Genomic DNA, 57,671 nt, shown 5'->3' with positions numbered 1-57,671 from the left:
TGGGCAACTTGTCCACAAAATGCACGATGAGGTCGTTTTCTTTCTTTGTGTCGAGTACCTTGACAGTCTCGGCACCATTTATCAACCAACCTTGGTCACCGACCTGTCCGCCGCTTTCGGCATAGAACGGCGTCCTGTCCAACACGATTTGGAAGCGGTCCCCTTTCTTGTCGGTGATCTGACGGTATTTGACGATGCGGGATTGGGATTCGAGGTAATCATACCCGATGAACTCGACACCTTCCTCAGCATTTACAATCACCCAATCGCCAGTCTCCTGTTCGGCTGCCGCACGGGATCGGTTCTTCTGGATATCCATTTCTGCGGCAAAGCCTTTCTCATCCACGGAGAACCCATTTTCCCTTGCAATCAAAGAAGTTAAATCCAAAGGAAAACCATAGGTGTCGTACAATTCAAACGCGATCTTACCATCCACCACGGACTTGCCTGACTGATGGAGTTCTTCCTTGATTTGGTCCAATTTGCGGAGCCCGTTGTCAAGCGTACGCAGGAAGGACTGCTCCTCCTCCATGATGACCTTGGCCACAAAATCCTGCTGGGCCGCCAATTCGGGAAATATCTCCCCAAAAGTCTCGGCAAGTAGCGGCAGCAACTCGTACAAAAACGGCTTGTGGAAACCCAAAAAAGTATACCCATAACGGACCGCTCTTCTCAAAATCCTGCGGATCACGTATCCAGCTTTGTTATTGGAAGGCAGCTGTCCGTCCGCGATGGAGAATGAGATCGCGCGGATATGGTCCACTATCACCCGCATCGCAATATCCACCTTCTCGTCCAAGCCGTACTGCTTGCCGGACTTTTTCTCGATAAACTGGATAAATGGGGTGAAAATATCTGAATCGTAGTTGGATGACTTGGCTTGGATGGCGCGCACCAGGCGCTCAAAGCCCATACCCGTATCGACGTGCTTCGCCGGCAGTTCCTTCAGGCTGCCATCAGCGAGACGGTTAAACTGCATAAAGACCAGGTTCCAGATTTCGATGACCTGGGGATGGTCATTGTTGACCAGCGTATAGCCTTCTACCTGCTGACGCTCGGCATCAGACCTGAGGTCGATATGGATTTCGGAACAGGGGCCGCAGGGACCTGTATCGCCCATTTCCCAAAAGTTGTCTTTCTTGTTGCCAAATAGAATGCGGCTTTCGGGCACGATTTGGCTCCAAAGCTGGAATGCCTCCATGTCCTTTCCGAGCTTGTCGCCGGCATCCCCGCCGAAGACTGACACGTAAAGCCTATCCTTGGGGAGCTTGTAGACTTCGGTCAGCAGTTCCCAAGCCCATTCGATGGCTTCCTTCTTGAAATAATCCCCAAAGGACCAGTTGCCAAGCATCTCAAACATCGTGTGGTGGTAGGTATCCACGCCCACTTCCTCCAAGTCATTGTGTTTGCCGGATACGCGAAGGCATTTTTGGCTATTGGCCACACGGGTGGCTTTTGGGGTTTCGTTGCCAAGGATATAATCCTTGAATTGGTTCATCCCTGCGTTGGTAAACATCAAAGTGGGGTCATTTTTGACCACTATCGGCGACGAGGGAATGTAGGTATGGCCTTTGGATTTGAAAAAATCAATGAACTGAGTTCTTATATCCTTTGCTTTCATTTAAGCTTTCTTCTAATGATTGGATTTTCAATTATTTATATAACTTTGCAAACACCCGGATTTGATCACCCACCCTTCAATCCATTTGGGGCACAAAATTAACAGTTTTAGCCTTGTTACCAGCATGAGTAGAATAAAATATTACTACGACCCAAAGTCCTGTAAGTACGAGCGGTATAAAAAATCCAAGTGGGATATCACGCTACAAGTATTGGGCTTTCTCTCCCTTTCGACCCTTTTGGCAACGGCTTTGATGGGTTCCTATTACTACTTTTTTGATAGTCCCAAAGAGCTGCTCCTCAAGCAGGAAAACCAGGAGTTGAAGCTGTACTACGATATCCTGGAGGATGAAGTCACCAAAATGAACCAAATGCTTGGCGACTTGCAGCAGCGGGATGATAACCTTTACAGGGTCATTTTTGAATCCGAACCGCTCTCCGACAATATCCGTCGTGCCGGTATCGGCGGCAGCGACCGCTACCGTGAAATCAAGGAAAAAGGACTCAAACAGGAGGAATTGGTACTCGAACTTTCGCAGAAAGTGGATGGCTTGAAGCGACAACTCTATGTGCAGTCTGTCAGCTACGACGAAGTCACCGAAATGGCGCTGCGCAAAGAGGAATATTGGGCGTCCATCCCTGCCATCCAACCAATCAAAAACGACAACCTGAACCTGTTGGCTTCAGGCTATGGCATGCGTGTCCACCCAATTTTCAAAGTGAAAAAAATGCATAACGGTGTGGACTTTGCAGCAGCCAAAGGAACGCCGATTTACTCTACCGGAGACGGCGTGGTGCTAAATGTGAAGACGGTTTTCGGAGGCTATGGCAAATATGTGGAGATCGACCATGGATTTGGTTTTGTCACGCGCTACGCCCACATGAATGAATTCAAAGTCAAAAAAGGCCAAAAAGTGAAGCGGGGCGATCTTATCGGAACTGTCGGCAATACCGGTTCGTCTACTGCGCCACACGTCCACTATGAAGTCATCAAGGACGGCAAGTTTATCAATCCCGTCAACTACTTCTTCAAAGGCATCAGTCCTGAGGACTTCCAGAAAATACTCGAATTGGCAGGAAGGGAAAATCAGTCTTTGAGTTAATGAGTCACTTGGGAACCTTGGGTCCGGATATTTGGACCCAAGGTTCTATTTTTTTCACCTCACACAGAAATAGACCCCTTCCTAAAATCCGCCTTACCGATAATCGCATTGATCAAAAAAGATTTTCCGGAGGCGTTTGAAGCTTTTGCTATTTCAATCGCATGATTGATTTCACCCTTGGCTTCTATCTTTATTCCATCTCCACCAAAAGCTTTGGGCACCAAATGGTAATCCGAAAATTCCAGATTCACGGCACAATCCGAACCTAAAAAATCGACCTGGTCCCGGGCTATCTGCGTCCAGCAGGCGTCATTGCCCACCAAGGCGGTGATGCGCAGACCATGCCGCTGAAAGGTATCAAACTCTGTCAAACTATACCCCGCGCTTCCGTCGCCAAACAGAACCCAAATCGGCCTATCGGGGTACACCAAGGCCGCGCCAATCGCAAATCCCGCCCCAACTCCCAGAGTCCCGAATGCCCCAGGATCAAGCCAAGACAAAGGCCCTCTGGGGCGCAAGGTATAAGAAGCGGTTGCTACAAAGTCCCCCCCGTCGGCGATAAGCACGGCGTTTTGATCCAGATTCTTCTTAAGGTTTAGCAGCAAATCCAGTGGATTCAACCCAGAAGTAGGTAACTCGCTTTGCGCCTGAATTTCCCCATCACGAGCCGCATCCCGCTGTTTCAATTGAGAAATCCACTGGTGTCCCTCAAAGGCAAAATGGCCCGACACCGCAATTAGAAAATCAATCGGATCGGCTTTGATGGGCAAGGTCGGCTTTTTGTTGAGCATCAATTCCTTGATATCCCGATGGATGGAAATGAAGGGCCGACTACCGATATGATTGCCGTAGTCCAGCCTGAAATCATTGGGCACTCCTGCCAAGATGATCAAATCTGACTCTTTGATGGCCTCTTTCCTTTTGTGCCGCACTTGGATATCGGAATCCGGTCCCAACAAACCTCTTCCCATACCGCTGAGATAAATGGGAATGCCCAACTTTCGTACCGCCGAGGCTAGATCCTCGACTTTCTTTGGTTGGGACATGGCTCCGCTTCCGAGGATCATCAGGGGCTTTTTGGCCTTTTTCACCATCCGAATGGCCTTTTCCAATTGGGCTTGGGAAAAATTGGGGACCTGGACCTGTTCAGGTTTCGTCTCAAAAGCCACCTTCTCCGAGTCTTTGAAAAGCTGGTTCGCATGCCGGCGGATATACCATTGCTTGAGCGAAGCAGAAATGCCCGCGGGACCTTTTTGGTTTTTGGCGCCGTACCATTCCAGCACCATCTCTTTTGGATAAAGTGTATCGATCGGACATTCGATAAATACAGGCCCGGGGGTCCCGGATTGTGCGATCCGAAAAGCCTTTTCCATAACAGTGGCAATATCCTTGACTTGGCCAATGCTAACCGCCCATTTGACAATCGGTTTCAGCAAACTGATCTGGTCAATATCCTGCAATGCTCCTCTTCCCTTAAGCAAAGTAGCTGCGGCACCTCCAAGCAAAATAAGCGGGGATTGGGCCATTTGGGCGTTTTTAACAGCCGTAATGGCATTGGTGATCCCGGGCCCTGCGGTCACCGCCGCCACGCCGGGCACTCCGGTCAGCCTCGCCACCGCATCAGCTGCAAATACCGCCGTTGCCTCATGACGGGTATCGATAACCCGAATTCCAAGTTGCTCCGCCCCAACAAAAATCGGCGAAATATGCCCTCCACAAAGCGTGAACAAAAATTTGACTCCATGATTCTGGAGCACTTTAGCGATGATTTGGCCTCCGTTCATGAAAGAAAATTACTGATTATTGTTGAAAAAATCTCCAAGAAGGATTTGTTCAGCCTAATGACGAAATGGCAAAAAGTTTTAAAAATCAAAAAACGACCTTCTCCTTGAGACCTTCAGGTCCTGAAGGATGGACGACTTGACCCGAATGTCAATGTTATAGGAAGTAAATCGGCCAAATGGCACCCAACTCACGTTCATTTGCCAGCAATGCAAATCCCTTGCAATACCCAACATGGTTTGTGTGAACTGGGCCGTACGGAAATCATAACCACCGCTGAAATTGATTTTCCACTTTTCGGAAATGCTCAAATCTCCATTGATGTTGACTGCTGAAGTGATGTTGGCATTGCCGCCAGGTTGCTTCGAATAGGCAATATTGTAGCCGAAACCCAAGTTCCATGGAATATTCCAGTCGATATATTGGGATGGGTCATTGACCATGCGGTTGATTTCCTGATCCACAAATTCATTGAGTTGACCTCCTTGCTGGAGAAAATTGCTGGTGATATCGTCGCGCACTTCTCCCGGAGTTTTTCCGGATTTGCTTGGATTGATGTTCCCGTTGAGGTTCATGGAGACGGTCCGAAAATGCCCCAAACCCTGGCCGTTGCGCCATGCAAAGGAATTGATCCTACGTGTTCGTTGTTGGCCTGTCTCTGGATTCGTTGTCGTCAATTCCGCATAAGGATCCAGGTTCGCTGCCATGGCAACCTGCAATTTGTCTTGAAAAAATGATGTCCGCGCGGACATGTTGATCGGCGCAAGCTGAAAAGAATCCGCCGCGAAATTGTAGTTGGTCGTCAGGTTGAGCGTCTGCAAAAGCGGTATCTTTTTTGTCGCTTTTTCATCATCTTCCTTGCTGGTGTCCCTGACCTTAGCTTCGACGACATTTCGGATATTGACCCCAAGAGACCTTGACTCTCCAGGAGGGGCTCCCTGAAAAATAAATCCTTGGTGCCTTGAAAAGAGCTCTTTTCTTCCGTCTTCGTCCACCTGCACCAACTGATAGTAACCCAAAGCAGGATTAGAAAAATCCGGTGTAAAATTCAAGCTGAAGGAGGGCTGCATATGATGTCGGATGGTCTGGAGTTTTCCCCCACCCTTTACATTATAGAAGCCATAGATGTTGGTATTCAGCGCAAAATTGGTGTTGTAAAAGCCAATCCGGTTGAATCCCGGTTCGATGATTCGGTCTACCCTTTCGGCCACGGGATTGTAAAAGAAATTGATCCTCTCCAAATACCAAATCTCTGTATAATTGGCACCCGCCGTCGCGGTAAAGTGCTTGAACAACCTGAAATTGGAAGTCAGGGGAATGGTACTCCTTGCGCCGTTGTTGGCATTCTGGAGCAGCAATGGAAGATTTTCCCGGTTGAAAGGGATGATGTTTTGATTGGCCGTTTCACCTTGTGTCACGGTTGCCGAGGTACTTGGCACTCCCAGCGGGGTCGCCACTTTGTTGGTGATGGAGTTTTGCAACTCAAAGTTGTAGGCGATATTGAGGGTTTTCAGTGGCTCAAAACGTGCATTCTGAAAGGGGTTTTGCCGGTTCATGTTGACTGCAATCTGCGGCAACATGAGATTGACTTCTCCGCTTTGGATATTTTGGCTATGGCGTAGGTTGGCCGACATCGAGAAAGGCGTACCCGCAAAAGTCTTGCTGTAGGAGACGTTCGAGGTAAAATCCGAGTTGATGTTCCGCATGAAGTTGTTTGGGTTTACCACAACGTTGTTGTAGTTGGATGTACCCGCATTGACAGAGGCAGAAAATCGGGAATTGCCTCGTGTCTCCGGCGTATGGTTCCAGTTGACCCAGAAGGTGTTGTAATCCTGGGGATTCAATTCCCAGGTCGGCGTCTTGAACCGCTGGTAATCCATGTTGAAGGCACCACTAAACTTGTACCTTTTTTTGTAGATCGTGGAAGCTTTTGCCCCGTATCCACCTTTGGAGAAAATATCACCGGTAATTCTGGTATGTACATAATCGTTGAAAGCGAAGTAATAGCCGAAGTTCCGAAGGAAAAATCCCCGTACTTTTTCTTGACCATAGGATGGGAAAATGATCCCCGAAGCTTTTTCCTCCGGCGTGTCAGGCACTACCCCAAAGGGTAAACCCACGGGCACCGGAATGTCATTGAAATACAGGTTAAAGGGCCCAGTCACTACCTGCTTCCCACGGATAGACTTTATTTTATTGGCATTGATATGCCAGTGCGGCTCGGCGAGATTACAGGTTGTATAAAAACCATGGTCCAGGTAGATACTTCCATCCGCATCCTTTTTGATCGTCTGTCCCCTCAGCAAACCATCCTGCTGCTCCGTCACGACATCCTTGATGATGGCCTTTTGGGTCTTGAAGTTGTAGCGCATCTCCTTCCGTATCTCATAGGAAGTAGCTCCCTCCTTAAACATCGGGTTGCCTTTGATATTGCCAACGCTGTCGGTCACCCCCGTGGCAAAGAGTTCGCTTTTTTCCCAATCAATCACAATCAGCTCCGCATCGAGGCGAATGGTTCCGTATTCAAACCAAGCGTCCTTGTGCAGGTAGATTTTATTCTGCCTAAAATCCGTGATGATGCTGTCTTCGGCAAAGTATTTGACGAGGGTCTTGATATCTCCGACGGGGATCGAGTCAGATTTGGGAATTGTATCTTGAGAAATCGGCGGAATTGTATCCAAAATATTCGGATTCGGCGTTATTGGATTGAGAACCGAATCAGGTGCCACCAATCTGCGCTCGACGTTTCGCTGGTTTCTTACCTGGGCCAAGGTGTAAGCCGGCATGACTCCAACAAGTAGCAAGACTATGAAATGGAACCACTTATTCCGCACTGAAATGATTTTATTTGAATTAAAAATTAATGATTTTTGCCCGGGCAAAGGTATAGTATTCACACGCATGAACCGCTTCAAAGTTAAGAATATTCTGATTATTTCGTTTCTGACCCTATCGTTCTTCCTTGCTGGATTTAGCCCCACGGGAAGCAAGGCACCTGAATATAAGCTCAAAAGAATTGTGATAGACGCTGGCCACGGCGGCAAAGATCCCGGTACTGTTGGATCGATTTCGAGGGAAAAAGATGTGGCTTTGAAAGTCGCCCTGCAAGTCGGGGAATATGTCAAGGAACTGCTTCCCGGAGTCGAGGTGATTTATACCCGCAAAACGGATGTTTTTCTCGAGCTAAAAGAACGGTCCAACATCGCCAACCGCAACAAGGCAGACCTGTTTATCTCCATTCACTGCAATGCAGCACCCAATCGCTCGGCTTACGGCACGGAGACCTTTGTGATGGGGACCAAAAACTTCGAAGCAAACTTCGATATCGTCAAGAGGGAAAACTCCGTAATCCTGTTGGAGGAAAACTATGAGGAGCAATACGAGGGATTTGACCCTTCCTCACCCGAGTCCTACATGATGTTCAATCTGATGCAAAAAGCCTTTTTGTCTTCAAGCATTTCGCTGGCGTCCAAGGTGGAGGATGACTTCAGTACCCGCGTCAATAGGTACAGCAGAGGTGTAAAGCAGGCGCCTTTGTACGTCTTGTGGACGACTTCAATGCCTAGCGTCTTGATTGAACTTGGTTTTTTGTCAAATGCTTCCGAGGAGAAATTCCTCAACAGTAAAGACGGTCAAACCTACCTTTCCTCAGCCATTTTCCGCTCGATCAAGGCTTACAAGGAGGAAATGGAGGCGATGTAGGGGACAGATGTGAGACTTGAGAAGTGAGATTTGAGACGCAAGATTCAAGACAAAAGATTCAAGAGGCTAAATGATCAACGCTTAGGTTCGATGGCATAGGGATTGAATGTTTCTCAGCTTCATCTTTTTCTAAAGAGAATTCCTTCGCGCCCTATGCACCTTTATTTTCTTTGCGAGATCCTTATTCCCTTTCTTGGCGCCCTCGCGTCTTTCCGTGAAATCCCATTTTAGGCCGCATTCCTTGCCGCATTGATAATCCCAAACATAGTCCTGAGGATCAATCTTTGCAAAACAGGATCATCCACTCCTTTTTCCAACATGGTCTGAATCGCGTACTGCTGAATCGTGATCACAGGCAAAACGATCTTCTCACGGATCGCAATCGACTCCTTGGAAGTCGGGTTGTCCTGCAAAAGGGTATCCATGCCTGACACTTCCAAAAGCAAATCAATCGTCCTGCGGTACTCCTCGTACATCAATTTCCACAAATCCCCATAGTTGGGGTGTTCCTTGAGATAGGCTGAGGATTTATAAAATGATTTTGCCAAAGACTGCATGGAATTGCCCAAAAGCGAGCGGAAAAACAGGGAATCGTTGTATAATTGCCTTGCTGCCTCAAATTTCCCCTCCTTTTTCAAAGTCGCCAAAGCGGCCCCAACGCCAAAAAATCCTGGAATATTCTGCTTCATCTGCGCCCAAGACCCCACGAAAGGAATCGCCCGCAAGTCCTCAAACTTCAGGCCGCTGTCCTTGTTGCCCCGCTTGACCGGCCGTGAACCGATGTTTACTTCTCCGAAATATTTCAAGGGCGTGACATGTTCCAAATAAGGGAGAAACTGCGGATGGTTTTTGAAGTCCTTGTAAAACTGATAGGAAACTTCTGCCATCTGGTCAATCAATGCCCTTTGATAGGCATTTAGGGTCTTCTCGGAGGATGGATAAAGTTCGTTCTCTATGCCCGCACATAGCAGCTGCTCCAGGTTGTAAGTACAGGAGATTGGTTTGCCGTAATTGGCGGAAATGGTCTGACCCTGAATGGTGACTTGGATCTCACTGTTTTCCACATTTTGACCCAATGAGGCATAAAAATTATGCATGTTGCCTCCGCCACGGGCAGGGGGTCCTCCTCTGCCGTCGAAGAAGACCACGCTTACTTCATATTTTCTGGATATTTTGGTCAGCTCTTCTTTGGCCCGCAGGATTGACCAATTGGCACGAATGTAGCCGCCGTCCTTGGTACCGTCGGAGAAGCCCAACATGATCGTCTGCTTGTTGTTGCGGGATTTGAGGTGCTGTTTGTAGGCTTGGTTTTGATAAAGTTTCTCCATAATGACCTGGGCATTGGCCAAATCATCGATTGTTTCAAAAAGGGGAACGATATCCAGGGGCAGCTTATCTGTATTTTTCCCCAAAGTCAATCGCGCCAACTGGTACACTTCCAAGACATGCTTGGCCGATTGGCAATTGGAGATGATATAGCGGTGCAGGCCGTCCTCGCCGTTGGTCGTCTGGACTTTGGCGATGGCATCAAAGCTCTTCATCATCTCTTGGTGAAACTCGTCCTTGAGCTCGCTGACCTCGGGTATCGAAGTTTCCTCCAATAAGAACCTGATTTGCTCTTCCTCACTAAGCTTGTGGTAAGCCTGAAGGGCCTCTTTTCCTATTTGGATTTCGATCAACTCATCCCACAAACCATCGTGCTTGCGGCTGTCCTGCCGCACGTCCATATTGGCAAAGTGGAACCCAAATATTTTCACCTTGAGGATAAACTCATCCAACTGCTCCAAAAACAAGCCATCGTGGAATTCCACCAAGCCTTTTCTCGCCTCAAAAAGGTCGGAAAGCAGTTCATCCTTGCTGTTGTAGAATGTCTTGTCTTCGAAAAGGGAGTTGAAAAGGCCATTTTCGACCTTCAGCATGATCGGTTCCACATGCCGAAATGTCAATCGCCTACGCAATTTTCGCACGTCCCGGTAATAGGCACGAAGAATCCACTTTTGCAGCTTCTCCGCAACCTTGATCGTCGTATCGTGGGTTACAAAAGGATTACCATCACGGTCACCTCCCGGCCAAAAGCCGACTTTCAGGAGCCCCGGATTGTCCCATTCATGCAGGGGAATTTCCAAAGAATTTAGCAATCTGGTCAAAATATCCGGCATGCTGACATAAAAAACATTCACCAAAAACCAAATCAAACTCTGCGCCTCGTCCAAAGGAGTCGGTTTCTCCCGATTGATAAAACCGGTCTTGCCGAGCTGTTGCAGGAGAAGGTTGATACTGGCTAGATCATTGTCGCGGATGGCTGTCTCCAAGTCTGTGATAATGCCGAGAACATTTCCTGGATAGAATTGCGTAGGGTGGGCAGTAAGCGTTAGCCTTACGGAGAAATTGCGCAGCTTTTCAACCAGGGCTTCCTTTTTACGGTCATTGTCGACTCGCGCAAGCAAGGCCTTGATGCTACCTTTGCCATTCACGTCGTGTATTTTTTCAAAAGCGGCATCCTCGATAGAGTCAAACAAGACTACCTGGCGCTCGACATATTGAACCATTTTAAATAACAAATCATGTCTTTCCTGCTCCGTATTATTGGACATCAGCTCATCAAAAAATCCCCTGATGATCTCCTTCGGGGTTTTGTTCTGCTCAAAACCGGCCTGGCACTCCCCCGCCAAGATAGGCAACAAGGTACCTGTGCGGTGGATATCGCTGAAAGGAAGGTCCAGAAAAAGGCTGTTGTAGATCGTAAATCTTTTGGCTACTTCGGTCTGGTATTGGTTTTTTGACATGACAGGTAAAATAGGTTTTGGGCCTTGAATTTAGTAAAAAATAACAAAAGGTGATGAATTTTATCAAAATGATCGATGATCGATCGAAAATTTGCAAAAACAAAAACAGGAAAGCATAATATTTTCCAAATCCCCAAAGAAAAAACCATTAGGATTTTAAAAAATCAATCTAAACGAGCGTCATGCTATCGTTTTTGGTTATTTTGATTTTTTGATCAATCAAAATAAGGAACTCAACTCGATTCACACTACCGCCTGCCCAAAAGTCAGCAAATTATAGTCGGGATCCAGCAGGGAAAATTCCCGTTGTCCCCAAGGTTTGGTTTGCAGCGGGGCGCTCGGATGGATAGCCACTCCGCTGGACAAGAAGGACTGATAAAGCCCGTCGATGTCATCTGTGCGCAGGTAGACCTGCCCGTAGTTTTCATGGGGATCAAGATCCTTGAATTCGAAAAAATGGATTTCCACTTCGTCCTTCCCAAAAATCAGGTATTTGCCATAATCGGACAAAAGGGAAAATCCCAATTGCTCAATATAATATCGTTTGGTAATGGCGGCTTTCCGCATGGGAAGCTTGGGGTTGACGGCAGTCAGCATGCTAGGCGGCGTCCTTGCAGCAATCACATCTCTGACAATCGCACTGAGTACAAGGGCAATCGTTCTCTTGACAGTTTTTACAGTTGCAGGCAGTACAGTCGCAATCCGTACAGGTACACTTTTCCATGGTCGTGGTGTTTTGGGGAGATACAATGTTTCTTCTAATTTAATGATTCTGCCGAATAAAACCCAAGCCAGAGTCAAAAACTTACCCTTGCAAAAAGCGTAGCGCTTACTCTAAACCGCACTTGGTCATCCCCAGGAAAGAAGGCTTTCTCACTGTCAAGTCTAAAAACATAGAACCCTCCTACCTCGGGGTGACAAAGAACAGCCTTCCCAAAAAAAGGAAACATCAATTGTCACCCCCCCCTCCTTGTGCATCCTGAGGCACGAGTGATCTCAACCATCCTCGCATTGCAGCTTCCCTGCTTTCCCTCCCTTTTCACCATTCCTCAAATTTCACAAAACCAACATTTGCCTTTTTATTATCTTCAAAGCCTAACCTAGATAACCTATACATGAAACTTTATCGCAGCGAAAAAGGAATCATCCTCGAACAGGACGGACGCTTTGTCCTTTCCAAACACTCCGATTGGGACGCCCTTGTCAATCAGCCAAACCTTCACACCGTACTCCAAAAGGAATTTGAAAGTGCCGATACATTGGTGGAAAAACCTGAAAAACTCTTGGCCCCACTAGGCACACAGGAGGTTTGGGCGGCGGGAGTGACCTACTTCCGCAGCAGGGAAGCCCGGATGGAAGAATCCAAGGAAAGCGGTGCCGCTGTTTTTTACTCCAAGGTCTATGAGGCCGAGCGTCCCGAATTGTTTTTTAAATCCACCCCAAGCCGCGTCGCCGAACCGGGCGGGAAGGTTTTGATCCGAAGGGATTCCAAATGGAATGTACCTGAACCTGAACTGACCTTGTTCATCAACAGCCAACACGAAATCGCGGGCTATACCATTGGCAATGATATGAGTAGCCGAGACATTGAGGGTGAAAATCCGCTCTATCTTCCACAAGCAAAATGCTACGACAGGTCAGCGGCGATCGGTCCTTGTCTTTGGGTACCAAAGTCTCCCATTGATCCCGATGCCAAAATCAATATGAGCATCGAGCGCAATTGGAAGACGGTATTTTCCGGGCAAATCTCCATCAACCAAATGAAGCGGAAACATGGTGAGCTCGTGGAGTTCCTGACCCGCGAAATGAGCTTTCCAAAAGGTGCCTATCTGATGACAGGGACTTGCCTTGTGCCGGACAACAACTTTACCCTTCAGGTCGGAGACATAATCCACATAGACATCGAGGGAATCGGCAGGTTAAGCAATATCGTAGACATGCGATCCTAATTCATCCACCCAAAACTGCAATCCTGTAGCTTCAGGGGGCGATTGGATGAATTTTTTGGTTTCTTTGAAGGAGAATTTTCCCTGAATCTGCACGATGAAAAAAATTGTCCTGAACAAAAACCAACGCTATTGGCTGTTCCAGGTCCTTGGTTGGGGCTCGATCATCCTTGTCGAGACCGTTAACTACACGTTTTTCATCGTAGGAGAATTCTCTTGGGATTATGTGGGTCAGTTTGCGATCCTGTCAGTGACGGGAATACTGACCTCACATATCTATAAGAAGCTCTTTATCCGGTCGGCTGTCTTCGAAAAAACCCTTTCGACGATTTGGGTGCGCGCCTTTGCGGACACTTTCTTCATGACGGCCATTATGGTCTCGGTGCTGTATGGGATCACATTGTATGCAAATCCAAATGCCAAGATCGACACGCAGTTTTTGATCTCATATTTCGGCCAAATCATGAACGTGGCCCGCTACGTGGTGGTATGGATCATTATTTACTACCTCTACCATGTTTTGAAAAAGCACCAAGAAATCGCGGAGCAAAAACTGCTTGTGGAGAACTTAGCGAAGACTTCGGAACTGGAACTGCTCAAATCCCAACTCAATCCGCACTTTCTCTTCAATGCGCTGAACAGCATAAAGGCACTTGTGCTGATCGATACGGAAAAATCCCGGGAGGCAATCATCAAGCTCAGCGAACTGTTGCGCTTCACGCTCAATTATGAGAAAACGCCGCTGATCAGTATTTCCGAAGAGATCAACGAAGTTGTGAAGTATCTGGAATTGGAAAAGATCAGGTTTGGCAACAGGCTGGACGTGAAGATCGACTTGCAAGCTGAGACCTTGGATGCGAAAATCCCACCAGCGATGATTTTGACTTTGGCTGAAAATGCCATCAAACACGGCATCACGCAGCTTCCCGACGGCGGATTGATCGAGATCACCGCCTCCGCCAATTCCCAAAACGTAAAGATCGAAGTATCCAACAGCGGTGTTTTGAAGGACAATCAAAACAAAGGCATTGGCCTTAAAAACACCACCAAACGCTTGCATAGCCTTTTTGGTGACAAATCCGATCTGGTACTCAAGCGAAAAAGCGATAACCAAGTCTCCGTAACCATAACCTATCCACTGAAATACAATGCCCATGGACATCAAATGCTATCTGGTAGATGACGAAATGTTGGCGCTGATGGAGTTAGAAACGCTCCTCGCGCCTTTCGGCCAAATCAAGATCATCGGCAAATCCGACCGTGCTTCACAGGCCATTGCGGAGATCAACGAACTCAAACCTGACCTCATTTTCCTTGACATCAACATGCCGGGCACCAATGGCTTTGAGCTGTTGGAAGCATTGGATGAAAGCCCCGAGGTAATCTTTGTGACTGCTTACGATGAGTTCGCCTTGAAAGCCTTTGAGGTGAACGCCTTAGATTACCTCCTCAAGCCCGTCAATCCGGACCGACTCAAGGATGCCGTGTCAAAAATCTTGAAACGCATTCCCGAAAACAGAAACAATGCACAGGAGAAACTTTCCCTCGACAAGAAGATATTTATAAAGGATGGGGAAAAGTGCTTTTTCGTACCTGTGAAGGATATTTCGCTCATAGAGAGCGACGGCAACTATGTGAAGGTTCACTTCGAAAACAAGAAACCCCTCCTCCACAAGTCTCTTACCTATATGGAAAACAGGCTGCCCGAGGATGTGTTTTTTCGCGCCAACCGACAATACATCATCAACCTGAACTATATCAAGAACATCGAACCCTACTTCAATTCCACCTTGTTGGTCGAAATGCAGGGCGGACTCAAAGTCGACCTGAGTCAAAGACAAAGCGTAAAGTTCCGAGAGATTACGGGGGTTTAACGATACCTCACCTTTCTTCTCCAAAAGCAAGAGGTCTAAAATGTACTGGTTTCGGAGAAGCCGCAGGCGGTACAGGAAAAGATAATGATGCATCCAAGGAGGCATATGCCTATATTGCAGTTCAGCGAAAAGTAGATTCGCCGACTTATTTCCATGAAAAACCTCAAGATTCTTCCTGTTTTCAATCCCTTTGACCGAAGCCTCATCCAAGAAATCCCCATGCAGGGAAAAGAGGAATTGGAAAAGGCATTGGAGACAGCATACCGGCTTTTTACCGATCGAAAATCATGGCTTCCCCCCCACGCGCGCATTGCTGTTCTAGGTAAATTGGAAACATTGATGCGGGAAAAAGCCGAGGAACTGACCATTTTGGCCAGCACGGAAGGTGGTAAACCCTATATGGATTCCAGAGTAGAAATCCATCGAGCCATCAACGGCGTCCGTATTGCAGCTGAGGAAATCGGACGCCTGAAAGGAACACAAATACCAATGGGATTGACTGCGGCTTCGACCGGGAGGCTGGCATTTACCATGCGTGAACCCATCGGTGTAGTCGCTGCCATCTCCGCTTTCAACCATCCTCTCAACTTGATCGTCCACCAAGTAGTGACAGCTTTTGCGGCGGGTTGCCCTGCAATCGTGAAGCCTGCAGGAACCACTCCGATGACCTGTCTTCGTTTTGTCGAATTGATGCAGGACGCAGGCGTACCTACAGGGTGGGTGCAGGCTTTGATCCTTGACAACGAAGACGCGGAGATCTTGGCGACTGATAAGCGCGTGAGTTATCTCTCATTTATCGGTTCGGCAAAAGTAGGCTGGTACCTGAAGTCCAAGCTTTCGCCCGGAACCCGCTGTGCACTCGAGCATGGCGGTGCGGCGCCTGTGATTGTGGACCACGATGTTGCATTGGAAAAAGTCGTTCCCGCTTTGGCCAAAGGCGGATTCTACCACGCCGGACAGGTTTGCGTTTCGGTTCAGCGGGTGTTTGTGCATCATGGTATTGCTCGTAAGCTAGCGATGCAATTATCAGAAGCGGCCCAAAAATTAAAAGTCGGAAATCCGCTCGATCCAACAACCGAAGTCGGGCCTTTGATCCTTCCAAAAGAGGCGGACAGAATCCATAATTGGACTCAAGACGCGATTGAAGAAGGCGCAGAACTGCTTTGTGGCGGCAACAAACTCGGAGAAACGTGTTATGCGCCGACAGTTTTATGGAACCCATCCGATAAGTCAAAAGTGTCACAAGAGGAAATCTTTGGGCCGGTGGTTTGTGTCTATTCTTACGAGGATTTGGATGTGGCCATAGCAGCGGCCAACGCGATTCCATACCATTTCCAAGCGGCAGTTTTCTCAAGAAACCTCGACACCGCGTTGTATTGCGTGCAAAACCTCCAAGCCAGTGCAGTAATGGTCAACGACCATACCGCGTTCCGTGTCGATTGGATGCCATTTGGGGGTTGGGATGCTTCGGGAGAGGGCGTGGGAGGAATAGGTTATACCATGCGGGAGATGACAAGAGAAAAACTAATGGTTATGAAGAGTGAGGTATTTTGAATTGTCAAATGCCAGACGAAAGATGACACACTTACGCCACCTTGTTAAGTGCTTCAAATAAAATCCTCACCCTTTAAACTCGAACCCAAAAAAATACACGAATAAACCACAACATATAAATATGGAAATCAAACACGAACACACTGAAACCAAGGGAGCATTTATCCTGATGGATGGCGACTCACAAGCAGGAAAGATGACCTATTCCATCGCAGGCCCGACAAAAATCATCATCGACCATACCGAAGTCGACCCTGCTTACAACGGACAGGGACTTGGAAAGAAACTTGTCCTCGCAGGTGTGGAACACGCGCGAACAAACAATATCAAGATACTTCCCCTTTGTCCGTTTGCCCGTGGGCTTTTTGGCAGGACCCCGGAATGGAGGGATGTGTTGGTGTAAGTCATCGCCCGATTTCCCTATTGGGATTAGGGGACTTATTCGAGCAATATCATCAATCCCACGCAGGCTCATTTTTCTTCCCAGCTTTGCGAAAAAAACGCAATGACCATACGCCGTGCCCACAATTTGCGAGTAAACAGAGGATCGTTTTTTGTTTAACAGAATCAAAAACTACGTTGGAATAGGAACAACGCCATTCCCAAGCAAGCCGATTATTGAATTTCCAGAAAATCATTTTCAACCTTAGTAAGAACTGCTTGAATCTCACCGTTGGTTTTTTCCCCTCGGAAAACACATCCCTTAAATTTGGTATAAATGAACATTACCATGGGAACCACTCGAACTTCCAAAAGACTCAAGGGAATCCTGATGAAGGCAGTATCCCACCTATTGATTTTTTCAATGCTATTCTCCTGTGTCAGCTACGCCCCCCTGAATTGGGCTCCCATCGAGGAAGATGGTTCTGATCAAAACAAAAAACTCAAGGAGAACTTTAGTGAGCTATACCGAAAAGAAATCTACCGAATCGTCGACAAAGAAGGAATTCACTATATGCTCTACCTGAAAGATTATGATGAGAAGAACCTATACGGATACGAGTATTTTGAAGATGACGGAAAACCAAAACCTGTCGGCGAGGACTTGATTGAGATTCCAATCCAGGCTATTCAAGAAATTGAGGTACGGCAGGACGGAGCAAAAAGTACACTTATTTCCATTGGAGTTGGGGCAGTATTGATAGTGCTCTCGGTTGTCCTTGGCGTGGATCTTTTGGGTACCGATACTGACGACTAAAAACAAATACAGCCATGAAAATTATTGGCAGATTACTCACGATACTATTCGCATTTGTATTGTTCAATCACTTCGTTTCCTATAAGGATTCTCCAGCCAATAGATCGATAGGCCAGTCTATCGACGACATTGACGCCAATTTGAAATTGAACCTTAACTGGACTAAGACCTACAGGATTTGTGTGGATGATGGAAAAATGTTTGAACTGGCGATGATCGACGAAAGCCCGGAAAAAATAATCGAGGCTTAAAGAAAAACGTAAAAAAGTCTTAGATCTCAGACATTGATAAACTAGAAATTCCGAGACACTGAATTAAAGAAACCAAACCCAGTTGGAACGGGGGTATTGATTGGTACTTCAGTCCTTTTTCTGCTCTCTGGAATAGCCGTGCATACAACAATTACCATGGCCAACTCCATCTTCAATTGAAATTAAAGCTACCTTGTTTTCATTAGCTAGATGCTTCCATCCCAAATAGATCCGCATTACAATTAGGTTCATATAGGGTTATTCATATTCCAAACACCCGGTTTTTTTTCGCAAATTGCATATATATAAAAGCAAAAGAAAATGAACCCAACCATCAAAATCCTAGTCGTAGGCTGCGGCAATATGGGTGCTTCGCATGCCACTGCCTATCACTACATGCCTGAATTCGAAATCGTCGGCCTCGTGGCAAGAGGAGACAGCAAAGTGAAGTTGAACAAGAAACTAGGCGCGAATTATCCGCTTTTTGATGATTTCGCATCCGCATTAAAACAGACCAAGCCCGATGCGGTTTGCATTTCCACTTATCCCGATACCCACGAAGAGATGGCCATAGCAGCATTGGAGGCGGGCGCACATGTATTTATCGAAAAACCGCTTGCCGACACCGTCGAGGGTTCGCAACGCATTATCGACGCCGCGGTCAAGGCCAACAAAAAAGTCGTCGTGGGCTATATCCTGCGTCACCATCCCTCCTGGGAGAGATTTATCCTTGAAGCCCAACAACTCGGCAAGCCGCTTGTGATGCGCATGAACCTCAACCAACAAAGCCACGGATTCATGTGGGACGTGCACAAAAACCTCATGGCAAGTCTCAGCCCTATCGTGGACTGCGGGGTACATTATATTGATGTGATGTGCCAAATGACACGATCCAAACCGATCTCCGTCGCAGCCATCGGGGCCAAGATGACCAATGAGATTCCCGACTGGAATTACAATTATGGCCAACTCCAAATCCGATTCGAAGACGGTTCCGTCGGGTGGTACGAAGCCGGCTGGGGTCCGATGATTTCGGATAACGCCTTCTTTATCAAGGATGTGTTTGGCCCGAAAGGAGCGGTATCGATCGTAGCAAAAAATGCCGGGGCAGCTGGAAAATCAGACGATGTCGATTCCCACACCAAAACAGAAAGTATCAAGGTCCACCATGCGGATTTGGATGAAAGGAATCACTTCACCAAAAAGGACTTTTGGATCGATATGACAGATGAGCCTGACCATCAGGGACTCTGCGACCGGGAACAGCAGTATTTCTTGAGGGCTATTCGGGAAAATATCGATTTGACCGACCATTTGCAGGATGCGCTCAATAGCTTGAAGATCGCTTTTGCCTGTGATGAATCTGTGAAAACCGGGAAAATGATCTACCTCGACTAAATATGGAAACAGGAGAAATGGGTTTGGCCGTACATGGAATCCTTTTCATCATCCTGTTTTTGATGCATGCTTGGGCTTTTCGTGAGAAAAGCCTTAAGTTTTTTAGCCCAGCTGGCTGGCCAAAAAACATCGGTATCCATTTTGGTTTGTTGTCCGCGGGAATTTTGCTTTGGGGAATTTACCCGGTTTGGTACCATGGTTTGAGCAAATCTTTCAACTTATTGTTTGGCGAGGAAGGAATATCTTGGACTTGGACGATCGTGATCATTGCACTTTCAGGTCTGGCATTCTTCATTGGAAAGCGCCAAGCGAAGCTCGTGGACTTTTCAGAGGCACATTTTCTCAGGAAACCAGCTACTTTAATACTTATAATTTACTTCCTCGCCCGAATCATCTTCCTCATTGCCTACGAAATGTGGTTCAGGGGATGGTTTCTCGGCGAACTCTTGGCCGACTTCGGGAAAATTTGGATTGCCATTGGTATCAATACAGCTTTGTATTCCTTTATACATTTCTTTGCCGGGAGAAAAGAAGCGATTTCGGCGATCCCTTTCGGGATTATCTTGTGCCTGCTGGCAATCGAGTTGCAAGTTGTTTGGCCGGCCGCAGTAATTCATTTGTTTTTGTCCCTTGGATTCGAGTTGAATTTCATTTTGAGATTGAACAACGACAACATAAGTCGGTGAAAATCATTCATAATAGTAAAAAACGCCAAAAATCATCAAATATTTAGCCCGCATTTTTTTGCATTTTGATGGCAGAAAAATTTTCTTCGTAAAATTTTATACTGTAAATTAATATTTTTTTCAAATAATATTTTTCTAATTTGGTTTTTTTGTCCAATTTTATTTCCGACTCTTCAAGTCTTAACACCCATCTTTCACCAATTTTATCACCTACCAATGAAAATTCCCTCCACAAAAGGTGTTTTCAGAATATGTTTCTGGATAGCTATTTACAGCTTCCTAACGATACAGGCTTCAGAAGCCTATATAAACGAAGCTAAACTTTCCGCCGATCGAAATACTGGTTTGCGTCGATTGACAGTGTCCGAAGGAAGAATCCAGCCATCATTTGATCCCTCCATCACAAGCTACAAAATCGAGGTGCCATTTTCGACCTTCTCGATCAGCATGATGCCGAGCGTGTCGGATGCGGCGAGCTCCCTGACAATCAAAGGAAAAAGGATACTCCCCGACCAAGATTCGCCTAGGATTCTTCTGATGCCGGGAAGAAACATTATCAGTTTGCGTGTCCTGGATAAAAATGGAGCTGAAGCAACCTATACTTTTGAAATCTGGAGAAATGCTCCTGTGCGCGGCGAGACATTCAACTTCAAAACACAATCAGATGATTGTGGACAATTTATAGACCAAGACGAATGTCAGGCAGCAAGAGCCGATGATGATGGCGACGGAATTCCAAACTTCCTTGACTTTTGTCCAAATACTCCTCCCGGTAGCTCTGTAGATGCGAGTGGTTGTGGAGAAGCGGAAAAAGATACTGATGGCGACGGGGTAACCGATGACTTAGACATTTGTCCGGACACTCCCGCAGGTGAATCAGTAAACGCCGAAGGATGTAGCGCATCTCAAATCGACACGGACAAAGATGGCGTGCCTGACATGCAGGACCAATGTCCAAATACTCCCGAAGGAGAAGCCGTCGACGCAAACGGATGTTCTGATTCTCAAAAAGACACGGATAATGACGGTGTGACCGACAACTTGGACCAGTGTCCAAATACACCTGCCGGTTCTACCGTAGATGCGAATGGCTGTAGCCCTGACCAAATCGATACGGATGGGGACGGCGTTCCAGATTATTTGGATCTGTGTCCAGATACGCCTATGGGTTCGACGGTCGACGCAACTGGCTGTGCGGACTCTCAAAAAGACACCGATGGGGACGGCGTAACGGATGACCGCGATCAATGTCCAAACACACCGGCGGGTTCTACCGTCGATGCGAATGGCTGTACGCCTGATCAAATCGATACGGACAGCGATGGCGTACCGGATTATCTGGATCTATGTCCAAATACCCCAATGGGCTCCACAGTTGATGCCAATGGCTGTGCCGATTCCCAGAAAGATACAGATGCGGATGGCGTGTCCGATGCCGCAGACCTTTGTCCCAATACACCTTCAGGGTCCACAGTAGATGCAACCGGATGTGCGGAATCCCAAAAAGACACAGACAATGACGGTGTGACGGATGACAGGGATCAATGTCCCAATACCCCATCCGGTTCGACCGTTGATGCAAATGGCTGTGCCGATACACAAAAGGACTCAGATGGTGACGGTGTTTCGGACGCCAATGACCTTTGCCCCAATACACCTTCCGGCTCCACAGTAGATGCAACCGGATGTGCGGAATCCCAAAAAGACACAGACAATGACGGTGTGACGGATGACAGGGATCAATGTCCCAATACGCCGGCCGGTTCAACAGTTGATGCGAACGGGTGTTCCGAAACCCAAAAAGACACGGATGGTGATGGTGTAAATGATGCAATTGACCAATGTCCCAATACTCCAGCGGGCTCAACGGTCGACGCCAATGGCTGCGCCGATTCACAAAAAGACTCCGATGGAGATGGTGTGAATGACGCGATCGACCAATGTCCCAATACACCTGTTGGTTCAGCAGTCGACGCGAATGGTTGCTCTGAAACGCAAAAAGACACGGACGGTGATGGCGTAAATGATGCTATTGACCAATGTCCCAATACTCCGGCGGGCTCAACGGTTGACGCCAATGGCTGCGCCGATTCACAAAAAGACTCCGATGGAGATGGTGTGAATGACGCGATCGACCAATGTCCAAACACGCCTACAGGATCTACTGTTGATGCCAACGGATGTGCGGAAACACAAAAAGACACGGATGGTGATGGCGTAAATGATGCTATTGACCAATGTCCCAATACTCCAGCGGGCTCAACGGTCGACGCCAATGGCTGTGCCGATTCACAAAAAGACACAGATGGTGACGGAGTCTCAGATGCCGTCGACCAATGTCCAAATACGCCTTCAGGCTCAACTGTCGATGCCAATGGCTGTGCGGAAATACAAAAAGACACGGATGGCGATGGTGTAAATGATGCCATAGACCAGTGTCCAAACACGCCCGCAGGCTCCACAGTAGATGCAAACGGATGTGCAGATAACCAAAAGGACACAGATAGTGACGGTATTTCTGATGCCAATGACCAATGTCCAAATACGCCTGCAGGTTCCACTGTGGATGCCAATGGCTGCTCCGATGCCCAAAAAGACACGGATGGCGATGGCGTAAATGACGCGCTCGACCAATGTCCCAATACTCCTGCAGGATCAACAGTGGATGCGAATGGTTGTGCTGCTACGCAAAAAGACACAGATGGTGACGGTATTTCTGATGCCAATGACCTTTGCCCCAATACCCCTCCAGGATCAACAGTCGATGCGACCGGTTGCGCAATTTCGCAAAAGGATACCGACGGTGACGGAGTAAATGATGCCATAGACCAATGTCCAAATACTCCTGCAGGTTCGACTGTAGATGCGAATGGCTGTGCTGAATCTGAAAAAGACACTGATGCGGATGGAGTGACCGATGACCTTGACCAGTGTCCAAATACTCCCGCGGGTTCGACCGTTGATTCAAATGGTTGCGCAGATGCACAAAAGGATTCCGATGGTGACGGAGTTTCTGATGCCATAGACCAATGTCCAAATACCCCAGCGGGCTCTACCGTAGATGCCAACGGCTGTGCGGAAGCGCAGAAAGACACCGACGGGGACGGTGTTACCGATGATCTTGACCAATGTCCAAATACGCCTGCAGGTTCCACAGTAGACGCTAACGGTTGTGCCGAAACGCAAAAAGACACCGACGGTGATGGCGTTTCGGATGCCGTTGACCAATGTCCGAATACACCTTCGGGATCGACTGTGGATGCCAACGGATGTGCGGAAGCACAGAAAGACACCGACGGCGACGGCGTAACCGATGACCTGGACCAATGTCCAAATACCCCGGCTGGCTCCACTGTAGATGCAAACGGTTGCGCCGAAACACAAAAAGATACCGATGGTGACGGAGTTTCTGATGCCGTTGACCAATGCCCAAATACACCTTCCGGATCGACTGTTGATGCCAACGGATGTGCAGAAGCGCAGAAAGACACCGACGGCGACGGCGTAACCGATGACCTGGACCAATGTCCAAATACCCCGGCTGGCTCAACGGTAGATACAAATGGCTGCGCAGAAACCCAAAAAGATACCGACGGTGACGGAGTTTCTGATGCCGTTGACCAATGTCCTAACACGCCTCCCGGTTCGACTGTCGATGCCAATGGGTGTGCAAATTCCCAAAAGGATACAGATGGCGATGGCGTAACAGATGACTTGGATCAATGTCCCGCAACACCTGCTGGATCAACCGTAGATGCCACTGGATGTGCGCCATTTGAAAAAGACACCGACGGTGACGGAATTCCCGACGACCAAGACCAATGTCCAAATACGCCAATCGGCTCAACTGTCAATGCCCAAGGATGTAGCATTGACCAAATTGATACCGACCAAGATGGTGTAGCTGATTACCTGGATCTCTGCCCCAATACACCTTCGGGTCTTGCTGTTGACGCTAATGGCTGCGCGGACAGCGAAAAAGACACGGACAACGATGGTGTTACCGATGACTTGGATCAATGTCCAGGTACCCCAGCCGGCCAACCTGTAGATGCAAACGGCTGCGCAGAAACCCAGAAAGACACTGATTCAGACGGAGTTTCTGACGCAAACGACCTTTGCCCCAATACTCCCGCCGGTACTACCGTGGATGTAAATGGATGCGCTGATTCCCAAAAAGACACGGACAATGACGGCGTATTTGATGATGTAGACCAATGTCCGAATACACCTACAGGTGAGCAGGTTGACGCCAATGGCTGTGCGGAATCCCAAAAAGATACCGATGGTGATGGGATCACTGACAATCTCGACTTGTGTCCAAACACACCTGCAGGCTCTATGGTCGACACCAATGGCTGCGCCGATTTTGAAAAAGACACCGACGGAGATGGCGTGACAGATGACATCGACCTCTGTCCGACAACTCCTACCGGCGAAACGGTGGACGAATTCGGATGCTCAGTCAACGAGCCTTTTATTACCCAAGTAGTCGGCACAGAGACATTAGACGCAACCGAGGTACCTTGGGCTACGCCTTTGGACCAGATTACCTTGCCAAGCCAGATTTTGGTATTGACCAATAATGGCGATTGGGTGTATCTGCCGATCACTTGGAACACGGCATCTTATGATTCATTGCAAAGCGGAACCTATGTGTTTGAAGGCGTGATCACGTTCCCCAACAGCTGGGAGGATCAACTATCTGGTCCGCCGACTATTACAGTCATTGTGCTTGCGAAGCCTGCACCGGAAGACCTGCTTTTGAGCAACGACCTTTTCGCCCAAAACAATGATCCTTCGATCTTCATCGGTGATTTCACAGTCATTGACCCTACGGATGATATCCATACGATCGCATTGGTGCCGGACGCTGCTGACAACAGCTTGTTTGAAATCGTTGGAAACCAATTGTTCTGGAACAACTCCGAACTGAGACCGGGCGAAACCGAATTCACCATTGTCGTCACCGTCACTGACCGCGCAGGCAATGTGTTCCAAAAAGAATTTGTAATCACCAGGGAAATCCTGCCACTCGAGTCGATCCAAATCCCCAACACCTTTACGCCTGATGGCGACGGTGTCAACGACGAATGGGGAGTCGGAGCGCTGAAAGTCTACAAATCGTACATGATCCACATATACGAACGGGGCGGTCTGCGGGTCTTCTTCACCGATGATGCGGACGAACTGTGGGATGGTACCTATCTGGGAACCGTCCTGCCGAGGGGAACCTACTACTTTGTGATTGAGGTGAAAGACACCCAAGAAACACGAAAAGGTATGCTCAATCTTCTTAGAAATTAACTCTTCTGATATCAAGCCCTCCCGAAGTGAAACCCGGGATGGTCAACACACCAATTATGAAATTCTTTAATCGTATGAAAAAACTGATCTTGTTCATTTGTCTCGGCGTCTTTTCTGCCAATTGGGCCTCAGCCCAATCCAGAAAATACGTCAGCCAATTCAACCAGTTCCAGAGTTATTTCAACCCGGGACTGACTGGATATGAAGGCTCGACCTTTAGGGGATTTGTCCGCAACCAATGGGCAGGCTTTGAAGGGGCACCAAAAACCTATTTCGTTTCTCTTGAAATAGATCCTTCGGAAATCAAGGGATCCGGCGAAGAAAATATTGTAGAAGGAAAAAACGCGATCGGCGTCAATTTGGTAAAGGATCAATACGGCCCATTCAAAGATACCGAAATGGTTATCAGCTATGCTTCTAGGATAAGGGTTGGAAAAAGCTCCAATCTAAGACTTGGTGCGGCGATGAACTATTCGATGGTAGGCCTCGACGGCAACAACCTGACAACCGAACAGGCCGATGACCCTACGGTAAACCAATTTCTCAACAGCTTTGCCAACATGACGATATTGGATTTCAACCTTGGCATGGCACTCACTTCGCAAAACTACTACTTCTCCTATGCCGCCCACAACCTAAACAGGGGAGGCATCAGTTCAGGAGACATTTTCCTGGAAAGCAAACCAATCGTAAGCATTTTCCAAACTGGTTTTCGTCATTCGGTTACGCCAAATGTGTCGATTTTTTCCCACGTGATGTATAGGATTCAGTCTGACTTGCCATCCACGATGGAGTTTAACATCAAGGCACTCCTGATGGAAAAAGTATGGGTTGGCGTGGGGCACCGTATCGACTACGCGTTCAACATGCAGCTGGGCTATGCCATGCCAAAGTTCAAGTTTGGCTATGCCTATGAGATGCCCGTTAGCGGTTCGTACCTCATTCCAAATCCAACCCATGAATTTATGCTATCCTATTACCTATTTAGAAAAAGTGATAGCATGAGAAAAGTCGGGGATTTGATCTGGTAATTGTAAACTGAACGATAAGCTGCTTGAACTTCAAGTGATAAACCTTGCAACTGAAGTGAATTGAGGCAAAAAAGCCAGGCCTCTTTGGAATTACCAATTCTCAAGCACATTATTCAGCAAAACTCTATCAACATTTCAAGAGTACATTTTTCAATATCTGGCTATACATTTTTTAGCAAAAGAAAAAGGGTGCCCGCAAGACACCCTTTTCTTTTTTCTACCTGATTTTCCGTGTTTTCAGTTTGCCACGGTAAACACCGGACTCACAACTGAGGTGGTTGGCACCACATCAAAAGGCTCTGACGATGATTGAGGTATGGGCACATTGGAAAATAGGGCCAATCCAAAATTACTCAATTCGGTTACACTAAGAATCTTGATACTGACAGCGGGCAAAGACCCGTCACTCCCATCTGTTCTTTCGCTTACACTTAGAATCTCAAATGCCACCATCCCCAAATTTGCACCTTGCATGTTGCCCTCCAAAGGCGAATAATTGATGGAGATGTCGCTGTCGTAGACCATAGCCAGAACTTTATATCCAACCAACATTTTGAGACCGGTGGCGCGCAGTGGCGTCACGTTTTGGATTTCGTCCAACAATACCTCCCTGTCATCATCAATATTCGGTGTACCCAATCCCGGTCCAGGAGTCAGGTAATTTCTCGCCCCATTATCTGTCGGTCCGGCATTGATCCATTTATTGGGTATGGTATTCAAGGCAAACCAACCTTCGTCGCCTACCTCGCCTGTATAAAGTGTGATCGTCTTTCCCTTGTTTTCCGCAAAAAATTTCAATTGCTGTCGAAGTCCTACCGCGGCAATCTGATCATTGACATCTGTCTCGCTAAAGTTGTTTGGCGCAGAACCATTATCGATGCTGTCTTCGTCGATCGCAAGAAGCACTACATAATCGCTTGGTCCGCCGGGGAGACCGTCATCGTTGGTCTCATTCATACACGATCCCAACAGCACGAAGACCAGCAGGATATATACTCCGATTCTTTTTTTCATAGCCTGTACTCAAATGGATTGAAGAGGAATTCTCCTTTATCAAATAAAATGCCAAAAACATTTAATTTATACTTTATTTTAAAATATATAAATATTTGATAATCAATAATATATATAATTTCAAATGAGAGTTTGTTTACCATTCACAAAAAACAGAGCGTAAATTGTCCTTCAATACGGCGATCGCTTATCAAAAAATAAGACTTCCCTTCGGATTCGACTTGGCAGGCTGGATGCCATTCCCTATCTTTCTATGAATGATCCCGGACCGCTTTTTCCTGCGAAAAACGTCCTTAGACCCAAAATATTGCGATGAAAAATGTTGTCATAACCGGAGGTGCAAGTGGAATTGGACTGGCTATCACCCGGCTGTTCGCCCGAAACGGGCACCACGTTTTTTTCCTTGATTACAATGTAACCACTGGGATCGAGGTGGAGCGCGAACTCATGGAATCTGGCCACAAGGTGAAGTTTTTGGAGGCAGACGTCTCCAGCATGGAATCCGTCGCGAAGGCATTCGCCTCCACCCCCCCTACCCTAGACGTATTGGTCAATAATGCCGGAATATCGCATATTGGCAATCTAGAGAATACGGCCGAATCGGATTTTGAGCGATTGTTCCAAGTGAATGTAAAAGGCGTATTCACCTGTTCCCAACTTGCTTTGCCAAAGTTGAAGGCCAACAAAGGTGGAGCTATCATCAATATGTGTTCGGTAGCCGCCACAATCGGACTTCCGGACAGATTTGCCTATTCTATGACCAAGGGCGCTGTGATGTCCATGACGCTCTCGATGGCAAGGGATTTAGTCGCAGATAATATCCGCTGCAACTGCATATCTCCGGGACGTGTACATACCCCATTTGTAGATGGTTTTCTGGCAAAAAACTACCCTGGCCAGGAGAAAGAGATGTTTGCGAAACTTGCGGCCACCCAACCTATCGGAAGAATGGGCACACCCGAAGAAATTGCCGGAATGGTGTATTATTTGGCTTCAGATCAGGCAAGCTTTATCACCGGAAGCAACTACAACATCGACGGAGGCTTTATGGGCCTAAAGATGTGAGCTCGTTGACCTGCGAAGAGATTCCAGATTAAGTTCACGATTGGATGGCCAAGGCAGCGTAACGAGTAAATACTAAATAGGAGTTCTCAAACCATTTTATACCTTAATCTTAAAATATTCACCTATGAAATTGATCAGATTTGGCGAAGCCGGAAAGGAAAAACCAGGCATAGAAACCCAACATGGAACACGACTTGATTGCAGCGGTTTTGGGGAAGATTGGTCGGAGGAGTTTTTTGACAATGACGGCCTATCGCGACTTTCCGCTTGGTTGGAAACCCATGAAGCCAAACTCTCCGAAATCCCAAAAAACGCCCGCCTTGGTTCGCCCATAAAAAGACCTTCAAAGATTATCTGCGTCGGATTGAATTATGCCAAACACGCGCAGGAAAGCGGCATGCCACTGCCTGAGGTACCGATACTGTTTATGAAAGCAACTTCCTCGCTTTGCGGACCATTTGACCCAATCATCATACCGAAGAATTCCGAAAAAACAGACTGGGAAGTCGAGCTAGCTGTAGTCATCGGAAAAAAGGCAAGTTATGTCGGTAAGGAAAATGCGATGGATTACGTGGCGGGATATGTGCTTCACAACGATGTTAGCGAGCGGGATTTTCAATTGCACCATGGGGGCCAATGGGTGAAAGGAAAAAGTGCCGATCACTTTGCTCCTTTGGGGCCCTTTTTGGCAACCAAGGACGAGATTAGGGATCCCCACAACCTCCGTCTATGGCTGAAAGTCAACGGACAAACCCTACAAGATAGCAACACCTCTGATTTGGTTTTCGATATTCCCACGCTGGTCTCGTACATCAGCCAGTACATGACCTTGCTTCCAGGTGATGTGATTTCGACGGGCACTCCGTCCGGAGTCGGATTGGGTCTCAAGCCACCAAGATACCTTGTGGAAGGTGATGTAGTCGAGCTTGGAATCGATGGGCTCGGTACGGCCAAGCAAGTGGCAGTGAATTGGAAAGCGAATTAGATTACAGTGGCAGTGTGCAGTAACAGTTGGCAGTGAGCATTGTTCAGGCGAATAGCCGCAATTGCGCTGAAAACGGTGAAAGATCGAAAAATCGCGCTCCTTCCAAATAACCGATAACTCAAAACCCATTCGAATAGCCCTTGAAAATCGACTCCCATCAGCATTTCTGGAAATACGATCCTGCGCGGCATGCTTGGATCGACGAATCGATGTACAAGATTCGCAGGGATTTCTTGCCGGAGGATTTGTGGCCCGAATTGCAGGCGCGGGGTATTTCAGCATGCTTAGCCGTTCAAGCCGATGAGACGGAAAATGAGACTAGATTTCTGCTCGATCTCGGCAACAGGTTTGACTGGATCAAGAAAGTCGTGGGATGGGTTGACCTGAAAGCGCCGGATATTGAACGACGATTAGAACAATATAAATGTGAGCCAAAACTTGCTGGTTTCCGAGCGATTCTCCAAAGTCAAGAACCCGAAGCCATGGAAGACGACGCCTTTCTCAAAGGCATCAGTCATTTGGAGCGGTTTGGGTTTACTTACGATGTGTTGATATTTCCGAGATATTTGGACAAAGCATACGAGCTGTGCCGAAAATTCCCGAATCAGCCGTTTGTGCTTGACCATTTGGCGAAGCCGGGTATCAAGGCAGGGGAATTCGCAAATTGGAGCAAGTGGATTGCGAAAATGGCGGAATTGCCAAACGTTTGTTGCAAGGTTTCAGGCATGGTCACCGAAGCGAATTGGAGCAATTGGAAATCTGAGGACTTCAAGCCTTATCTTGACTTTGTCACCGAACATTTCGGTACAGATCGCTTGCTTTATGGAAGCGATTGGCCGGTTTGCTTGGTCGCGGGCACATATTCGGAAGTTTTCGACTTGGCAGACAGCTATTTCCAAAACTTCAGCGAAAGTGAGAAACAAGCCATTTTCGGGAAGAATGCGATGCGCTTTTATGGGATTCAATTCTAAAACCTCGTGAAAAAAAAGGGAAAACGATTATTAACTTCATTCAATAAAAAGCAACACTGTAACCATGAACCTCCACCTTTCCGACAAAGTTTTCCTGATATCCGGCGGTGCCAAAGGCATAGGCGGAGCCATCAGCCGCCTGATTGCCGAGGAGGGTGGCATTCCTGTGATGATCGACCCATCCGAAAAAGAAGGTTACGCTTTGGTAAAGGAATTTGGGCAGATTGGCGCCAAGTCCCTGCATATCCAAAAACGACTCCAAAGTCCACAGGATGCTGATGAGGCGGTCAAGGTCGCATTGGCTGCTTTCGGCAGAATTGATGGCGTAGTCAACAATGCGGGTGCGAATGACAGTGTTGGCCTGGAAAACGGAAGCCCTGAAGCTTTTCGCAAATCGGTGGAAAGCAACTTGGGGCACTACTACGACTTGGTACATTATGCACTTCCCGCCTTAAAAGTATCAAAAGGGAGCATCGTCAACATCAGCAGTAAAACCGCCATAACCGGACAAGGCAACACAAGCGGATACACCGCTGCAAAAGGTGGCCAACTCTCACTGACCCGGGAATGGGCCGTCGAGCTGCTTCCTTACGGAATCCGCGTGAATGCAGTAATCCCGGCGGAAGTCATGACTCCCCTGTATCAAAAGTGGCTGAATACATTTCCCAACCCGGAAAACAAACTGGGCGAGATATCCAGACGGGTTCCACTGGAGCGAAGAATGACCAAACCGGAGGAAATTGCCAATATGGTCGTGTTCCTTCTCTCCGGCCGGTCCGCCCATACGACCGGACAGCACATCTTCGTGGACGGGGGATACACGCATTTGGATAGAGTTGTTTAGGGATTTGAGACATGAGATTTGAGGTATCAGTTTAGATGGAAATCTGGGTGTGTCCTAGGAATTGAAATGGCCGCAGACGAGGGCATACTGACGGATCCCATATGAAAATATCAAAAATCGTAACCATGGAATCCACTTTCGATAAATCAGAAAACAAACCCTTCAAGCCCCAATAACCTTTTAACCTAATAACTTTATAACGTTTCGACCTCAAACCCGCCCATGACCCAAAAGCCTGCCCTTGTCCCCAGCAATCTACTCCTGCCATTCATTCTAATTACATCCTTGTTTGCATTGTGGGGTTTTGCCAATGATATCACCAATCCGATGGTGGCAGCCTTTAAGCGAGTGCTGGAACTGAACAATGTCCAAGCTTCTTTGGTACAGATGGCCTTTTATGGAGGGTATTTTACGATGGCTCTGCCGGCAGCACTTTTTATCAAAAAATACAGCTACAAAACAGGTGTACTCATCGGCATGGGGCTTTATGCTTTTGGAGCAATCCTGTTTTTTCCTGCCGCAGCTTGGGAAAGCTATGCATTCTTTCTGTTGGCGCTGTACATCCTGACTTTTGGTTTGGCTTTTTTGGAGACAACAGCGAACCCCTACATACTTTCCATGGGGCCAGCGGAAACAGCAACCCAAAGGCTCAACCTCGCACAGGCATTCAACCCGATGGGTGCCTTGGCTGGACTATTTGTGGCCAAAGAATTCATCCTCAATGCACTGCAATCCAATGCAACAGATACTGCGGGAAATGTCATTTTCCCCTCGCTGGATGAATCTGCCAAAGCAATCATCCGAACCAATGACCTGATGGTCATTCGGGATCCTTATGTGATGTTGGGACTTGTAGTCATCGGGCTAGGAATTGTGATTGGGATCGCCAAGATGCCCGAGAATAAATCGAACAACGGTAGCCTTGATTTTTGGCCTTCGATGAAACGGCTGTTTCGAAAGCCGCAATTCGTAGAAGGCGCGGTTGCCCAGATGTTCTATGTTGGTGCCCAAATCATGGTATGGACCTATATCTACCAATATGCCGAAGTCTTGGGAATCGATAATGCATCCGCAGTCAATTATGCCTATACCGCACTGATACTTTTTCTCGTCGGTAGGTGGATTTGTACCTTTTTATTGCGTTATCTGAAGTCAGCCAAGCTCTTACTTTACTTTTCCATACTTGCGGGATTATTTACCCTTGGTGCAATTTTTCTACCAGGAATGCCCGGACTTTACAGTTTGGTTGGGATTTCTTTTGCGATGTCCCTTATGTTTCCGACCATTTATGGTATAGCCTTGGAGGACCTTGGGGAGGATGCCAAATATGCCGCGGCTTTTCTCGTTATGGCCATTGTCGGCGGGGCAATCATGCCCACCCTGCAAGGAATCATTCTGGACATCGGTGGAACAGGATATGCGGACACACTAATCCTAGGTGTACCCGAGGTCAACTTTTCCTTTATTCTTCCCTTCTTTTGCTTTGTAGTCGTGGGACTGTTTGCCTGGAGAAGGTAAAAGTGGTGCAAAATCCGTCTGTTTCGATCTTTTTGAGTCTCCGTCAATTTTCGAGTGAAAAAGTCTGAAAAGAATTTGGATTATTAAACACTGTTCAATTACATTTGCTTGTACAATCCGATATTATGGGAGTAGCAGAAAGAAAGCTTAGGGAAAAAGAAGAACTGAAGGACCTTATCTTGAAGGCTGCTAAAGAACTTTTTATCGAAAATGGAATCGAAAAGACTTCCATCCGAAACATTGCAGACAAGATCGAATATTCTCCCGGGATCATCTATCATTATTTCCAAGACAAGAACGAGATCTTCCATGCCTTGCATTCCTTGGGCTTCCAAGAAATGAGAAAAAGAATGCAAATCCTCTCAGCCATTGCGGACCCAATGAGCCGTTTACGGGCAATGGGCAAGATTTATATCCAATTTGCGATGGAAAACACGGATATGTATGACCTCATGTTCATCAAAGAAGCGCCAATCGAACACCTTGAAAACCGGAAAACCGAATGTTGGGATGAGGGAAACGGCACTTTCCAGCTTCTCAGGATGACCGTCAAGGAATGTATGGCAAAAGGGCATTTTGAGGGTCATTCGCTTGAACCACTTTCATTTATGATCTGGTCAACTGTACATGGGATGTGTTCCCTTTTTATTCGCGGAAGGGTGACCGTTTTGGAAATGTCAGAAGTGGATCAAATTGTCGAGAATGGTTACCAATCATTTTTGAGAATTATAGATAGGCTTTAAAAAATTTTACCCAATAATTAAACACTGTTCATTTTATTTACATCGTATTAATTATGAAAATAGACCACAAAAAACTTCTCCTTTCCTGGGCGCTTTTTTTTGGCTTCCTCAGCCAGGTCAGAGCCCAAAGCCAATTGGATTTATACATCCAAGAAGGGCTCCAAAACAATTTGGTCCTCAGGGACAAGACCATCTCGCTGGATCAGAGCTACTTGGCACTAAAGTATGCCAAGAGCTTCTTCTTGCCGCAGATCGACTTTGGCGCGAACTATACCCTTGCAGCCGGGGGAAGGGCCATCGTGATTCCTTTGGGTGATTTGCTGAACGGTGTTTATGCTTCGCTGAACACCTTGATGGATCAGCAGCTCTTCAGACCGCTCCAAAACGTCGAGGAACAGTTTATGCCCAACAACTTCTACGACGCCCGATTCCGGGTGAGCTATCCGATCATCAATCCAGACCTGCATTTCAACAAACAGATCAAAAGGGAATCTGTGAAGCTTCAGGAGTACGAGATAGATATCTACAGGGCCGAATTGACCAAAAACATCAAGCAAGCCTATTACAAGTATTGCTTGGCATCCACTGCTGTGGATATCCTGAAGGCCTCCAAAGTATTGGTAGAACAAAACCTCCGCGACAATAAGTCCTTATTAGCCAATGGAAAAGGCTTGCCAGCCCAGGTCCTGCGTGCGGAAAGTGAAGTCGAAAACATCAATGCACAGCTTATCGATGCCGAAAACAGGATGAAAAACGCCGCCTATTACGTGAATTTTCTCCTGAACAGAAACCTTGAATCCGAAGTCATTTTTGAAAAACAACTGATAGACACTACTTATCTGACTGCGCTTACTGAAACCACGGACTTCTCGAATCGATCAGAAATCCAGCAAATCAACACCGCAAAAGGCATTCAGGGAACCGTACTGAAGATGAACCAAATGTTTGCCGTGCCTAGGCTGAATACCTTCGCAGACTTCGGCATGCAGGGCTTCGAATTTGACTATTCTGAGAAAAGCAGGTACATACTCTTTGGAGTCAACATGACTGTACCGGTCTTTCAGGGTGGCAGAAACAGGAACAATATCCAACGTGCCCAAAATGAACTGGAGCGCTTGGACTACAAGTCCGATTTGCTTGATCAGTCCATCGAAATGGCCTTGCGAAGCTCCAAAAACAACATCCAAGCGGCACAGGCGGCAAAAAACTCAGCCGAAACCAACCTCCGGTCAGCTACCTCCTATCTGCGGTTGGTCGATCGGGGATACCGAGAAGGGACTTTCTCCCTGATCGAATTTCTGGACGCACGCAACCAATTTACCCAATCCGAACTCAAGCTGACCTTGGCGGACTATACGCTGTTGTCGGCAATCGCAGACCTTGAAAGAGAACTAGAAACCTTGAACAAATAATCATGAAAACGCTCCAATCAATCATTTTTGCCGGAATGGTCGCCGTCGGGACATTGGCCTGCGGCAGCAAGGGGGAAACGATGAAAACCGACATACCCCAGGGAAGAATCCCCGTGAAAGTCCTTTCAATCGAGCCGCAAGGATCCAATATCCAGCTACAGGCAAGTGGAAAATTCACAACTGACGACGAAACAATGCTTTCCTTCAAGACCGGGGGGATAATCAATCAAGTGCTGGTCGGCGAAGGCGACAAGATCAAGAAAGGCCAACTTTTGGCGACGCTCGACCTCACTGAGGTAAACGCAGGAGTCAACCAAGCACAATTGGGATACGAAAAAGCACTTCGGGATTACGAACGCGCACAGCGTCTTTTGGCGGATTCGGTCGCAACACTCGAGCAGGCACAAAACGCAAAGACTGCCTTGGACATTGCTTCCCAGGTACTCGATGCTGCCAAATTCAACCTCATCTATTCCCAAATCCGCGCCATAAAGGATGGGTTTGTACTCAAGAAATTTGCCAACGTAGGACAGCAAGTCTCCGCGGGCTCACCTGTCCTCCAAACCAATGGTATTGGAAAAAACGATTGGATCCTAAAGGCCACGCTAAGTGACAAGGATTGGGCACTCGTACAAGAAGGAAGTGCTGCGAAGATCTTCACCGGTGTGGAGACCGAAAAAAGTTATGCAGGAACGGTAACCAAAAAATCCCAAAGCGCTGACCCGATGACCGGGACTTACAGCGTTGAAATCGAGTTTTCAGGCGAAAAGCCCTCCTACCTCGCCTCGGGGATGTTTGGCTCAGTCAGTATCGATGCATCGGAACTAGGCAATTCATGGTATATCCCCTTCGATGCCTTGTTGGACGCCAACGGCGGTGAAGGGTTTGTGTTTGTGACGGCAGACGATACAACTGCCATCAAAATCCCCGTGAAGGTCGGAAAAGTACTTCCCGACCGGGTGCAAATCACCGGAGGTCTTGAAGGCTACACCAAGCTGGTCGTAACCGGTTCAGCTTACCTCTCTGATAAATCCGCCATCCAAATCAATCCTTGATATGAAAATCGCAAATTTCGCAGTGAAAAACTACCAGTTTACGCTGGTGATTTTTCTGATGACCATTGCCTTGGGCATGACAACCTTGCTGAATATGCCAAGAAGCGAGGATCCATCACTCGATTCTCCCCAGTTCCCAGTGATCATTATCTATCCCGGCACTAGCCCGGAGGATATGGAGGAGTTGGTCGTGGATCCGCTGGAGAAAAAAATCTACGCACTCGACGACATCAAACGCATCAAGACCAAAATCTCCGATGGCGTGGCGGTCCTCAATGTAGAGTACAAATACGAAAGCAACGTCAACGACAAGTACCAAGAACTCGTCCGGGAGGTCAATGCCATGCGTAGCGAACTTCCACAGGACATCTACAGCATCGAAATCAACAAAGTCGATCCTTCCGATGTGAGCATTTTGCAGATTGGGCTGATAAGCGAAAACAGTTCAAGGGAAAACCTCCAGAAATTCGCCGATCGCCTGCGGGATGAACTGGAAAAAATCAATGCATTGAAAAAAGTCGAAATCCACGGACTTCCCCAGGAAATCGTCCGAATCGATCTTCAGCTGGAGAAAATGGCCCAGATGAATATCCCTCTCAATGCAGTCATTGGAAATATCCAAAGCGAAACCGCAAACATTCCTGGTGGCACGATCGAAGCGGGGAACAAAGCATTCAACGTCAAAACCTCCGGAAACTATGCCGGAATCGAGGAAATCGCCAACACGATGGTGTACAATGCGGGCGGAAAAAACGTCGCGCTAAGGGACATTGCATTCGTACACAAGGACTATGAGGAAAACAAACACCTCACCCGGTTGAACGGCTACAGGACTGTTTTCGTCACAGCAGCACTAAAGAAAGGCAACAACATTTCACAGGTTCAGGCACAATACCTGCCCGTTTTGGAAGCCTTCAAATCAGAACTTCCCGCGAACATCGACATGGTCGTGGCGTTTGACCAAGCCGAGTTCGTCAACAAAAGACTGGGTGGCCTGGGCTTTGACTTCATGATTGCCATTTTGTTGGTTTCGCTGACTTTGCTACCTCTCGGTACCAGGGCAGCTGCCATCGTGATGATTTCGATTCCATTGTCGCTTGGCATTGGACTGGTCCTGATCAATCTTCTCGGCTTCGGTCTGAATCAGCTCAGTATCGTCGGTTTGGTGGTGGCCCTGGGCTTGCTGGTGGATGACAGTATAGTTGTCGTAGAAAACATCGAGCGCTGGATACGGGAGGGCCATTCCCGCATGGAAGCTACACTGAAAGGGACAAAACAGATCGGACTCTCCGTCGTGGGCTGTACCGTCACCTTGATAATCGCGTTCATGCCCCTGGTTTTTCTGCCCGAAGGATCAGGAGATTTCATCAGAAGCCTTCCGGTGGCAGTCATCATGACCGTATTGGCATCGATGTTGGTTTCACTGACAATCATTCCTTTCCTGTCGAGCAGGATCCTCAAGGAACATCAAGCAGGCAGCCAAGGAAATCTCTTTTTGAGAGCGCTCCAAAAAGGCATTTCCGTAAGCTACGCACCCTTGCTGGAAAGGTCGCTCAGGCGGCCCGTCAGAACCTTGGTAATTTCCATGGGTGTTTTCATCCTTTCCCTTGGCTTGTTTCCGGTCATTGGATTTAGCCTCTTTCCCGCATCAGAAAAGCCACAGTTCCTCGTCAACATCATCTCCCCTATCCAAACCAAGATCGGCGAAACAGACCGTGTCGCACAGGAAGTCGAAGCATTGCTCAGGGATGTGGAAGAAATCGAATATTTCTCGACCAACGTTGGTAAGGGTAACCCGCGCATTTACTACAATGTCATACCCGAAAACGAGCGGACTGATTTTGCGCAGATTTTCGTCCAACTCAAGCCCAGCACTTCTGTTTCGGATAAAATCAGAATCATAGAAGATCTTCGAAATTCCTTCGAGGGATTCACCGGAGCCAAAATCGAGGTGAAAAACTTTGAACAGGGACCGCCAATCACGGCACCACTGGAGGTCCGATTGAGTGGGACCAACCTTGACAGTCTCAGGAAAATCGCTGGAGAAGTTGAGCTGATGCTCAGGGAAACTCCCGGCACCATCTATATTGACAATCCCGTCAGTAACCTCAAAACGGACGTCCGCGTGGCAATCCAAAAGGAAAAAGCCAGGTCGCTTGGCGTCAACATCCTAGAAGTGGACAGAACGGTGCGTCTTGCGGTAGCGGGTTTGAATATTGGCAGATTCTCGGACGCGGATGGAGACGAAAGACAGATAATCATCACGACGCCAAAAATGGAAAGGGCTTCTTTGCTGAATTTCAACAACCTGTTTATCAACAACCAACAGGGTGCTGCAATCCCCGTGCAACAAATCGCCGACCTAAAGCTGGAAAGTTCACCCCTTTACATCGACCACTACAACAAAACGCGCACGGTTTCCGTCACGGCTTTTGTGCAGGAAGGGTATTTGGCAGACAGATTGATTTCTGAGGTAGAAGCTAAAGTCGCTGGACTCCAATTGCCGGAAGGCTACAGCTTCAAAATGGCTGGCGAGCAAGAAAGCAGGGAGGAGTCATTTGGGGGTTTTCAGACAGTCATCATCGTAACTGTGTTCCTATTTATCGCTGTACTGATATTGATGTTCAAGACTTTCAAGAGTACGATCATTGTATTGTCGGTGATACCGCTGGGCATGGTCGGGGCGCTTGCAGCACTCTGGCTTACAGGGAATTCGCTTTCTTTTGTAGCAATTATCGGTTTGATCGCTTTGGCAGGAATAGAGGTCAAGAATTCTATTCTGTTGGTGGATTTCACCAACCAGCTGAGGGCGGAAGGAAAACCCTTGGATACCGCCATCCGGGAAGCGGGTGAAATTCGATTCTTGCCGATCGTTTTGACCACCCTTACGGCAATTGGCGGATTGTTGCCGATTGCTTGGTCCACCAACCCGCTCATATCGCCGTTGGCCATCGTCTTGATCGGAGGTTTGATCAGCTCAACGATCCTTTCGAGGATCGTGACGCCCGTGGTATACAAGTTATTGCCGCCACGAATTGAGGCTGAGAATTTATAAGAAATTGGGCCCGAGGGATGTTGATCAGGAGTAACACAGAACCGATCAACGTGCCATCGGCCAACAAAAATTAACAGATAGTTGCAAACTAATTTCAGAGATATCACGTTGAACCCACAAATTTAACACACCCATGAAGACTATTACCAACATGAAAAAAGCCATCGGCGTATTCAGAACCTATGGCATACCCCTTACAGGGAAAAAGAAGCAAGCCCATTTCTATAGAGAGCTCCAGATGGACAAAATCTTTGTAGACGGCTTGGTTTATGAACTGGAAAATGAATTGGACAGGGTACTTACGGACGATACAGCTACCCGGGTCGAAACGCCTTCCGAACTTTTGGAAGAATTGTTGACCGCATAAACTTTTCGATCGGCTAAGGGGTTGACAGTGAAATGAATAAAAAGTCCATCTTCATTATCATTTTGCTGTCAACCCTTGCCTTTGGGTATTATTCCTCCACGGGCGCCAATGAGGTATCCATGCGCTACACGAGTAATCCACAGCTCCCCACTATCCTGCCGTCATCCGAATGGCTAGGTACTCCTTTGGACAGTAAAGGAAGATTTGTCAATCTCTATCATCCTTTCGAAAGCAGTTTTGGCGACCTGATCAAATGGCAAACGACTAAAAACCCGCAAAAAGAGGAGAAAAAATCAGAAAACCGGAGGCTTTTGGTTGAGCTTGACTCCATCATCTGGAAAGGAAGTGACGACTATTTGGTTTGGTTGGGACATGCCACATACCTATTCAGGATTGACGGGACGGTTTTTTTGACGGATCCACTGTTGCTGGACAATACTTTCCTGAAACGTGACTCCGATCTGCCGTTTCCGGTTCATCACATGCCCCGTGTGGATTTTCTTTTGCTGTCCCACAACCACCGCGACCATTGTGATGAAAAGACCTTGCGGTTTCTGGCGGAAAAAAATCCAAACATGAAAGTCCTGACGGGGCTTGGCCTACAAACAATAATCGAATCTTGGCTCAAGGGCCATACCGTACAGGAGGCTGGTTGGTACCAACAATATACATTACTTGATTCGGGCTTGAGCATCACTTATGTGCCAAGTCGTCATTGGTCACGGCGCTGGCTATGGGATGATAACCAGAGCCTTTGGGGAGGTTTTTTTATACAGAATGGAGAAAAGTCGATCTATTTCATGGGTGACTCTGGGGCAGGGGCTCATTTTGCAGATATCCAACGCCATTTGGGAAGCCCGGATTACTGCCTGATGGGCGTGGGCGCATTCAAGCCGGAGTGGTTTATGCATCAGGCACATATATCCCCAAGCGATGCGATTTCCGCATTCAATACACTCCAAGGCAAATTCTTTATCCCGATGCATTTTGGGACTTTTGACCTGTCTGACGAGCCAAGAATGGAACCATGGGATATTTTGGTTCAAAATCAATCCCGAATAGACGGCGCTTTGGTGGAGCCCATTATCGGACGGAACTTGATGGCTGACCGATAGCAGTAAAACCCTTGGATGCACAGGAAACTCAGGTTTCCCCATTTGGCAAAAAATCTTCTTGTTGGAATTATGGCGGAATTTGGCAATATCGCCAGAGACCGCTTATTTTTAGTTTCCCACTTTTGACAACAAATGGAAGAAAACACCGAACAAGCGCCAGTCACCCAATCCGAAGGGAAAAAATTTTGGAACACCGAGAAAATCGTCAGCCTTGCCGCAGTACTCATCAGTATCGGAACTTTGATCGTCCTCATCTACCAAACCAACCTGATGAGTAAACAGCAGCGCTTGTCGGTCCTACCTTATTTGACCATGGGAAATATGGGAACCTACACACCCAACTACAAGTACATGATTTTTAACAATGGAATCGGGCCGGCATTTATCGAAAAAATCGAAGTGAAATACAAAGGAAACACTTACCCATATGACCTGTATGTTTTCCTTGCTGAGCATGCTGAGGGCTTTTCACAAATCAATAACCTTTTTTATTCCAATCTGGCTGTAGGTACACTGATACCGGCACAGACCAAAGTCGAGCACATCATGATTGAGGATTCTACCGAGGATGGTGAGAAACTTCACGCCTTGCTGAGTAGGTACTTTGAAGAAGGCCTCAGCTTTGAAATCACCTACCGATCCATTTACGACGAAAAATGGCTGATCAAAAATGGCGAAGTTGCGCCTTTAGAGGTAGACTAATCGGAATAATCAGGCCGGAGAAACCACTTGAATCTTTGATCCGAAGAATTTTACCAAACAAGGGGAAATGAGGATTATTTATTTAGGTAAAAATAGAATCCCGACTCAAACGAAATCTTCTCCCTTTTTTCTTGCCTCTCCAACAAAGTCCCTGAATTTCCGCTCCCCGTCCAATTTGCATACGACGATCACGTTATCGCTTTCATGTACCAGGTAATTGTCCAAACCTTCAACGACGACTAGCTTTCCGGGGCTGACTTTGATATAGGAGTTGGTAGTCTCGTAGAGAATCGCATTCGCTTCAACTACGTTGTTGTCGGCGTCTTTTTCCTGGATCTCATGGAGGCTTTGCCAAGAACCCAAATCAGACCACCCAAATTCACCCAAGACAACAAAAACCTCGTCGGACTTCTCCATGATACCATAATCGATCGAGATGTTCTTTACCAAAGAATAGGCCTTTTTGATAAAATCCTCCTCAGTATGGGACGAATAGTGCTCAAAACCTTCCTCAAAAACCTCTGCCAGGTCCGGCATATATTTCTCAAAGGCAGCGACGATGCTCTTCACCTTCCAGACAAACATTCCCGAATTCCAAACAAAATCCCCGCTGTCCAAAAACGCCTTTGCGAGTTTTGCATTGGGCTTTTCCGTGAATGTCTTCACTTTCTTTACCGGATTGCCATGGTTGCTGATGTATTGGATATAACCGTATCCGGTCTCAGGCCGATTAGGGCGAATTCCAAGGGTAATAAGTCGATTGCCCTCTTCGGAAGCCTGCATTGCAATACCGATTGATTTGTAGAAATTTTCCTCCTGCAAAATCAAATGGTCAGCCGGGGTCACGATCACCTTGGCATCTGCGGATTTTTGGACTATGCTGTAGCTTGCGTAAGCTATACATGCAGCGGTATTTCGTCCCATCGGTTCGGTAAGGATTTGGGATTTTGGAACCTCGGGCAATTGCTCCTCGACTAAGTGCTCATACTTCTTGTTGGTCACCACATAGAACTTAGTAGGATCGGAAATTTTCACGAACCTATCATAGGTCATCTGCAAAAGCGTACGCCCCGTACCCAAAATATCCAAAAATTGTTTGGGCCTATTGTGCCTGCTGTAGGGCCAAAACCGGGAACCGATTCCGCCTGCCATAATGACGATATATGGGGTTTCATGCATGAGATGAAGATTGTGCGTTGTGGAAAAACAAAGTGGTGGTGGGAATAGATGCTAATTTAGAAACTGACGAGGAATTTCCCTATCATGCAAACTCACTGATATTATATGACTTGGGAAAACATTAACTTAAATATATAAATAACCAACCAAATATTATTTTCATTTCAAGGTGCTGTCGAGGATTCTATTTTGAGCAACGGATTGATTCGAGGCCGAACGGATAATATTGACTAAAAAGAATATCAATCAACGATCTTGGCACCTTTCTAAGATTTGGTTGTGATTTAAGGCAAATTATAGCCAAATTTCTCCAACCGCTAGTAAGATTGATATCAACGGTTTTAATATTTTTTGTTAACTTCAAGATCGCTTTTGTTAATCGCTAAATTTGCGACAAAGGTATAAAACAAATCCTTTTGAATAGCCTACACCCACAAACCTGGAAAAGTAGATATCAATTTAGCTGTGGATCAAAACATAAAAGAAAAACTAAAAAAGATATTTGGTTTCAATAACTTCAGGGGAAACCAAGAGCCCATCGTGGGCAATGTTTTGATTGGTAGAAATACCTTCGTCATCATGCCTACTGGTGCAGGCAAGTCGCTTTGTTACCAGTTTCCAGCCGTGGTAAGTGAAGGGACGGCGATCGTGATCTCGCCCCTGATTGCCTTGATGAAAAACCAAGTGGACCAGCTGAATGCATTCGGCGTTAATGCCTATTTTCTCAACTCTACGCTCAACAAATCCGAAATCACGAAGGTCAAAAAGGAGGTGCTCTCCGGCAAAACAAAGTTGCTCTACGTAGCACCCGAATCTTTGACCAAAGACGAAAATATCGCCTTCCTGAAAGAGGCTAAGCTGAGTTTTGTGGCAATAGACGAAGCGCACTGCATCTCGGAATGGGGCCATGACTTCAGGCCCGAGTACCGTAAAATCAAATCAATTATCGGCCAAATCGGTCCTGAACTTCCCATAGTCGCCTTGACTGCGACCGCCACGCCAAAAGTTCAGCAGGACATTCAGCGCAATCTTCAGATGGAGGAAGCAGACATCTTCAAATCTTCCTTCAACCGTCCCAACCTGTTTTACGAAGTCCGCCCAAAAGTCAAAAACGAGACGAAAAAGGCGATCATCAAGTACATCAAGTCGCAGAAAGGCAAATCGGGAATCATCTACTGCCTCAGCAGAAAGAAAGTGGAGGAAATTGCCGAACTACTCAAGGTCAACGGTATCAGCGCGGCACCCTACCACGCGGGACTTGACCAAGCGGTCCGGATCAAAAACCAAGATGATTTTCTCAACGAGGAAATCGACGTCATAGTCGCCACGATCGCCTTCGGGATGGGGATAGATAAACCTGACGTCCGGTATGTCATCCACTACGATGTGCCAAAATCTTTGGAAGGCTACTACCAAGAGACCGGAAGAGCTGGTAGAGATGGCTTGGAAGGACATTGCCTTATGTTTTACCGCTACGACGACATCATCAAGTTGGAGAAATTCAACAAAGACAAGCCAGTCACCGAGCGTGAAAATGCAAAAGTCCTGTTGGAGGAAATGGCCGCCTATGCGGAAAGCTCCATGTGCCGAAGACGCGTGCTTCTACACTATTTCGGTGAAATGCTCGAAGAGGATTGCGGCTACTGCGACAACTGCAAAAAGCCTATGGAAAAGTTTGAGGGACTGGACCACCTTATCACCGTCATTACCGCTGTCAAGGAGACCAACAACCGCTTCAATCTCAACCATATCGTCAATGTGATCCGGGGAGAAAGAAACGAATACATAGCGAGCTACGGACATGATCAATCTTCGGTATTTGGCAAGGGGATAGAGGACGATGAAAAATTCTGGAAAACCATCGTCCGACAAGCCTTGGTCATGGGTTATTTGGAAAAGGACATCGAAAACTATGGCGTGATCAAGGTTTCGGAAAAAGGAGAAAATTACCTAGAAAGTCCCTTTTCTGTATCATTCAGCAAAGACCATGATTATGAGCAGGAAGTGGGCGATTCGATCGCGGAAGAGGTCAGCAACAGCGGAAAGGCCTATGACGAAAAGCTGTTTGAGCTTCTCAAAGCAGAAAGGAAGCGCGTTGCCAAGGCAAAAAACCTTCCACCATATGTAATCTTCCAAGACCCTTCCTTGGAGGAAATGGCAACTGTCTATCCCACCACAAAAGAAGAGCTCGCCCAAATCAATGGTGTTGGAATGGGCAAAGTGGCTAAATTTGGAGCTTCCTTCTTGAAATTAATCGAAACATATGTCGAAGAAAACGACATCATCACAGCTTCTGACGTAGTCGTTAAGACTGCCGGGAACAGATCAAAAGTGAAAATATCCATCATTCAGCAGGTGGATAGGAAAATCGACTTGGACGAAATCGCCGACAATCTTAACATCTCTATGTCCGAACTCATACAGGAGATTGAGCAGATCATATACAGCGGTACCAAGTTAAATATCAATTACTACATAGAGCATATCCTCGATGAGGAACGTGAGGAAATCCTCCACGATTACTTTATGTCCGCTGAAACAGATAATATAAAAATTGCGATGAATGAACTATCCGATGAGGACTTTGCGGAAGAGGAAGTACGTGTGTACAGGATCAAGTTCATTTCAGAGCACGCCAATTAAACGACACTGATTGATGAATATATTGCTATTAGGCAGCGGGGGCCGCGAAAACGCCTTCGCTTGGAAGATTGTAAACAGCCACAAGTGTAACCGACTTTTTGTTGCTCCTGGCAATGCGGGCACAGCCGAGATCGCTACCAACGTCGCAATTTCCCCGACTGATTTTGAAGGATTGGCCGCATTTGTCCTCCAAAACCAAATCGACATGATTGTCGTCGGACCCGAGGAGCCATTAGTCAAGGGCGTTTCGGACTACTTCAAAAACCATCCCACACTTTCCAATTTGCCTGTCGTCGGCCCACCCAAACTTGGCGCACAGCTCGAAGGTTCGAAGGACTTCTCCAAGCGATTCATGCAGCGGCATGGGATTCCCACCGCAGGCTATGAAACGTTTACCAAGGAAACAATAGATGCCGGATTGGACTACCTCCATTCCCACTCCCTTCCAATCGTGCTCAAAGCCGACGGCCTCGCTGCAGGAAAAGGTGTCTTGATCTGCACTACCAGGGAAGAAGCCATCGAATCATTCAAAGAAATGCTGCTCCAAAGCAAATTCGGCGCAGCCTCCGACAAAGTCGTCGTAGAAGAATTCCTCGATGGCATAGAGCTATCTGTATTCGTGGCAACGGACGGTTTGAATTACAGGATTCTCCCGGAAGCAAAAGATTACAAAAGAATCGGGGAAGCAGATACCGGCCTTAACACTGGAGGCATGGGTGCAGTAAGTCCTGTTCCGTTTGCAGACGCCGCATTTCTACACAAAGTAGAGGAGAGAATCGTGAAGCCGACCGTTGCAGGTCTGAAAAAAGACAATATCCCCTTTGTCGGTTTTCTATTCATTGGTCTGATGAACATCAAAGGAAACCCCTATGTCATCGAATACAATGTCCGTATGGGAGATCCCGAAACAGAGGCTGTGCTGCCTAGAATCGGGAGCGATTTCGTCGATCTACTCCTCGCAATGGGCACACAAACCCTGGACAAATACACGCTCGAAATCCTTCCCCATACCTGCACCACGGTCGTCATGGTAGCGGGAGGTTACCCAGGCGATTACGAAAAAGGGCATTCCATTCACGGACTTTCCGAAGCATCAAAAAAAGAAAGTGCTAAGATATTCCATGCAGGGACCAAGCTGGGGGAAAACGGCGCAGTATTGACCAACGGGGGACGTGTACTCGCCGTCACAGGCATGGGCGGATCAATCCAGGAAGCCTTGGACAATGCCTATAAAACAGTATCCGAAATATCCTGGGAAGGCGCTTACTTCCGCCGGGATATCGGACAAGACATTTTAAAATACAAAAACTAAACCCAAAACTACGAGGGGTAATCCCCCATGGAAATAGATTATGGCAGGATGTGGAACATGCTCAACCACCACAGGAAAAACCTCCGGCTGCAGCAGCGGAGCGTGTGGGACGGGCGATTGCAATAAAATGAATTCATTCGACTGGCTGTCCCATATGGGCATCCCGACAGTCGACAAGTTTGATATAGTAGAGGTCAAATTCAAGGGCGGCAGAAAAGAATACTACCGCAATGTGGACAACCTTTCGCTCACTACAGGCGACCCTATCGTGGTAGATGTACCAAATGGACACCATATCGGCTGGGTATCGCTGCAGGGCGAGTTGGTACGTCTACAAATGCAGAAAAAGAAAATCCGCAACGACGACAATATCCTCAGGATATACCGCATCGCCACCCAAAAGGATCTGGACAAATGGGAGGAGGCCAAAAACCGAGAAATCCCTACCCTCTACCGCACCAAACAAATCGTGGACGAGCTCAAACTCGACATGAAGCTTTCGGATGTCGAATTCCAAGCGGACAACTCCAAAGCCACCTTTTACTATTCGGCCGAAGACCGAGTGGATTTCCGCGAATTGATCAAAATGCTGGCATCGGAATTCAAAATCAGGGTCGAAATGCGCCAAATCAGCCTCAGGCAAGAGGCAGGAAGACTCGGCGGCATCGGCGTTTGTGGACGGGAACTCTGCTGCTCGACATGGATTCATGATTTTAAAAGTGTCAATACCTCCGCGGCGCGGTACCAAAACCTTTCCCTCAACCCCACCAAACTCTCGGGGCAATGCGGCCGACTCAAGTGCTGCCTCAACTACGAGTTGGATACCTACATGGCGGCTTTGAGCGATATCCCTGAAGTCGACAAACCCCTGCAGACAGGCATCGGCCCCGCCAAACTTCAGAAAACAGACATCTTCAGGAAATTGATGTGGTTCAGCTACAACAATGAAAACAACTGGCATTCCATCACCTGCGAGCGCGTGGCCGAAATCCAGGAGTTGAACAAAAAAGGCATCATCCCAACAGACCTCAACCGCAACGAGACCACGGAAATGGATCTGCAGATTTCCAAATCCAACATGGAACTGGAAATGCTGGACAAGAAGTTTTCCAAAAACAAGAAAAACAAGAAAAAGAAACCCAAACCACAAGGTGGTACTCCAACCAATGCGAATGCCCCAAAACCGCCTCAAGAAATGAGGGGGCCGAAGAAGGAGGCCGAGCAGGGCAACAGAGGCCAACAGAAGCCTGCCCAAAGGCAGGGGCCTCCCCCACAGCGTCCGGAACAAAAAGATCCCAATGCGCCTTTGGTCGCCAAAAGGGAGAATGTACAGGACCCCAACCAGCCAAAGAAAAAGAAAAACAAAAAGCGCTTCAACCCCAACAATCGCGGAAACAACCAGAATCGGGGCGATCAAAACAAGGCTGACTGAAATGAAAAAAACTGGATTATTGCTGGCACTATGCGGGCTATTGGCAGCTTGTCAGAAAGACAGGATTTTTGAGGAATACAAAGGGATGAACTCCAGCGAATGGAAAATCCAAGATACGGTGAGATTTCAACCAGTCGTTGAAGGGGAAAAATTCGCAGTCGTATTGGGCGTCAAGTACAACAACGACTACGATTACCGAAACCTGTACGTGCGCTATACCATTCAAGACAGCCTTGGCCAAACCATCGACAGCAAGCTGATGGATGTGCCACTCTTTGAAAGTGCGTCGGGCAAACCCCTGGGAAAAGGCTTTGGCAGTACGTTTACCAAGTACGACACCCTTCCGATATCCCAGGCCTTCACCACCATCGAACTACTGCAGTACATGCGGGTAGATACGCTACAAGGCATCGAGGCAGTCGGCGTGAAAGTGGTGAAGAAATAGATATGAAATTGGGCTGCCCTGCTTCTCCAGAAGCAGGGCAACATAGATCAGAAATATCGAATGATGAATATACAATCACGAATATCGACCTGAAAAACAGAATGAAAACCCCTAATAACCTAATAACTTTTCAACCCTCCAACCTAAGACCCAATTTCCCAATCTTCCAATTTTTCAATCTTCCAATCCCCTACCTAAAATCCCTCGACCGAAACAACTCTCCCTGATAGCTTTTTTGCGTTCCTTGGCCCAGCGGAAGGTCCTTGTCCGAGGTTTTCTGATGGGGAGACTTTCTGGCGCGGACAGATCCGATATCCCGCCCTTCGGTAGCCAAGCGGACCAATCCCGTCAGGTTGTGGCAGGTATGCACGACGACGTGGATGACTTCACCCTCGACCTGCAGCTTGCCGCTCACCATCAGCAGTTTGGATTGGAGGAGTTCCTGTCGGTATTTTTCAAAAACATCATTCCAGACGACCAGATTGGCAAAACCCGTCTCATCCTCGATGGTGACAAACAACACCCCTTTCGCCGTCTCGGGCCGCTGACGCATCGTAATAAGGCCGCAAACTTTGACTGCCGCACCGTTTTTCAAACTACCCAATCCGGCCGTGGTCGTCACCCGCAATTGCTCCAAGCTATCCCTCACGAAGCTCACAGGATGTGCCTTGAGGGATAGTGAAACCGTGGCATAATCCTGCAAGACATGCTCCATGGGAGAAAGTCCGGGAAGAATGATCCCCTTTTCCCTTGAACTCTCCGATGGCTGTCCGGTAAACATCCCCACCGGGCGATCGTGCAGGGCCGATACTTCCCAAAGCGCCTGCCTGCGGTCCAAGCCCATCGATCGGAAGGCATCTGCCTCAGCGAGCCTTTCGAGCGTGCCCAAGGATACACCTGCATTTGCCAAGTCCAGGATATGGGTATAAGCTTTCCTCCGTGCGGCGATCAGCGCCTCTGCCTGCTCCTGCGGAAGCCCCTTTACCTGTCGGAAACCCAATCGGATCGCGCGGTAATTTTCGACCTGCTCTTCGAGTGTATTGTCCCAAAGGGAATGGTTGACATCCACGGACCGTACCTCTACCCCATGCCTCCGGGCATCGATCACAATCTGGGCAGGCTGGTAAAAGCCCATCGGCTGACTGTTGAGCAGGGCGGCTGCAAAGACATCGGGATAGTAGAACTTGAGCCAGCAGGACACATAGACCAGCAGCGCAAAACTGGCCGCATGGCTCTCCGGGAAGCCATAGCTCCCAAACCCCTCAAGCTGCTTGAAGACCCGCTTGGCAAACTCCTCCGTGTAGCCATTGGCGACCATACCCTGCACCAGCTTTTTCTCCCACTGGCTGACCAGGCCCTTGGCCTTGAAAGTGGCCATGCTGCGCCGCAAGCCATCCGCTTCCGAGGGCGAAAAACCCGCCGCGACGATCGCAATCTCCATGGCCTGCTCCTGAAAAAGTGGCACACCGAGTGTACGGCCCAGTATTTCCTCCAACTCCTTGGAGGGAAATTCCACGGGCTCCTTGCCGCTCCGCCTCCTCAGGTAGGGATGCACCATATCCCCTTGGATAGGCCCCGGCCTCACGATGGCCACTTCGATCACCAAGTCATAGAAGGTCTTGGGCTTCAGGCGCGGCAGCATGGACATCTGCGCCCGGCTTTCGATCTGGAATACCCCCAGCGTATCGGCATGGCTGATCATGTCATATACCTTGGGGTCGTCTTGGGGAATATTGGCAAGGGTCAGCTCAGGACCATAGTGCTGCCTGACCAGGTCAAATGCCTTGCGGATACAGGTAAGCATGCCCAAGGCCAACACATCCACCTTGAGAAAACCGAGGGCATCGACGTCGTTTTTGTCCCACTCGATACAGGTACGGTCCACCATCCGGGCATTGAGGATGGGGCAAAGTCCCGACAGCTTGTCGCGTGTGATCACAAATCCCCCCGTATGCTGTCCAAGCTGCCTGGGAAAACCAATGTATTGCTCCGTGATGTCGATGACCTTGCGGAGATGCGGGTCGCGGGGATCAAAGCCTTGGGACGAAAGGGTATTTCCGGCCAGCCATTCCTCCGTCAGCTCATAGCGGGATTTGGCGAGCTTATCGACCGCATCCAGCGAAAGCCCCATGGCCTTGCCCACATCCCGCACGGCACCTTTCCAGTGCACCTGCGTGACCGTGGCCACGATGCCGGCCCGGTCACGCCCGTATTTCCCATAGATGTACTGCATGACCTCCTCCCGCCGCTCATGCTCAAAATCCACATCGATATCCGGCGGCTCATTGCGCTCGTCGGACATAAAGCGGGCAAAGAGCAGCTTGAACTTGGAAGGATTCACCGAAGTAATCCCCAAACAAAAACAAACCACCGAATTGGCGGCTGAGCCCCTTCCCTGGCAAAGGATGCCCCTATTCCTGGCAAAATGCACAAAGTCATACACCGTGAGAAAGTAGGAAGCATATTCCTTTCGCTCGATAAAGGCCAACTCATAGTCGATATCCTTTTTGACTTTCGGGGGAATATTTTCCCCAAAATGCTCCCTAGCTCCCTTCCAAGTCAGATATCGCAGTTCCTCCTGCGGTGTACGTCCCCCACTCGTGATTTCCTCGGGATATACGTATTTCAATTGATCTAGGGAAAACTGGCAGGCCTCGGCAATTTCCTGGGTACGCAGGATCGCATCGGGATAGTCCCGAAACAGGCGGCACATCTCGTCGATCGGTTTCAGGTGCCTTTCCGCATTGGCATGCAGGCGAAACCCCGCAGACTGGATCGTGCACTTTTCCCGGATACAGGTCAGCACGTCCTGCAGTTCCCTGCGCTCAGGCGTATGGTAATGGACATCATTGGTGGCGACAAGCGGGATGTCCAGCCTATCGCCCAGCTGGGCAAGTCGGTACAGGCGCTTGTGGTCGTGGCTGTTGTAGGAAAAACTCGCAGCCAAGTAAAGTTCCCTGCCCAAAGCCTCCCGGTAGCTTTCCAATGCCTTGACAAATGCCGGATCAAGCTGAAAATCCCCGGTCAGGGAATCGGGCGGCACTACGACAAACTTCATCCCCTTGGCATGCGCATACACGTCCTCCCTGTACAAATCGCATTTGCCCTTCTCGGTACGCATATTCCCCAGCGTCAGCAAAGCCGTCAACAAGCTGTACGCATCCTTGTCCCTCGGATAAGCCAGCAGGCTCGGCCCATCCAAAAGGTCCAGCCGACAGGCAGGGATAAAGCGAATGTCCTTCCCCTTGGCAGCAGCATGTGCCCGGACAATGCCCGCCATGGTATTGCGGTCGGTGACGGCAATAGCCTTGTACCCCAAGTGCACAGCCCGATCAATAAGCTCTTCGGGATGTGAACCTCCGCGGAGAAAGGAGAAATTGCTCGTAACCTGTAGTTCGGCGTAGTTCATGGGATTGATTTTTAAGCAAAAAAACCATGCAAAAACCACTGTGGATTTCCCTGTCCATAGAGTCCTAGCCTGAACAGCCAATAGCGGGCGCCGCCTTCGTCCTCCACACAGTAATAGTCCCTTGGTGGGCCGGTCTGCAGCCACCACTCCTGCTCTATCCTTTCGGGCCCATCGGCCTTCACGATTCTGAAAATCGTCCCCCTGTGCCGAAAATGCAGCGGAGGATAGTCCGGCAAGGGTACCATCACCTCAATCGGCTCGGGAGGAGAAAGGAGTTGCACGGGCCTGGGGGCTTGGATCGGCCAAGACATATCACCCGCACCCTGCCCAGCCAAAAAGGGGACTTCCTTGATGGAGCGCTCCGGCCAATGATGCTCTTGGGGCAAGTAGCAGCGGATGGACTGCATGCCTATTTTCCCGGCTATCCTGTCGAGGAGTTCGCCCACGACCACATGGTCCCTGCCCGACACCTGCCAAAGCACCTCCTGTCCCTCAACGACTTTCTCGACCAGTGGCGCTTCGATCTCAAACAGCTCGATCCCCAAATCCGGCTCGATGGAGGGTATTTTCAATTCAAACAAGCGGAAAAGATGCCCCGGATTGTGCGAAGCCCTGCTCGTACCGATGGCCACCTGCTGGACTTTGCCATCCAGTCGATAGCCCCTGAAGATGCCCGTACGCAGGCCTTTCCCCTCTTTGGAGAGTCGGGCGCAGATTTTGTCCAAAAGGTGCTTCAAGGCAATCGCGATCCCCGTGGCGGTAGAAATGGGCTCCATGCAGGGCAAGCGCTCCAAATAGGGCTCCAAAGGCTGCACAGGATGCAAAGCCTCCGGCTCGGTACCCAAGGCCTGCCCTATCCTCAGGAGCAGCTTGTCCCCAAAGCGCCTGCGCAAAGCCCCGGCAGGCATATCCAAAAACTGCCCGATCTGACGGAAGCCAAGCTTGGTCAAACGCTGCAGGACATCGGCATCCAGGCGCAATGCCTCCGGAGGAAGCGGCAGCAGGGCTTCCCGCTGCGAGCCCGGGCCGATGATGGGCGACACTTCCCCATAGCGCGCCACCGCCCAAGCCGCGCCGACGGTATCAGCAATCGCCCCCCGGACACGGTAGCCCTTGGCCCGCAGGGTGCCTACAATATCCTTGAGGTAAGGCCGCTCCCCTCCCCAGAGATGCGGACAGCCCGAAATATCCAACACCAGCCCATCGGGAGGATCGATGCAAGCCACAGGCGTATAGCGCAGGGACCACTCGGCAAGCCCCCTCAAGAGCTTTTGATGCCAATCAGGCCTGTCGGAAAAGACCTGCAAGGACGGAAACACCGCCCGGGCATCGGCCAAGGCCATCCCCGGAAACAGCCCCAGGGGAGCCGCCGCCGCGCTGACTGCCTTGACCACCATCCTCCCCCGCTCGGGTGCAGCAGTCACAAATGCCCTGTCCCGAAGTTCGGGCCTTCTGATAGCCAGCCTGTCCGTCGTCAAATGACGAAACCACAGGGATAAATACCGTCTATGCATAGCGTTGGCTTCCTGTGGATATACCCGGACGGATAGGAATTTGGTAGGAAGGCAGGTGCCTGAACCGCCCATTTTCCCAAGCAAATAGCCAGTTGCCGGGCCTGCCGTTGCGGACTTTCAAGAGCTCCACCCGCCAACTCGGATGTCCCAATCCGGGCATTCCCTCCTCCAGTTCACTCTGCCGGGGGGTAATCTTCCAGCGTGTGGCACAGGCAAGCGCATGCTGTTGGCGGGGCTGGCAGCGGTGGAGAAAACCCGTCACCTTGCTCCGCTCCACGGCGAGCTGCAGGCGCTGGGATTCGGTAAAGCTGAGCTCTTGCAGCTCCCCCACCACAGCGGTCAGCGCAGGGCACTTCAGGCCTTGCTCCAGTACCCAGAGGATGTCCTTTTTTCTCGGCACATCGACGAAGATGAGCCTGTCTGGTGCCAGGCCAAAGTACTTCAGCCCATGGGGAAAAAGACTGCGTCGGTGGCTGACCCAGAGGCAATAGCCACCCCGCTGCGTCAGCAGTCCCAAGAGGCCGGCGATAAAGCCATTGGTCGAGGCCGCGGAGCTCGACTCCTGGCTGATAAACTCGTGGATGGTCCCCGTGGGGAAGACATTTCCCGGAAAAGCCGCTTCCAGGGGCCCCAAACCAAAGGAAACAAAAGGATGGGGCGATGACTTGCTGAATCCCTCCAATCCCATGATCTTTTCCCTCAGTTGCCGGATTATTTCGCTTTTTTCCAAAATTGTTTCCATGGTATTCGTTGAAATCGTATATTTGACACTAATCATGTCAAACGTTAGACTCTAATAATATCAATTCGGAATGGAAAAGGCAAGGAATTTTTTCGCTTCCAACCTGAAGCTGCTGCGCGAACGACGCAGGTTGACGCAGCAGGATATCGCGGACAAACTGGGGCTCACCCGGTCCAAATGGAACGCCCTGGAATCGGGTCAGACCAAGGCCCCCTCGCCGGAGGATTTTGTGGGGATTTCGGGATTTTTTGGGATCAGCATCGACAGCCTGATCAAAGTGGACCTGTCTAAGCTGGGGGAAATGAAGCTGCGCGAACTCGAGGCGGGCAACGATGTCTATATCAAGGGCGGCAACCTCCGCGTGCTGGCCATCAGCGTGGACCGGGACAACAAGGAGCACGTGGAGTATGTGCCCATCAAGGCCAAGGCCGGCTATATGGCCGGGTACAATGACCCCGAGTTTATCGCCTCCCTGCCCAAGTATTCCCTGCCCAACCTTCCCCGTCAGGGCACTTACCGCATATTCCCCTCCGAAGGGGACTCGATGCTGCCCGTACCGGAGGGTGCGGACATCACGGCCCAATATGTGGAGGACTGGACGGGCATCGCCCCGGGGACTCCCTGCGTGGTGATCCTGAAAGGACAGCAGGACTTTGTCTTCAAGCTCGTGACCGTCCGCCCTGATGCCAGCCTGCTGCTGCAGTCCCTCAATCCCCTCTTTGAACCTTATACCGTGCCGGCGGAGGAAGTGCTGGAAATCTGGAGGTTCCATGCCTATACCAGCCGGGAAATCCCCGAACCCGAGACCGATATCCGCCAACTGACCCGCATGGTCCGCGACATGCAGACAGAGATCAAGGAGTGGAGAAGGGGATAACAGATCGATATTGGAAATTCGACATTCGATATTCTTGATTCAATGAATTCACAATGATGAATGAGCGGCTCTTCTAGGGGGAATGGGAACAGGGATTGGCGATAAGCGATTGGATAAGGGAAATGCCCAAAACATCAAATGGAAAACAGGGATCTCGACCCTAATAGGAACGAGGGAGGTGGTCCGAAAAAAAGCCTTTAGGCGAATTGCTCGTTTAACTAAAAGCACTTACTTTTAAGCTAATTGAAAAATACAACATACTACTGACATCACTACCATCGGGGCGGCAGGGGGCATTAAAGCCCTCCGATGGGACATATCTAATCGTGCCTTGCATGCCTATAAATGGAACACTACCCAACTAAGTTTAAACATATAGCGCCAACCTTTATCATTGTGGCATTTGGAACTACAATAGTCACTTTACTTTTCAGATGGGTATTCACGATAAATTCAGAGATTTTACCAATTAAGGAAGAAGTATTTCATATATGGCTCCCTCTAATTCTTCCATTGATTCCGATAACCATTTGGTTAAGACCGAAGCTTCGAATATTGAAATTTAAAAACGATAATGGATCGTTCCTATTTCAGATGATTGCCTGGGGAACAATGATAGGAATGATGATCACTTCGAACGGGTATTTAAAATCAGCAACTGGGAAACTATCTGAAGTTCGAACCATCGACTTGTTGGAGGAAAAATCGAGATATGTATCACTTGAAGAAGTTAAACTGAACCGAGATTTAGGAAGTGCCCACACCGAATTTCGTACAAGTGGGAGATACAATCAGAATTTGAATTTCGACTCTTATTTTGTTTATCCTTTCGAAACTTCAAACCAAAAGTTTAAATACTGGTATGGCGTTAAGTTCCATAAACAAATAGGAAATAGGTTACCTCTAGAAAAGAAGGAGAGTCTTTTTCAGCAATTCTTCGAACAATCAATTAAAGATTTTGAATCATTTAAATTTTCCGAACCAACATATTTTGAGGTACTTCCTCATTCCGAAGATCGTGAAGGCTTCATTAAAGCAATTGAAAAGTTGCAGATTAATAAACCTAATAAACTCATTGTAATTGAACCTAGAGAAGGAAATTATGCCGATAGAAACGGAAAAAAATTTGAGTGGATTTTTGGTTGGTTTGGAATTGGTGTTTGTGTGTTCCTGTTTGCATTGATATTCCCAAAATATAATCAAGCCGAGCACAAGCGACAGTTAAGGGGCGTAAAACCGAAATCTGATGAACTGATTGACATGTTAAAATTCTTGATCCCAAGAGATGATCATTACGTAACCTCTATCTTGCTTGATTTTAACATTTTGATTTTCCTTTTGATGACATTTTCAGGTGTCCATATTATTTCTCCAAACGGGATTGAACTTCTGGAGTGGGGTGCAAACCGAAGATCGGAAACAACCGGTGGTGATTGGTGGAGACTAGTTTCGAGCATGTTTTTGCATGGAGGTATTATGCATTTATTTCTTAATATCTACGGCCTGGTGATAGCTGCGCTTTTTGTTGAACCCGTCTTCGGTCGAATTAAGTATTTCATACTCTATTTTGCATCGGGAATATGCGGAAGTCTGGCAAGTATTTATTGGTATGAGAACACAATCAGCGTTGGTGCTTCTGGGGCAATATTTGGCTTGTATGGCGCAGTTTTAGGATTATTGTTGACCAACGCTTTCCCAAAGGATGGTAAAATTGGAATCCTAATGTTTATTGGCCCTTATGTCGGTGTAAACCTACTGGTTGGACTTACTGGTGGAATAGATAATGCAGCTCACATCGGAGGCTTGGTCTCTGGAGCTGTCTTTGGAATAATTTTATACCTAACGGTTAAAAATAGTGAAGGTAAATCGAGTAGACGGCCTCGCAAACGGTTAGCTTAGATAGGGAGTACTGAGAATGCCTGGGCTTTTTCCAGGGGCTGCGTTGGCGACCTTTCTACCACCAAGGACGGAAAACTGAATTCAGTGAACAGACAAAAGGCATATAACTTAATCGCCATTGTTTCGACTATGGGAATAATGGCATGGATGGTGACCGACTATTTCGGAGGAATGATTATTTTCCTTCTTTCTAATGCGCTTTTTATTGTTCCCATTTTCATCCTTTACATCGTTTCACTTGGCGACACTCTTGTATCAATTGGAAGAAGAGGCTTTAAGCAAAACAAGATCAAATTCATTTTTCATGGACTTGTCATTCTAGCAATTATTATGACCAATGTTTTCCAATCTGACCTTCTCAAATCGAAGAGAATATTAACTGCGACGTTAAATGACGACCTCTTCCATTATACCTTAGTGTTGAGAGAAAATGGGACTTGTGAAAATGAAGTTTCCGGTACATTCGGTTTTCAAAAGGTCTTTCATGGACGATTTAAATTTCAAGGTGATACAATTGTTTTTACCGAAAAGCCTTATGACAATGATTTCATTCCATACACATTGCTTTTGGACAGAAATGAAAACGTAATCTTTATCAATAGAGACAGGGATGGGAAATTTAACACCACGAAAGAATGGTTAAACCATTTCGAAATTCAATAAAAACAACCATTTCCCCCTGGGAATAATAAAGGTAAAACAGGAATAAGCCCAGTCCCGACAACTGTACGGGAGTAACTCAGCTTTTCTACTTTCATAAATTTGTAATTCCTCTCCATCCCACCCTTCTACAGGAATCATCAATCAAGAAACCACCACCCGAACCACCGAAAGCAGCAATAAGGCAGTCCACAGGAAGGCTCGCCAGCGGTTGACCCGGAGGAGTTTCAGGATATTTTTCTCCAGGCTTTCCCCACGATCGATGGCATTGTGAATGGGAATGGCGATGAAAAAGGTATTGATCCAGATACCGGCCAATAGCAATCCGTCCACCATATAAACGAGCAGGTCAAAAAGGACCTGCAAAGCGATCACACCGGTCTGGACAAACAACAAAGGCCCCACGAAGTAGAGAATCTTCCGGGTGTACAGCTGGTGCCAGTGATTCAGTCTTGCGCGGTCGATATACCTAAAG

43 protein-coding genes (2 of these 43 cut by a window edge) are annotated in these 57,671 nt (G+C 48.0%); 32 read left to right on the top strand and 11 right to left on the bottom strand.

The features are described from left to right. On the bottom strand, nucleotides 1-1,621 hold the 5' portion of the coding sequence (gene alaS / locus C943_RS17140) for an alanine--tRNA ligase (RefSeq protein WP_008630412.1). It extends 1,010 nt beyond the left edge of the window; the window shows 1,621 of its 2,631 coding nt (coding positions 1-1,621); its start codon is at nucleotides 1,619-1,621; the stop codon falls past the left edge of the window. A gap of 124 nt (nucleotides 1,622-1,745) precedes the next feature. Here alaS and C943_RS17135 point away from each other — a divergent pair, with 124 nt between their 5' ends. Continuing rightward, nucleotides 1,746-2,723 carry a M23 family metallopeptidase gene (locus C943_RS17135; protein ID WP_040481184.1) on the top strand — a complete coding sequence of 326 codons (978 nt, stop codon included), beginning with the start codon at nucleotides 1,746-1,748 and terminating at the stop codon, nucleotides 2,721-2,723. Between the two features lie 59 nt (nucleotides 2,724-2,782). Here the strand turns inward: C943_RS17135 and C943_RS17130 are convergent, their stop codons facing one another. Both C943_RS17130 and C943_RS17125 read right to left on the bottom strand, forming a co-directional pair. Beyond that, the gene (locus C943_RS17130) at nucleotides 2,783-4,507 is read right to left on the bottom strand and encodes a thiamine pyrophosphate-binding protein (protein ID WP_008630407.1); all 1,725 of its coding nucleotides are present in this window, start codon (nucleotides 4,505-4,507) and stop codon (nucleotides 2,783-2,785) included. Nucleotides 4,508-4,585: 78 nt separating this feature from the next. Continuing rightward, nucleotides 4,586-7,291: a putative LPS assembly protein LptD gene (locus C943_RS17125; protein ID WP_008630400.1), complete on the bottom strand. Its 2,706-nt coding sequence runs from the start codon at nucleotides 7,289-7,291 to the stop codon at nucleotides 4,586-4,588. A 115-nt stretch (nucleotides 7,292-7,406) separates the two neighbouring features. Here C943_RS17125 and C943_RS17120 point away from each other — a divergent pair, with 115 nt between their 5' ends. Next, nucleotides 7,407-8,207: an N-acetylmuramoyl-L-alanine amidase family protein gene (locus C943_RS17120; RefSeq protein ID WP_040481140.1), complete on the top strand. Its 801-nt coding sequence runs from the start codon at nucleotides 7,407-7,409 to the stop codon at nucleotides 8,205-8,207. 227 nt (nucleotides 8,208-8,434) lie between these two features. On the opposite strand, the gene C943_RS17115 is transcribed toward C943_RS17120, so the two are convergent. Together C943_RS17115 and C943_RS17105 are read right to left on the bottom strand one after the other, a co-directional pair. Next, nucleotides 8,435-10,993 (bottom strand): phosphoenolpyruvate carboxylase, encoded by a 2,559-nt coding sequence (locus tag C943_RS17115; RefSeq protein ID WP_008630398.1) that lies wholly within the window; start codon nucleotides 10,991-10,993, stop codon nucleotides 8,435-8,437. Nucleotides 10,994-11,236: 243 nt separating this feature from the next. After that, on the bottom strand, nucleotides 11,237-11,743 hold the full coding sequence (locus tag C943_RS17105) for a bleomycin resistance protein (protein ID WP_245545561.1): 507 nt from the start codon (nucleotides 11,741-11,743) through the stop codon (nucleotides 11,237-11,239). A 365-nt stretch (nucleotides 11,744-12,108) separates the two neighbouring features. On the opposite strand from C943_RS17105, the gene C943_RS17100 reads away from it, so the two are divergent. From C943_RS17100 to C943_RS17050, 11 genes are all read left to right on the top strand, one after another. Beyond that, nucleotides 12,109-12,942 (top strand): fumarylacetoacetate hydrolase family protein, encoded by an 834-nt coding sequence (locus C943_RS17100; protein WP_008630390.1) that lies wholly within the window; start codon nucleotides 12,109-12,111, stop codon nucleotides 12,940-12,942. Between the two features lie 94 nt (nucleotides 12,943-13,036). Next, a complete protein-coding gene (locus tag C943_RS17095) occupies nucleotides 13,037-14,122 on the top strand; it encodes a sensor histidine kinase (RefSeq protein WP_008630388.1) in 1,086 nt (361 codons plus the stop codon). Further along, nucleotides 14,094-14,813, top strand: a complete 720-nt coding sequence (locus C943_RS17090) for a LytR/AlgR family response regulator transcription factor (RefSeq protein ID WP_008630387.1) — start codon at nucleotides 14,094-14,096, stop codon at nucleotides 14,811-14,813. Before C943_RS17095 ends, C943_RS17090 begins: the two co-directional genes overlap by 29 nt. 153 nt (nucleotides 14,814-14,966) lie before the next feature. Further along, nucleotides 14,967-16,367 carry an aldehyde dehydrogenase family protein gene (locus C943_RS17085; protein ID WP_008630386.1) on the top strand — a complete coding sequence of 467 codons (1,401 nt, stop codon included), beginning with the start codon at nucleotides 14,967-14,969 and terminating at the stop codon, nucleotides 16,365-16,367. Between the two features lie 121 nt (nucleotides 16,368-16,488). Beyond that, complete coding sequence (locus C943_RS17080) at nucleotides 16,489-16,770, top strand: GNAT family N-acetyltransferase (protein ID WP_008630385.1); 282 nt, start codon at nucleotides 16,489-16,491, stop codon at nucleotides 16,768-16,770. A 315-nt stretch (nucleotides 16,771-17,085) separates the two neighbouring features. Continuing rightward, entirely contained in the window at nucleotides 17,086-17,565 is a 480-nt protein-coding gene (locus C943_RS17075) for a hypothetical protein (RefSeq protein ID WP_157198591.1), read from the top strand. A gap of 14 nt (nucleotides 17,566-17,579) precedes the next feature. Further along, complete coding sequence (locus tag C943_RS17070) at nucleotides 17,580-17,816, top strand: hypothetical protein (RefSeq protein ID WP_008630379.1); 237 nt, start codon at nucleotides 17,580-17,582, stop codon at nucleotides 17,814-17,816. Nucleotides 17,817-18,137: 321 nt separating this feature from the next. Next, nucleotides 18,138-19,214, top strand: coding sequence for a Gfo/Idh/MocA family protein (locus tag C943_RS17065; protein WP_008630377.1), 1,077 nt, complete (start codon nucleotides 18,138-18,140; stop codon nucleotides 19,212-19,214). Nucleotides 19,215-19,216: 2 nt separating this feature from the next. Further along, nucleotides 19,217-19,900, top strand: coding sequence for a CPBP family intramembrane glutamic endopeptidase (locus C943_RS17060; protein ID WP_040481138.1), 684 nt, complete (start codon nucleotides 19,217-19,219; stop codon nucleotides 19,898-19,900). Between the two features lie 216 nt (nucleotides 19,901-20,116). Beyond that, on the top strand, nucleotides 20,117-25,207 hold the full coding sequence (locus C943_RS22590) for a thrombospondin type 3 repeat-containing protein (protein ID WP_040481137.1): 5,091 nt from the start codon (nucleotides 20,117-20,119) through the stop codon (nucleotides 25,205-25,207). A gap of 74 nt (nucleotides 25,208-25,281) precedes the next feature. Beyond that, entirely contained in the window at nucleotides 25,282-26,238 is a 957-nt protein-coding gene (locus C943_RS17050; RefSeq protein ID WP_008630357.1) for a PorP/SprF family type IX secretion system membrane protein, read from the top strand. A gap of 237 nt (nucleotides 26,239-26,475) precedes the next feature. Here the strand turns inward: C943_RS17050 and C943_RS17045 are convergent, their stop codons facing one another. Beyond that, a complete protein-coding gene (locus tag C943_RS17045; protein ID WP_040481136.1) occupies nucleotides 26,476-27,252 on the bottom strand; it encodes a hypothetical protein in 777 nt (258 codons plus the stop codon). 312 nt (nucleotides 27,253-27,564) lie between these two features. On the opposite strand from C943_RS17045, the gene C943_RS17040 reads away from it, so the two are divergent. From C943_RS17040 to C943_RS16985, 12 genes are all read left to right on the top strand, one after another. Then, complete coding sequence (locus tag C943_RS17040) at nucleotides 27,565-28,317, top strand: SDR family NAD(P)-dependent oxidoreductase (protein WP_008630348.1); 753 nt, start codon at nucleotides 27,565-27,567, stop codon at nucleotides 28,315-28,317. A 124-nt stretch (nucleotides 28,318-28,441) separates the two neighbouring features. Continuing rightward, on the top strand, nucleotides 28,442-29,302 hold the full coding sequence (locus C943_RS17035; protein WP_008630346.1) for a fumarylacetoacetate hydrolase family protein: 861 nt from the start codon (nucleotides 28,442-28,444) through the stop codon (nucleotides 29,300-29,302). Between the two features lie 140 nt (nucleotides 29,303-29,442). Beyond that, nucleotides 29,443-30,273, top strand: coding sequence for an amidohydrolase family protein (locus tag C943_RS17030; RefSeq protein ID WP_008630344.1), 831 nt, complete (start codon nucleotides 29,443-29,445; stop codon nucleotides 30,271-30,273). 64 nt (nucleotides 30,274-30,337) lie between these two features. Continuing rightward, nucleotides 30,338-31,117, top strand: coding sequence for an L-fucose dehydrogenase (locus C943_RS17025; protein WP_008630342.1), 780 nt, complete (start codon nucleotides 30,338-30,340; stop codon nucleotides 31,115-31,117). 222 nt (nucleotides 31,118-31,339) lie between these two features. Next, nucleotides 31,340-32,635 carry an L-fucose:H+ symporter permease gene (gene fucP, locus C943_RS17020; protein WP_008630340.1) on the top strand — a complete coding sequence of 432 codons (1,296 nt, stop codon included), beginning with the start codon at nucleotides 31,340-31,342 and terminating at the stop codon, nucleotides 32,633-32,635. Nucleotides 32,636-32,760: 125 nt separating this feature from the next. Continuing rightward, nucleotides 32,761-33,378 (top strand): TetR/AcrR family transcriptional regulator, encoded by a 618-nt coding sequence (locus C943_RS17015; protein WP_008630337.1) that lies wholly within the window; start codon nucleotides 32,761-32,763, stop codon nucleotides 33,376-33,378. 53 nt (nucleotides 33,379-33,431) lie between these two features. Then, nucleotides 33,432-34,790: a TolC family protein gene (locus C943_RS17010; protein WP_008630330.1), complete on the top strand. Its 1,359-nt coding sequence runs from the start codon at nucleotides 33,432-33,434 to the stop codon at nucleotides 34,788-34,790. 2 nt (nucleotides 34,791-34,792) lie between these two features. Continuing rightward, nucleotides 34,793-35,845 (top strand): efflux RND transporter periplasmic adaptor subunit, encoded by a 1,053-nt coding sequence (locus C943_RS17005; RefSeq protein WP_008630328.1) that lies wholly within the window; start codon nucleotides 34,793-34,795, stop codon nucleotides 35,843-35,845. Nucleotide 35,846: 1 nt separating this feature from the next. Next, nucleotides 35,847-38,900 carry an efflux RND transporter permease subunit gene (locus C943_RS17000; RefSeq protein WP_008630326.1) on the top strand — a complete coding sequence of 1,018 codons (3,054 nt, stop codon included), beginning with the start codon at nucleotides 35,847-35,849 and terminating at the stop codon, nucleotides 38,898-38,900. A gap of 133 nt (nucleotides 38,901-39,033) precedes the next feature. Next, entirely contained in the window at nucleotides 39,034-39,267 is a 234-nt protein-coding gene (locus C943_RS16995; RefSeq protein WP_008630324.1) for a hypothetical protein, read from the top strand. Nucleotides 39,268-39,299: 32 nt separating this feature from the next. Further along, a complete protein-coding gene (locus C943_RS16990) occupies nucleotides 39,300-40,382 on the top strand; it encodes an MBL fold metallo-hydrolase (RefSeq protein WP_008630323.1) in 1,083 nt (360 codons plus the stop codon). Nucleotides 40,383-40,514: 132 nt separating this feature from the next. Further along, nucleotides 40,515-41,084 carry a hypothetical protein gene (locus tag C943_RS16985; protein ID WP_008630321.1) on the top strand — a complete coding sequence of 190 codons (570 nt, stop codon included), beginning with the start codon at nucleotides 40,515-40,517 and terminating at the stop codon, nucleotides 41,082-41,084. A gap of 105 nt (nucleotides 41,085-41,189) precedes the next feature. On the opposite strand, the gene C943_RS16980 is transcribed toward C943_RS16985, so the two are convergent. Continuing rightward, on the bottom strand, nucleotides 41,190-42,263 hold the full coding sequence (locus C943_RS16980) for a mannose-1-phosphate guanylyltransferase (protein ID WP_040481135.1): 1,074 nt from the start codon (nucleotides 42,261-42,263) through the stop codon (nucleotides 41,190-41,192). 465 nt (nucleotides 42,264-42,728) lie between these two features. Between C943_RS16980 and recQ the strand changes: the two genes are divergently transcribed. The 4 genes from recQ (at nucleotide 42,729) to C943_RS16960 (ending at nucleotide 48,095) form a co-directional block, all read left to right on the top strand. After that, nucleotides 42,729-44,906 (top strand): DNA helicase RecQ, encoded by a 2,178-nt coding sequence (gene recQ / locus C943_RS16975; protein ID WP_008630317.1) that lies wholly within the window; start codon nucleotides 42,729-42,731, stop codon nucleotides 44,904-44,906. Nucleotides 44,907-44,919: 13 nt separating this feature from the next. Next, nucleotides 44,920-46,218, top strand: a complete 1,299-nt coding sequence (gene purD / locus C943_RS16970; protein WP_008630316.1) for a phosphoribosylamine--glycine ligase — start codon at nucleotides 44,920-44,922, stop codon at nucleotides 46,216-46,218. A 127-nt stretch (nucleotides 46,219-46,345) separates the two neighbouring features. Further along, nucleotides 46,346-47,650 (top strand): PSP1 domain-containing protein, encoded by a 1,305-nt coding sequence (locus tag C943_RS16965; protein WP_008630314.1) that lies wholly within the window; start codon nucleotides 46,346-46,348, stop codon nucleotides 47,648-47,650. Nucleotide 47,651: 1 nt separating this feature from the next. Continuing rightward, nucleotides 47,652-48,095, top strand: coding sequence for a gliding motility lipoprotein GldH (locus tag C943_RS16960; RefSeq protein WP_008630312.1), 444 nt, complete (start codon nucleotides 47,652-47,654; stop codon nucleotides 48,093-48,095). A 190-nt stretch (nucleotides 48,096-48,285) separates the two neighbouring features. Here the strand turns inward: C943_RS16960 and C943_RS16955 are convergent, their stop codons facing one another. From C943_RS16955 to C943_RS16945, 3 genes are read right to left on the bottom strand one after another with little or no spacing between them, the layout of a single operon-like run. Further along, nucleotides 48,286-51,504, bottom strand: a complete 3,219-nt coding sequence (locus tag C943_RS16955) for an error-prone DNA polymerase (RefSeq protein WP_008630310.1) — start codon at nucleotides 51,502-51,504, stop codon at nucleotides 48,286-48,288. Nucleotides 51,505-51,515: 11 nt separating this feature from the next. Further along, entirely contained in the window at nucleotides 51,516-53,018 is a 1,503-nt protein-coding gene (locus C943_RS16950) for a Y-family DNA polymerase (RefSeq protein ID WP_040481134.1), read from the bottom strand. Next, complete coding sequence (locus C943_RS16945; protein ID WP_008630307.1) at nucleotides 53,011-53,760, bottom strand: ImuA family protein; 750 nt, start codon at nucleotides 53,758-53,760, stop codon at nucleotides 53,011-53,013. Before C943_RS16945 ends, C943_RS16950 begins: the two co-directional genes overlap by 8 nt. 70 nt (nucleotides 53,761-53,830) lie before the next feature. On the opposite strand from C943_RS16945, the gene C943_RS16940 reads away from it, so the two are divergent. The 3 genes from C943_RS16940 (at nucleotide 53,831) to C943_RS16930 (ending at nucleotide 57,199) form a co-directional block, all read left to right on the top strand. After that, nucleotides 53,831-54,637 (top strand): helix-turn-helix domain-containing protein, encoded by an 807-nt coding sequence (locus C943_RS16940; protein WP_008630304.1) that lies wholly within the window; start codon nucleotides 53,831-53,833, stop codon nucleotides 54,635-54,637. A 345-nt stretch (nucleotides 54,638-54,982) separates the two neighbouring features. Continuing rightward, nucleotides 54,983-56,536, top strand: coding sequence for a rhomboid family intramembrane serine protease (locus C943_RS16935; RefSeq protein WP_008630302.1), 1,554 nt, complete (start codon nucleotides 54,983-54,985; stop codon nucleotides 56,534-56,536). 84 nt (nucleotides 56,537-56,620) lie between these two features. After that, on the top strand, nucleotides 56,621-57,199 hold the full coding sequence (locus tag C943_RS16930) for a hypothetical protein (protein ID WP_245545560.1): 579 nt from the start codon (nucleotides 56,621-56,623) through the stop codon (nucleotides 57,197-57,199). A gap of 141 nt (nucleotides 57,200-57,340) precedes the next feature. Here C943_RS16930 and C943_RS16925 read toward each other — a convergent pair whose 3' ends face one another. Beyond that, a protein-coding gene (locus tag C943_RS16925; RefSeq protein WP_008630298.1) for a hypothetical protein crosses the window boundary here: on the bottom strand, nucleotides 57,341-57,671 show its 3' portion. It continues 77 nt past the right edge of the window; 331 of the gene's 408 nt are visible here — the last part of the coding sequence; the start codon falls outside the window, past its right edge — the gene reads right to left on this strand; the stop codon is at nucleotides 57,341-57,343.

The organism is Mariniradius saccharolyticus AK6, from assembly GCF_000330725.2.
Taxonomy (GTDB): domain Bacteria; phylum Bacteroidota; class Bacteroidia; order Cytophagales; family Cyclobacteriaceae; genus Mariniradius; species Mariniradius saccharolyticus.
Note: the sequence above shows the minus strand (reverse complement) of the source record. Positions and strands in the feature narration are given on the sequence as shown.

Bases quoted from the DNA above. Each gene is read 5' to 3' on its own strand.
- C943_RS17135 (WP_040481184.1), top strand. From the start codon at position 1,746: ATGAGTAGAATAAAATATTACTACGACCCAAAGTCCTGTAAGTACGAG.
- C943_RS17130 (WP_008630407.1), bottom strand. From the start codon at position 4,507: ATGAACGGAGGCCAAATCATCGCTAAAGTGCTCCAGAATCATGGAGTC.
- C943_RS17125 (WP_008630400.1), bottom strand. From the start codon at position 7,291: ATGCCGGCTTACACCTTGGCCCAGGTAAGAAACCAGCGAAACGTCGAG.
- C943_RS17120 (WP_040481140.1), top strand. From the start codon at position 7,407: ATGAACCGCTTCAAAGTTAAGAATATTCTGATTATTTCGTTTCTGACC.
- C943_RS17115 (WP_008630398.1), bottom strand. From the start codon at position 10,993: ATGTCAAAAAACCAATACCAGACCGAAGTAGCCAAAAGATTTACGATC.
- C943_RS17100 (WP_008630390.1), top strand. From the start codon at position 12,109: ATGAAACTTTATCGCAGCGAAAAAGGAATCATCCTCGAACAGGACGGA.
- C943_RS17095 (WP_008630388.1), top strand. From the start codon at position 13,037: ATGAAAAAAATTGTCCTGAACAAAAACCAACGCTATTGGCTGTTCCAG.
- C943_RS17090 (WP_008630387.1), top strand. From the start codon at position 14,094: ATGGACATCAAATGCTATCTGGTAGATGACGAAATGTTGGCGCTGATG.
- C943_RS17085 (WP_008630386.1), top strand. From the start codon at position 14,967: ATGAAAAACCTCAAGATTCTTCCTGTTTTCAATCCCTTTGACCGAAGC.
- C943_RS17080 (WP_008630385.1), top strand. From the start codon at position 16,489: ATGGAAATCAAACACGAACACACTGAAACCAAGGGAGCATTTATCCTG.
- C943_RS17075 (WP_157198591.1), top strand. From the start codon at position 17,086: ATGAACATTACCATGGGAACCACTCGAACTTCCAAAAGACTCAAGGGA.
- C943_RS17070 (WP_008630379.1), top strand. From the start codon at position 17,580: ATGAAAATTATTGGCAGATTACTCACGATACTATTCGCATTTGTATTG.
- C943_RS17065 (WP_008630377.1), top strand. From the start codon at position 18,138: ATGAACCCAACCATCAAAATCCTAGTCGTAGGCTGCGGCAATATGGGT.
- C943_RS17060 (WP_040481138.1), top strand. From the start codon at position 19,217: ATGGAAACAGGAGAAATGGGTTTGGCCGTACATGGAATCCTTTTCATC.
- C943_RS22590 (WP_040481137.1), top strand. From the start codon at position 20,117: ATGAAAATTCCCTCCACAAAAGGTGTTTTCAGAATATGTTTCTGGATA.
- C943_RS17050 (WP_008630357.1), top strand. From the start codon at position 25,282: ATGAAAAAACTGATCTTGTTCATTTGTCTCGGCGTCTTTTCTGCCAAT.
- C943_RS17045 (WP_040481136.1), bottom strand. From the start codon at position 27,252: ATGAAAAAAAGAATCGGAGTATATATCCTGCTGGTCTTCGTGCTGTTG.
- C943_RS17040 (WP_008630348.1), top strand. From the start codon at position 27,565: ATGAAAAATGTTGTCATAACCGGAGGTGCAAGTGGAATTGGACTGGCT.
- C943_RS17035 (WP_008630346.1), top strand. From the start codon at position 28,442: ATGAAATTGATCAGATTTGGCGAAGCCGGAAAGGAAAAACCAGGCATA.
- C943_RS17025 (WP_008630342.1), top strand. From the start codon at position 30,338: ATGAACCTCCACCTTTCCGACAAAGTTTTCCTGATATCCGGCGGTGCC.
- fucP (WP_008630340.1), top strand. From the start codon at position 31,340: ATGACCCAAAAGCCTGCCCTTGTCCCCAGCAATCTACTCCTGCCATTC.
- C943_RS17015 (WP_008630337.1), top strand. From the start codon at position 32,761: ATGGGAGTAGCAGAAAGAAAGCTTAGGGAAAAAGAAGAACTGAAGGAC.
- C943_RS17010 (WP_008630330.1), top strand. From the start codon at position 33,432: ATGAAAATAGACCACAAAAAACTTCTCCTTTCCTGGGCGCTTTTTTTT.
- C943_RS17005 (WP_008630328.1), top strand. From the start codon at position 34,793: ATGAAAACGCTCCAATCAATCATTTTTGCCGGAATGGTCGCCGTCGGG.
- C943_RS17000 (WP_008630326.1), top strand. From the start codon at position 35,847: ATGAAAATCGCAAATTTCGCAGTGAAAAACTACCAGTTTACGCTGGTG.
- C943_RS16995 (WP_008630324.1), top strand. From the start codon at position 39,034: ATGAAGACTATTACCAACATGAAAAAAGCCATCGGCGTATTCAGAACC.
- C943_RS16990 (WP_008630323.1), top strand. From the start codon at position 39,300: ATGAATAAAAAGTCCATCTTCATTATCATTTTGCTGTCAACCCTTGCC.
- C943_RS16985 (WP_008630321.1), top strand. From the start codon at position 40,515: ATGGAAGAAAACACCGAACAAGCGCCAGTCACCCAATCCGAAGGGAAA.
- C943_RS16980 (WP_040481135.1), bottom strand. From the start codon at position 42,263: ATGCATGAAACCCCATATATCGTCATTATGGCAGGCGGAATCGGTTCC.
- purD (WP_008630316.1), top strand. From the start codon at position 44,920: ATGAATATATTGCTATTAGGCAGCGGGGGCCGCGAAAACGCCTTCGCT.
- C943_RS16965 (WP_008630314.1), top strand. From the start codon at position 46,346: ATGAATTCATTCGACTGGCTGTCCCATATGGGCATCCCGACAGTCGAC.
- C943_RS16960 (WP_008630312.1), top strand. From the start codon at position 47,652: ATGAAAAAAACTGGATTATTGCTGGCACTATGCGGGCTATTGGCAGCT.
- C943_RS16955 (WP_008630310.1), bottom strand. From the start codon at position 51,504: ATGAACTACGCCGAACTACAGGTTACGAGCAATTTCTCCTTTCTCCGC.
- C943_RS16950 (WP_040481134.1), bottom strand. From the start codon at position 53,018: ATGCATAGACGGTATTTATCCCTGTGGTTTCGTCATTTGACGACGGAC.
- C943_RS16945 (WP_008630307.1), bottom strand. From the start codon at position 53,760: ATGGAAACAATTTTGGAAAAAAGCGAAATAATCCGGCAACTGAGGGAA.
- C943_RS16940 (WP_008630304.1), top strand. From the start codon at position 53,831: ATGGAAAAGGCAAGGAATTTTTTCGCTTCCAACCTGAAGCTGCTGCGC.
- C943_RS16935 (WP_008630302.1), top strand. From the start codon at position 54,983: ATGGAACACTACCCAACTAAGTTTAAACATATAGCGCCAACCTTTATC.